51 protein-coding genes and 1 riboswitch (2 of these 52 cut by a window edge) are annotated in these 55,981 nt (G+C 73.9%); of the genes, 26 read left to right on the top strand and 25 right to left on the bottom strand.

Translation table 11 applies throughout. The features are described from left to right. Both AC1RNL_RS08030 and ribD read right to left on the bottom strand, forming a co-directional pair. Positions 1-139: the beginning of a riboflavin synthase gene (locus AC1RNL_RS08030; protein ID WP_246992129.1), read on the bottom strand. The gene continues 491 nt to the left of window position 1, outside the view; 139 of the gene's 630 nt are visible here — the first part of the coding sequence; the start codon lies at positions 137-139; the stop codon falls past the left edge of the window. Beyond that, positions 139-1,155 (bottom strand): bifunctional diaminohydroxyphosphoribosylaminopyrimidine deaminase/5-amino-6-(5-phosphoribosylamino)uracil reductase RibD, encoded by a 1,017-nt coding sequence (gene ribD / locus AC1RNL_RS08035; protein WP_400529233.1) that lies wholly within the window; start codon positions 1,153-1,155, stop codon positions 139-141. The genes AC1RNL_RS08030 and ribD overlap by 1 nt, the downstream gene beginning before the upstream one ends. A 51-nt stretch (positions 1,156-1,206) precedes the next feature. Beyond that, positions 1,207-1,349, bottom strand: a riboswitch (FMN riboswitch). Positions 1,350-1,609: 260 nt separating this feature from the next. Here ribD and AC1RNL_RS08040 point away from each other — a divergent pair. From AC1RNL_RS08040 to lipA, 3 genes are all read left to right on the top strand, one after another. Continuing rightward, positions 1,610-2,470 carry a DUF559 domain-containing protein gene (locus AC1RNL_RS08040; protein WP_492934935.1) on the top strand — a complete coding sequence of 287 codons (861 nt, stop codon included), beginning with the start codon at positions 1,610-1,612 and terminating at the stop codon, positions 2,468-2,470. Between the two features lie 212 nt (positions 2,471-2,682). Continuing rightward, positions 2,683-3,363 (top strand): lipoyl(octanoyl) transferase LipB, encoded by a 681-nt coding sequence (gene lipB, locus AC1RNL_RS08045; RefSeq protein ID WP_492934936.1) that lies wholly within the window; start codon positions 2,683-2,685, stop codon positions 3,361-3,363. Between the two features lie 77 nt (positions 3,364-3,440). After that, a complete protein-coding gene (gene lipA, locus AC1RNL_RS08050; protein WP_492935018.1) occupies positions 3,441-4,415 on the top strand; it encodes a lipoyl synthase in 975 nt (324 codons plus the stop codon). A gap of 26 nt (positions 4,416-4,441) precedes the next feature. Here the strand turns inward: lipA and AC1RNL_RS08055 are convergent, their stop codons facing one another. The 4 genes from AC1RNL_RS08055 to AC1RNL_RS08070 form a co-directional block, all read right to left on the bottom strand. Then, a complete protein-coding gene (locus AC1RNL_RS08055; RefSeq protein WP_492934937.1) occupies positions 4,442-5,017 on the bottom strand; it encodes a GNAT family N-acetyltransferase in 576 nt (191 codons plus the stop codon). Then, positions 5,014-6,009, bottom strand: a complete 996-nt coding sequence (trpS, locus tag AC1RNL_RS08060) for a tryptophan--tRNA ligase (RefSeq protein ID WP_492934938.1) — start codon at positions 6,007-6,009, stop codon at positions 5,014-5,016. Before trpS ends, AC1RNL_RS08055 begins: the two co-directional genes overlap by 4 nt. Before the next feature lie 20 nt (positions 6,010-6,029). Next, positions 6,030-6,860 carry an exodeoxyribonuclease III gene (locus tag AC1RNL_RS08065; protein ID WP_128188804.1) on the bottom strand — a complete coding sequence of 277 codons (831 nt, stop codon included), beginning with the start codon at positions 6,858-6,860 and terminating at the stop codon, positions 6,030-6,032. Positions 6,861-6,930: 70 nt separating this feature from the next. Continuing rightward, complete coding sequence (locus tag AC1RNL_RS08070) at positions 6,931-7,896, bottom strand: YihY/virulence factor BrkB family protein (RefSeq protein ID WP_128188803.1); 966 nt, start codon at positions 7,894-7,896, stop codon at positions 6,931-6,933. Between the two features lie 53 nt (positions 7,897-7,949). On the opposite strand from AC1RNL_RS08070, the gene ptsP reads away from it, so the two are divergent. Together ptsP and AC1RNL_RS08080 are read left to right on the top strand one after the other, a co-directional pair. Next, positions 7,950-9,596 carry a phosphoenolpyruvate--protein phosphotransferase gene (ptsP, locus tag AC1RNL_RS08075; RefSeq protein WP_492934939.1) on the top strand — a complete coding sequence of 549 codons (1,647 nt, stop codon included), beginning with the start codon at positions 7,950-7,952 and terminating at the stop codon, positions 9,594-9,596. Positions 9,597-9,697: 101 nt separating this feature from the next. Continuing rightward, on the top strand, positions 9,698-10,654 hold the full coding sequence (locus AC1RNL_RS08080) for an IS481 family transposase (RefSeq protein WP_492934940.1): 957 nt from the start codon (positions 9,698-9,700) through the stop codon (positions 10,652-10,654). A 13-nt stretch (positions 10,655-10,667) separates the two neighbouring features. On the opposite strand, the gene AC1RNL_RS08085 is transcribed toward AC1RNL_RS08080, so the two are convergent. The 8 genes from AC1RNL_RS08085 to AC1RNL_RS08120 form a co-directional block, all read right to left on the bottom strand. Beyond that, positions 10,668-12,287: a GTPase family protein gene (locus AC1RNL_RS08085; RefSeq protein WP_492934941.1), complete on the bottom strand. Its 1,620-nt coding sequence runs from the start codon at positions 12,285-12,287 to the stop codon at positions 10,668-10,670. Continuing rightward, positions 12,284-14,212, bottom strand: a complete 1,929-nt coding sequence (locus AC1RNL_RS08090; RefSeq protein ID WP_492934942.1) for a dynamin family protein — start codon at positions 14,210-14,212, stop codon at positions 12,284-12,286. The genes AC1RNL_RS08085 and AC1RNL_RS08090 overlap by 4 nt, the downstream gene beginning before the upstream one ends. A 38-nt stretch (positions 14,213-14,250) precedes the next feature. Further along, positions 14,251-15,042, bottom strand: a complete 792-nt coding sequence (locus AC1RNL_RS08095; RefSeq protein WP_492934943.1) for a TspO-related membrane protein — start codon at positions 15,040-15,042, stop codon at positions 14,251-14,253. A 112-nt stretch (positions 15,043-15,154) separates the two neighbouring features. Then, positions 15,155-15,955: a succinate dehydrogenase iron-sulfur subunit gene (locus tag AC1RNL_RS08100; protein ID WP_128188828.1), complete on the bottom strand. Its 801-nt coding sequence runs from the start codon at positions 15,953-15,955 to the stop codon at positions 15,155-15,157. Between the two features lie 122 nt (positions 15,956-16,077). Beyond that, positions 16,078-17,865, bottom strand: a complete 1,788-nt coding sequence (gene sdhA, locus AC1RNL_RS08105; protein ID WP_146357873.1) for a succinate dehydrogenase flavoprotein subunit — start codon at positions 17,863-17,865, stop codon at positions 16,078-16,080. A 28-nt stretch (positions 17,866-17,893) separates the two neighbouring features. Continuing rightward, positions 17,894-18,352 carry a succinate dehydrogenase hydrophobic membrane anchor subunit gene (locus AC1RNL_RS08110; protein ID WP_246992108.1) on the bottom strand — a complete coding sequence of 153 codons (459 nt, stop codon included), beginning with the start codon at positions 18,350-18,352 and terminating at the stop codon, positions 17,894-17,896. After that, positions 18,352-18,789: a succinate dehydrogenase, cytochrome b556 subunit gene (gene sdhC / locus AC1RNL_RS08115; protein ID WP_396131305.1), complete on the bottom strand. Its 438-nt coding sequence runs from the start codon at positions 18,787-18,789 to the stop codon at positions 18,352-18,354. Before sdhC ends, AC1RNL_RS08110 begins: the two co-directional genes overlap by 1 nt. A gap of 77 nt (positions 18,790-18,866) precedes the next feature. Continuing rightward, positions 18,867-20,018: a glycosyltransferase family 4 protein gene (locus tag AC1RNL_RS08120; protein ID WP_492934944.1), complete on the bottom strand. Its 1,152-nt coding sequence runs from the start codon at positions 20,016-20,018 to the stop codon at positions 18,867-18,869. A gap of 107 nt (positions 20,019-20,125) precedes the next feature. On the opposite strand from AC1RNL_RS08120, the gene AC1RNL_RS08125 reads away from it, so the two are divergent. Further along, positions 20,126-21,238 (top strand): mannose-1-phosphate guanylyltransferase, encoded by a 1,113-nt coding sequence (locus AC1RNL_RS08125; protein WP_492934945.1) that lies wholly within the window; start codon positions 20,126-20,128, stop codon positions 21,236-21,238. 38 nt (positions 21,239-21,276) lie between these two features. Here AC1RNL_RS08125 and AC1RNL_RS08130 read toward each other — a convergent pair whose 3' ends face one another. Next, the gene (locus AC1RNL_RS08130) at positions 21,277-21,987 is read right to left on the bottom strand and encodes an endonuclease domain-containing protein (protein ID WP_492934946.1); all 711 of its coding nucleotides are present in this window, start codon (positions 21,985-21,987) and stop codon (positions 21,277-21,279) included. Positions 21,988-22,152: 165 nt separating this feature from the next. Between AC1RNL_RS08130 and AC1RNL_RS08135 the strand changes: the two genes are divergently transcribed. The 9 genes from AC1RNL_RS08135 to AC1RNL_RS08175 all read left to right on the top strand — a co-directional run bounded on the left by AC1RNL_RS08135 (position 22,153) and on the right by AC1RNL_RS08175 (position 32,213). After that, entirely contained in the window at positions 22,153-23,253 is a 1,101-nt protein-coding gene (locus tag AC1RNL_RS08135; protein WP_400529255.1) for a BMP family lipoprotein, read from the top strand. A gap of 187 nt (positions 23,254-23,440) precedes the next feature. After that, positions 23,441-24,493, top strand: a complete 1,053-nt coding sequence (locus AC1RNL_RS08140) for a BMP family lipoprotein (RefSeq protein WP_435869495.1) — start codon at positions 23,441-23,443, stop codon at positions 24,491-24,493. Between the two features lie 126 nt (positions 24,494-24,619). Beyond that, positions 24,620-26,164, top strand: a complete 1,545-nt coding sequence (locus AC1RNL_RS08145; protein WP_246992103.1) for an ABC transporter ATP-binding protein — start codon at positions 24,620-24,622, stop codon at positions 26,162-26,164. A 29-nt stretch (positions 26,165-26,193) separates the two neighbouring features. Further along, positions 26,194-27,567, top strand: coding sequence for an ABC transporter permease (locus AC1RNL_RS08150; RefSeq protein ID WP_492935019.1), 1,374 nt, complete (start codon positions 26,194-26,196; stop codon positions 27,565-27,567). Beyond that, on the top strand, positions 27,564-28,856 hold the full coding sequence (locus AC1RNL_RS08155; RefSeq protein WP_128190313.1) for an ABC transporter permease: 1,293 nt from the start codon (positions 27,564-27,566) through the stop codon (positions 28,854-28,856). Before AC1RNL_RS08150 ends, AC1RNL_RS08155 begins: the two co-directional genes overlap by 4 nt. A 5-nt stretch (positions 28,857-28,861) precedes the next feature. Further along, positions 28,862-29,296, top strand: coding sequence for a cytidine deaminase (locus AC1RNL_RS08160; protein ID WP_492934947.1), 435 nt, complete (start codon positions 28,862-28,864; stop codon positions 29,294-29,296). Next, positions 29,253-30,578 (top strand): thymidine phosphorylase, encoded by a 1,326-nt coding sequence (locus tag AC1RNL_RS08165; protein ID WP_492934948.1) that lies wholly within the window; start codon positions 29,253-29,255, stop codon positions 30,576-30,578. The genes AC1RNL_RS08160 and AC1RNL_RS08165 overlap by 44 nt, the downstream gene beginning before the upstream one ends. Positions 30,579-30,672: 94 nt before the next feature. After that, entirely contained in the window at positions 30,673-31,779 is a 1,107-nt protein-coding gene (locus AC1RNL_RS08170) for an adenosine deaminase (protein ID WP_492934949.1), read from the top strand. Then, the gene (locus AC1RNL_RS08175; protein ID WP_246992090.1) at positions 31,776-32,213 is read left to right on the top strand and encodes a PTS sugar transporter subunit IIA; all 438 of its coding nucleotides are present in this window, start codon (positions 31,776-31,778) and stop codon (positions 32,211-32,213) included. The genes AC1RNL_RS08170 and AC1RNL_RS08175 overlap by 4 nt, the downstream gene beginning before the upstream one ends. Positions 32,214-32,244: 31 nt before the next feature. Here the strand turns inward: AC1RNL_RS08175 and panD are convergent, their stop codons facing one another. The 3 genes from panD to AC1RNL_RS08190 all read right to left on the bottom strand — a co-directional run bounded on the left by panD (position 32,245) and on the right by AC1RNL_RS08190 (position 35,240). Beyond that, on the bottom strand, positions 32,245-32,664 hold the full coding sequence (gene panD, locus AC1RNL_RS08180; protein ID WP_146357855.1) for an aspartate 1-decarboxylase: 420 nt from the start codon (positions 32,662-32,664) through the stop codon (positions 32,245-32,247). 72 nt (positions 32,665-32,736) lie between these two features. Next, a complete protein-coding gene (locus tag AC1RNL_RS08185) occupies positions 32,737-34,413 on the bottom strand; it encodes a phospho-sugar mutase (protein ID WP_492934950.1) in 1,677 nt (558 codons plus the stop codon). After that, positions 34,410-35,240, bottom strand: coding sequence for a purine-nucleoside phosphorylase (locus tag AC1RNL_RS08190; RefSeq protein WP_492934951.1), 831 nt, complete (start codon positions 35,238-35,240; stop codon positions 34,410-34,412). The genes AC1RNL_RS08185 and AC1RNL_RS08190 overlap by 4 nt, the downstream gene beginning before the upstream one ends. A 184-nt stretch (positions 35,241-35,424) precedes the next feature. On the opposite strand from AC1RNL_RS08190, the gene AC1RNL_RS08195 reads away from it, so the two are divergent. From AC1RNL_RS08195 to AC1RNL_RS08210, 4 genes are all read left to right on the top strand, one after another. Beyond that, entirely contained in the window at positions 35,425-35,964 is a 540-nt protein-coding gene (locus AC1RNL_RS08195) for a YaeQ family protein (protein ID WP_492934952.1), read from the top strand. A 36-nt stretch (positions 35,965-36,000) separates the two neighbouring features. Continuing rightward, complete coding sequence (locus tag AC1RNL_RS08200; protein ID WP_246993394.1) at positions 36,001-37,440, top strand: NAD(P)H-quinone dehydrogenase; 1,440 nt, start codon at positions 36,001-36,003, stop codon at positions 37,438-37,440. A gap of 114 nt (positions 37,441-37,554) precedes the next feature. Beyond that, a complete protein-coding gene (locus AC1RNL_RS08205) occupies positions 37,555-37,935 on the top strand; it encodes a YciI family protein (RefSeq protein WP_400529274.1) in 381 nt (126 codons plus the stop codon). 29 nt (positions 37,936-37,964) lie between these two features. Beyond that, positions 37,965-39,179, top strand: coding sequence for a DUF6596 domain-containing protein (locus AC1RNL_RS08210; RefSeq protein ID WP_400529277.1), 1,215 nt, complete (start codon positions 37,965-37,967; stop codon positions 39,177-39,179). On the opposite strand, the gene AC1RNL_RS08215 is transcribed toward AC1RNL_RS08210, so the two are convergent. Then, positions 39,160-40,926: an acetyl/propionyl/methylcrotonyl-CoA carboxylase subunit alpha gene (locus tag AC1RNL_RS08215; RefSeq protein ID WP_492934953.1), complete on the bottom strand. Its 1,767-nt coding sequence runs from the start codon at positions 40,924-40,926 to the stop codon at positions 39,160-39,162. The genes AC1RNL_RS08210 and AC1RNL_RS08215 overlap by 20 nt on opposite strands. Before the next feature lie 152 nt (positions 40,927-41,078). Here AC1RNL_RS08215 and AC1RNL_RS08220 point away from each other — a divergent pair, with 152 nt between their 5' ends. The 3 genes from AC1RNL_RS08220 to AC1RNL_RS08230 are packed head-to-tail and all read left to right on the top strand — an operon-like array spanning position 41,079 to position 45,425. Next, positions 41,079-41,672 (top strand): TetR/AcrR family transcriptional regulator, encoded by a 594-nt coding sequence (locus tag AC1RNL_RS08220; RefSeq protein ID WP_246992079.1) that lies wholly within the window; start codon positions 41,079-41,081, stop codon positions 41,670-41,672. 2 nt (positions 41,673-41,674) lie between these two features. Beyond that, the gene (locus AC1RNL_RS08225; protein ID WP_128189133.1) at positions 41,675-43,399 is read left to right on the top strand and encodes an ABC transporter ATP-binding protein; all 1,725 of its coding nucleotides are present in this window, start codon (positions 41,675-41,677) and stop codon (positions 43,397-43,399) included. 1 nt (position 43,400) lies between these two features. Then, positions 43,401-45,425, top strand: coding sequence for an ABC transporter ATP-binding protein (locus AC1RNL_RS08230; RefSeq protein ID WP_492934954.1), 2,025 nt, complete (start codon positions 43,401-43,403; stop codon positions 45,423-45,425). A gap of 19 nt (positions 45,426-45,444) precedes the next feature. Here the strand turns inward: AC1RNL_RS08230 and AC1RNL_RS08235 are convergent, their stop codons facing one another. Both AC1RNL_RS08235 and AC1RNL_RS08240 read right to left on the bottom strand, forming a co-directional pair. Beyond that, the gene (locus tag AC1RNL_RS08235) at positions 45,445-46,188 is read right to left on the bottom strand and encodes a hypothetical protein (protein WP_492934955.1); all 744 of its coding nucleotides are present in this window, start codon (positions 46,186-46,188) and stop codon (positions 45,445-45,447) included. Further along, a complete protein-coding gene (locus AC1RNL_RS08240; RefSeq protein ID WP_246992073.1) occupies positions 46,185-46,844 on the bottom strand; it encodes a Maf family protein in 660 nt (219 codons plus the stop codon). The genes AC1RNL_RS08235 and AC1RNL_RS08240 overlap by 4 nt, the downstream gene beginning before the upstream one ends. Positions 46,845-46,917: 73 nt before the next feature. On the opposite strand from AC1RNL_RS08240, the gene AC1RNL_RS08245 reads away from it, so the two are divergent. Continuing rightward, positions 46,918-47,877, top strand: a complete 960-nt coding sequence (locus AC1RNL_RS08245) for an L-lactate dehydrogenase (RefSeq protein WP_492934956.1) — start codon at positions 46,918-46,920, stop codon at positions 47,875-47,877. 31 nt (positions 47,878-47,908) lie between these two features. Further along, complete coding sequence (locus AC1RNL_RS08250; protein ID WP_492934957.1) at positions 47,909-49,159, top strand: class I SAM-dependent RNA methyltransferase; 1,251 nt, start codon at positions 47,909-47,911, stop codon at positions 49,157-49,159. Positions 49,160-49,329: 170 nt separating this feature from the next. Here AC1RNL_RS08250 and AC1RNL_RS08255 read toward each other — a convergent pair whose 3' ends face one another. Further along, positions 49,330-50,469 (bottom strand): FAD-dependent monooxygenase, encoded by a 1,140-nt coding sequence (locus tag AC1RNL_RS08255; RefSeq protein WP_492934958.1) that lies wholly within the window; start codon positions 50,467-50,469, stop codon positions 49,330-49,332. A gap of 89 nt (positions 50,470-50,558) precedes the next feature. On the opposite strand from AC1RNL_RS08255, the gene AC1RNL_RS08260 reads away from it, so the two are divergent. Next, a complete protein-coding gene (locus tag AC1RNL_RS08260) occupies positions 50,559-52,613 on the top strand; it encodes an acyltransferase family protein (RefSeq protein ID WP_492934959.1) in 2,055 nt (684 codons plus the stop codon). Here AC1RNL_RS08260 and AC1RNL_RS08265 read toward each other — a convergent pair. From AC1RNL_RS08265 to AC1RNL_RS08275, 3 genes are read right to left on the bottom strand one after another with little or no spacing between them, the layout of a single operon-like run. Further along, positions 52,610-53,572, bottom strand: coding sequence for a DNA topoisomerase IB (locus tag AC1RNL_RS08265; protein WP_246992064.1), 963 nt, complete (start codon positions 53,570-53,572; stop codon positions 52,610-52,612). The genes AC1RNL_RS08260 and AC1RNL_RS08265 overlap by 4 nt on opposite strands. Before the next feature lie 23 nt (positions 53,573-53,595). After that, entirely contained in the window at positions 53,596-53,808 is a 213-nt protein-coding gene (locus AC1RNL_RS08270) for an acyl-CoA carboxylase subunit epsilon (RefSeq protein ID WP_400529294.1), read from the bottom strand. Then, entirely contained in the window at positions 53,805-55,421 is a 1,617-nt protein-coding gene (locus AC1RNL_RS08275; protein ID WP_246992060.1) for an acyl-CoA carboxylase subunit beta, read from the bottom strand. Before AC1RNL_RS08275 ends, AC1RNL_RS08270 begins: the two co-directional genes overlap by 4 nt. Positions 55,422-55,547: 126 nt before the next feature. Between AC1RNL_RS08275 and AC1RNL_RS08280 the strand changes: the two genes are divergently transcribed. Then, positions 55,548-55,981: the 5' portion of a biotin--[acetyl-CoA-carboxylase] ligase gene (locus AC1RNL_RS08280; protein WP_400529297.1), read on the top strand. The gene runs 292 nt beyond the window's last position; only the first 434 of its 726 coding nucleotides appear in the window; it begins with the start codon at positions 55,548-55,550; the stop codon falls past the right edge of the window.

The following is a 55,981-nucleotide window of genomic DNA, read 5'->3' on the forward strand; positions in this document are numbered from 1 at the left end:
CGGCGATGGAGTCGCCGTGGGACGCGTCGCTGACGGCCAGGGGGCCGCGCACGGTGAGGCGCCAGGCCTCGCCCTGCCCGGTGCTGTGGGGCTCGAACGAGACGACCTCGCCGAGCTCCTCGATGATGCCGGTGAACATCACTGCTCGCTCTCTGTCGTGGCCTCGACCAGGAGGTCGCGGCCGAGCTGCTCGAGCCGCGTCACCGTGAGGCGGCGCTGCTCGTCGATCGTCCCGACGCCGAGGTCGTCGAGTGCCGTGCGCGGGCCTCCGAGGAGGATCGGCGCGAGGTAGACGGTGAGGCGGTCGGCGAGGCGCGCGCGGATGAACGCGCTCGCGAGCGTCGGCCCGCCCTCCACGTAGAGGGTCTGGATGCCTGCGGCGGCGAGGGCGAAGAGCTCGCGCTCGAGCTCGTGGCCGGCCGTGCGGAAGCCCCGGGGGTGCCGGTGCAGGGCGGCGGAGCCGGGCACGCCGCGCTCGCCGAAGACGACCGGGATCGGCTGCGGCGCATCCGGCTCGCCCTCGATGCGAGCGGTCAGCTGCGGGTCGTCGGCGAGCACGGTGCCGGTGCCGACGGCGATCGCGTCGTGGGCGCTGCGCTCGCGGTGCACGTGCGCGCGGGCCTCGGGCCCCGTGATCCACCGGCTGCTGCCATCGGCGGCGGCGGCGCGGCCGTCGAGCGACTGCGCCCACTTCACCGTCACGCGCGGCCGGCCGGTGCGCTGCACGAAGAGCCAGTCGGCGATGAGGGCCGCGCCCTCGGCCTCGCCGGCGCGCACGACCTCGACACCCGCCGCTGCGAGGCGCTGCGCGCCGCCGCTCGACGCGTCGCCGGGGTCGGCGGCGGCGTAGACGACGCGCGCGACGCCCGCGTCGAGCAGCGCGACGGCGCACGGGCCGGTGCGCCCGGTGTGGTTGCAGGGCTCGAGGGTGACGACGGCGGTCGCGCCGCGGGCCTCGGCGGGCGTGAGCCGCGAGAGCGCGTCGACCTCGGCGTGGGGCGTGCCGGCGCCGCGGTGCCAGCCCTCGGCGAGCACCCGGCCGTCGGGGGAGAGCACGACGGCCCCGACCTGCGGGTTGACGCCGCGGGGGCCGCGCAGCGCGAGCTCGCGGGCGCGCGCCATGGCGCCCTGCTCAGCGCCGCTGATCCCTGCCATGCCGTCCTCTCCAGAACGCGCGCGGGGATCCGAGGGGTCGCGTCGCGACCCCACGTGCGCCTCCCCTCCGGACTCTCACCGTCGGTACTGGAGTTCCACCAGCTCAGCCGAGCCGCGCCGCTCCTGCTGGAGGGCGCCGCTCGGGTCGCGGACTATCACCGCCGGTTCAGACTTGCACTGACCCCGGGCACGTTGCACTGCCAGCCTACAACTCGCCTCCGGCCGCGCCCATTCCCGTGCCCGCGCATCCCTGCCCGGCGGCCCCGCGGCGGCGGCCCCGCCGCCCGCCGCCGCACAACGCAAGCCCGCGGCGCGCGACCAGCGGGCGGCGCGGGGCCGCCGCCGCAGCCGTCGCTGATCGCGGCTGAGCGGCTTGCGTTGTGCGCGGCCGCTTCTGCACAGGTGGATGCGGCAGCTGCGCGGAGCGGCGGGCGGAACGGCCATCCTGCCGCGCATGTCGACGCTGAGGCCGCTCTCGCAGGGCGCCGTCCGGGTGGATGAGTATCGCGAGCTGCGCGAGGAGGGCAGCAGCCGAGCGGCGATCGAGGAGGGCCTGCGGCTGGGGCTGCTCGTGCGGGCTCGCCGCGACGTCTACGTCTGGCAGCCGGCATCCGACGCGCTCGTCTCGGCGCTGCGGATCGGCGGTCGGCTCGCTTGCGCGTCCGCCGCCGCGCACCTCGGGCTCTGGGTGCCGAGCGACGACCGGCTCCACGTGCACCTGTGGGACGGATCGACGCGGCTGCGCGATCCGCGCGACCGGCACCGGCGCCTCGAGCGGCGGGAGGGGCTCGTGCTCCACTGGGAGGACCTCGACCCGGACGATGGCGACCGGTGCGCCACCTCGGCGGCTGCCGCGGTCGCGTGCATCGCGCGCTGCTTCGGCGTGCACGAGGCGATCCGGGTCGCCGACTCGGCGCTCGACCGCGGGCTGGCGAGCCCGGCCGACGTCGAGCGGGCGCTCGAGGGGCTCGACTGGGACGGGATGCCTGCTGCCGCGGCCGTCGACGGGAAGTGCGGCTCGGGCTACGAGACCGATGCGAAGCTGCTCCTGCTCGCCGCGGGGCTCCAGTACGAGCAGCAGGTGCGGATCCCGCGTGTCGGCAGGGTCGACTTCGTCGTGTGCGGCTGCGTCATCGTCGAGATCGACGGCCGCGAGCACCACGAGGGCAGCTTCGAGGAGGACCGCCGGCGCGACGCCGAGGCGCTCCTGCAGGGCTACGTCACCGTGCGCCTCTCGGCGCGCTGGCTCGACGACAACGCGCACCGCTTCATCGCGCTGGTGCGCGCGGCGCTCGCGCTCCACCCGCGCGGCTGAGCACTCCCTCCGGCTGCCTCGCCTCGACCGCGCGCGCACAACGCAAGCCGTCTCGGCGATTCTTGCGGCGACGCGCGCGGGGGCGGTCGATCTGCCGCTGATCGGGGCCGTTGGGCTTGCGTTGTGCATCGGGGTGGGGGCGCGCTGACTGCCGGCACGCCGTCGGGTATTGTCGTACTGGGTACAGCAATCCCGGATGGGGGCACGACGACGTGGAGACCGAGCGACGGATGGACGTGGTCGAGCTGGGCGCGGGCGCCGACTACCGCGAGACCTGGGCCCTGCAGCGCGCGCTCCACGAGCAGGTCGTCGACGGCGCGCGGCCCACGCTGCTGCTGCTCGAGCACGCGAGCGTCTACACCGCGGGCACCTCGACGCAGCCCGGCGACCTCCCGACCGACGGCAGCGAGGCGATCGAGGTCGACCGCGGCGGTCGCATCACGTGGCACGGCCCCGGCCAGCTCGTCGCCTACCCGATCATCGCCCTGCCCGATGCGGTGCAGGTCGTCGACTGGGTGCGCCGGCTCGAGGAGGCAATCATCCGCGCGCTCGCGGCGAGCGGGCTCGCGACCCGGCGCATCCGCGGCCGGGCGGGCGTCTGGGTGGCGGATGCGTCGGGCGAGCGCAAGGTCGCGCAGGTCGGCGTGCGGGTCGCCTCGCGCGCCTCGATGCACGGCATCGCGATCAACGTCGCCAACTCGCTCGCGCCCTTCACGACGATCGTCCCCTGCGGCATCGCCGACGCCGGGGTGACGACCGTCGAGCTCGAGACCGGCAGCACGCACGACCCGATGGCGATCGGGCGCCGCTTCGCGGCCGAGCTCGAGCCGCTGCTCGACTTCGCGCCGTTCACCTCGGTGGCGCTCGACGACCGCGCGGCGGTGCACGCGTGAGCGCGTGCAGCCAGCCGGCGCAGGCGCAGGCGCAGGCGCAGGCCGACGCCACCCGCCCCGAGCCGCAGGGCCGGCGCATGCTGCGGATCGAGGCGCGGAACGCCGAGACGCCCATCGAGCGCAAGCCCGCCTGGATCAAGACGCGCGCCCGCATGGGCCCTCAGTTCCGCGAGCTGCAGGAGCTCGTGCAGGCGCAGGACCTGCACACCGTCTGCCAGTCGGCGGGCTGCCCCAACATCTACGAGTGCTGGGAGGACCGCGAGGCGACGTTCCTCATCGGCGGCGACCAGTGCACGCGCCGCTGCGACTTCTGCCAGATCGACACCGGCAAGCCTGCGCTGCTCGACCTCATGGAGCCGGTGCGGGTCGCAGAGTCGGTGCGCACGATGGGGCTGCGCTACGCGACCGTCACGGGCGTCTGCCGCGACGACCTCGAGGACGAGGGCATCTGGCTCTACGCCGAGACGGTGCGGCGCATCCACGAGGCCAACCCCGGCGTCGGCGTCGAGATGCTCGCGCCCGACTTCACCGGCCGCCGGCACCTGCTGCAGCAGCTGTTCGAGACGCGGCCCGAGGTCTTCGCCCACAACGTCGAGACCGTCCCGCGCATCTTCAAGCGCATCCGCCCCGGCTTCCGCTTCGAGCGCAGCCTCGACGTGCTGCGCTGGAGCCGCGAGGAGGAGCTCGTGACGAAGTCGAACCTCATCCTCGGCATGGGCGAGACCGACGACGAGGTCGTCGAGACGCTCGAGGCGCTGCACGAGGCGGGCACCGAGCTCATCACCATCACGCAGTACCTGCGGCCCTCGCCGCGCCACCACCCGGTCGACCGCTGGGTGGAGCCGGAGCGCTTCGCCGAGCTCGGCGAGATCGCGACCCGCATCGGCTTCTCGGGCGTCATGTCGGGGCCGCTCGTGCGCTCGTCGTACCGCGCGGGCACGCTCTACCGGCGCGCGCTCGAGGTGCGCGGCGGCGCGGTGCCGGCGCCGATCATCACCGGCATGGGTGCCGCGGCTCCGGCGGCGGCGGGCATCACGAACAACGCGCGCTGAGCGGGCGGGCGGATGCGCCGGGCCGGTCAGCCGAGGTCGGGCCAGGGGAGCGCGTCGGCCGGCTCGCTGTGGGCCGGCAGCACCGCGTGGTGCTGCAGCTCGGGCACGCCCCGGTGCAGCCCCTCGCGCGTGCCGAGGTAGTGGAAGCCGGCCGCGCGGGCGACGCGCATCGACGCGACGTTGCCGTCGTAGCATGCCCAGCGCACCTCGGGCCATGTCAGGCAGCCGTCTGCGTGGCCGACCGCGGTCCGCACGGCGTCGGCCATCAGGCCCCGGCCCTGCGCCGCGGGGTGCAGCCAGAAGCCCACCTCGCGGCTGCCCTCGCGCAGCCCGATGACGCCCGCGAGCGGCCCGCCGAGCGACTCGCGGATCGCCCACACGCGCTCGTCGTGCTCGCCGCGCCAGCCGGCGGGCGCGAACTCCCGCACGAACGACTCGGCGTCCTCGCGGCGGTAGGGCACGGGCGTCTCGAGCCAGCGCTCCGCCTCGGGGGTCGTGCACGCCTCGACGACGCGGTCGATGTCGGCCTCGCGGAGCGCCGTGAGCAGCACCTTCCCGCCGACGACGGGCAGCGACGGCCCCGCGAGCGACCCGGCGGTCATCGCAGCCCCATCGCCTCCAGCGCGCGGCCGAGCGTCGCATCCGCCACCGCAGCCGCGCGCTCGGCGTTCGCCGCCAGCAGGCGGTCGAGCTCGGCGGGGTCTGCGAGCAGCTCGAGCGTGCGCTCGCGCACCGGCGCCAGCTCGGCGACGACGGCGTCGGCGACGGCCGTCTTGAAGACGCCGTAGCCCTGCCCGGCGAACTCCGCCTCGAGGCCGGCCACCGGGGTGCCCGTCATCGCGGAGAGGATGTCGAGCAGGTTCGTGACGCCCGGCTTCTCGGCGCGGTCGGCGCGGATCGAGCCCTCGGTGTCGGTGACGGCCGAGCGGATCTTCTTCGCGGTGCGGGCGGGCTCGTCGAGCAGCCACACCACGCCCTTGTCGTTGTCGGCCGACTTCGACATCTTCGACGCCGGCGATTGCAGGTCGTAGATGCGGGCGCCGTTGGCGAGGATCACGGGCTTCGGCACCGTGAAGGTCGGCCCGAAGCGCTTGTTGAAGCGCTCGGCGAGGTCGCGCGTGAGCTCGACGTGCTGCTTCTGGTCGTCGCCGACCGGCACGACCTCGGTGTCGTAGAGCAGGATGTCGGCGGCCATCAGGATCGGGTAGGTGAACAGGCCCACGGAGGCCGTCTCCTGCCCGCCCTTGGCGGTCTTGTCCTTGAACTGCGTCATCCGGCTCGCCTCGCCGAAGCCGGTGATGGTCGAGAGCAGCCATTGCAGCTGCGCGTGCGCGGCGACGTGCGACTGCACGTACAGGCAGGAGCGGTCGGGGTCGATGCCGCCCGCGATGTACTGCGCGGCGAGGGTGCGCACCTGCTCGCGCAGCACCTTCGGGTCCTGCGCGACCGTGATCGCGTGCAGGTCGACGATCGAGAAGAACGCGTCGTACTCGTCCTGCATCCCGCGCCACTGCTGCAGCGCGCCGATGTAGTTGCCGAGGTGGAGCGAGCCCGAGGAGGGCTGCATCCCCGAGTAGAGGCGGGGCTTGGGCATGGCGGTTCCAGTCTGAGTGATCACAGGTCGTAGTCGACGATGACGGGGGCGTGGTCGGACCATCGGGTGTCCCACGCGCTCGCGCGATCGATGCGGTAGTCGCGGGCGACCGCCGCGAGGGCGGGCGAGGCCATGTGGTAGTCGATGCGCCAGCCGGTGTCGGTGTCGAACGCCTTGCCGCGCTGGGACCACCACGTGTAGGGGCCGTCGACGCCCGGATGCGCGGCTCGGCCCACGTCGACCCATCCGTGGCCGCGGCCGCGCCGGCCGTCGACGCCGGTGACCATGCCGGTGCCGAAGAAGCGGTCGAGGTGGCTGCGCTCCTCGGGCAGGAAGCCCGCGTTCTTCTGGTTGCCGCGCCAGTTCTTGATGTCGAGCGGCGTGTGGCCGACGTTGAAGTCGCCCATGACCACGGCGTGCTCGGCGTGCGAGCGCAGCTGCGGCAGGCGCTTCGCCATCGACTCGAGGAAGCGGAACTTCGCGTCCTGCTTCTCGCTGCCGACCTCGCCGCCCGAGTGCACGTAGGCGGAGACGACCGTGAGCAGCGTCTCGCCGAGGAGGAAGTCGGCCTCGAGCCAGCGCCCCTTCGTGTCGAAGGTCTTCAGCCCGATGTCGGTGCGGTGCTCGATCGACGGCTCGCGCGAGAGCACGGCGACGCCGGCGCGGCCCTTCGCGGTGGCCGGGTCGTGCAGCACGTGCCAGCCGGGCACGAGCGGCAGGAGGTCCTCGTCGAGCGCGCGCACCTCCTGGAGCGCCACGATGTCGAAGCCGCCGGCCTCGAGCCACTCGCCCATGCCCTTGCGGAACGCGGCGCGCACGCCGTTGACGTTGACGGAGGCGATGCGGACCATGCCCTCGAGCCTACCGAGCGGGCACCGGGGTCCCGGACGGCCGGGGCCCGCCCGAAGTGGCGGGAGGAGGTCAGCGGATGCGCCGCGCGAGCCGCTTGTGGAGCCGGGCGTGGTCGCCGCCCTCGCGCCGGTTGGCCTGCACCTCGACGAGGAGCTCCTTCGCCTGCGCGGGGCTCAGGCGCGCATCGATGCCGCCCGCCTCGACGAGCCGCGTGTAGGCGCGGCCGGTGGGCGTGACCGCGACGAACGCGAGCGCCACGAGCAGGATCTGCATGATGAAGCCGAGCCAGATGAGGATGATCACGACCGCGGCGACGCCGGCGAGCAGCGGGTTGTTCTCGACCGCGCCGAACAGCAGCGACGCGAGCAGCTTGAGCACCTGGAAGGCCACCGCGCAGGCGAGGGCGGCGAGCACGACCTGCTTGGCGGGCAGCCGCAGCCGGCCGCCGAAGCGGAACAGCAGCAGCACGATGCCGGTGTCGAGCAGCAGCTGGATGGCGAAGCCGAGCACCCGGCCCGCCCAGCCGAGGCCGAGCGCATCGGCGAGCGTCTGCGTGACGACGAGCAGCCCGGAGGAGACGACGACGAGCAGGCCGATGCCGAGCGCGACGCCGAGGTCGCCGAGCTTCAGCAGGATGACGTTCGACGGCGGGGCGCCGAGGTCGAACATCGCGCGGAAGCCCTCGCGGCTCACGCCGATCCAGGCGATCGCGGTGATCAGGATCGAGGCGGCGGCGATGGCGCCCGCCCAGCCGACGATCGTCGAGCCGGTGAGCTGCTCGACGTCGAGCGCGCCGCCCTCGCCGATGAGCCCGGGGATCGACGACGAGATCGAGTCGATCACGGCCTCGCGGAGCGCCACGTTGCCGCCCAGCACCGCCATGAAAATCGCGAACGCGACGAACAGCGCCGCGAACAGCGACAGGAACGCCTGGAGGGTCATGCCCTGCGCGAGCACGGGGCCGCGCTGCTCGCTGTAGCGCTGCCACGCCCGCACCGGCCACGACCGCATCACGCGCTCCAGCAGCGGCTTCATGGTGCCTCCGGTCGGGGTCGTGGCGGGCAGGGGGCCCAGCGTAGTGTGGCGGGATGGGTGCGCTCTCAGGGGTCGGAGTCGGTCGGGGCATCGCTGTCGCGAAGGTGCTGCGGATGCCGGAGCCACTCGCCCCGCCGAGCGACGAGCCGCTCGCGGCCGACGCCGGCGCCGAGCACGAGCGGGTGCGAGAGGCGCTCGAGGGCGTCGCGCACGAGCTGCAGGCACGCGCGGCCGCCGCGGGCGGCGACGCGCAGGAGGTGCTCGAGGCCGCCGCGCTCATGGCGCAGGACCCGGCGATCCTCGACGACGTGCGCGCGCGGCTCGACGGCGGCGCGAACGCCGAGCGCGCGACGTGGGATGCGTACGGCGCGTTCCGCGACATGCTCACGGCGATGGGCGGCTACATGGCCGAGCGCGCGACCGACCTCGACGACGTCGCCCAGCGCGTCGTCGCGCGCCTCCGCGGCGTCGCGGCGCCGGGCGTGCCGCAGTCCGACGAGCCGTTCATCCTCGTCGCGCGCGACCTCGCGCCCGCCGACACGGCGACCCTCGACCTCGAGCGCACGCTCGCCCTCGTGACCGAGGAGGGCGGCCCCACGTCGCACACGGCGATCCTCGCCCGCTCGAAGTCGCTGCCGGCGGTCGTCGGGGTCGTGGGGCTGCTGTCGGCGGTCGCCGACGGCCAGCGGATGATCGTCGACGCGCGGGCCGGCACCGTCGTGCTCGACCCGGACGACGCATCCGTCGCCGCCGCCCTCGCCGAGGGCGAGTCGCGGGCGGCCGCCTCGAGCGCGCCGATCACCGAGGGCGCCCTCGCCGACGGCACGAAGGTGCCGCTGCTCGCGAACGTGGGCTCGCCGAAGGACGCGCCCGCGGCTGTCGCGCTGGGCGCGGAGGGCGTGGGGCTCTTCCGCACCGAGTTCCTCTTCCTCGACTCGTCGAGCGCGCCGAGCGTCGAGGCGCAGACCGCCGCCTACACCGAGCTGCTGCAGGCGTTCCCCGGCAAGAAGGTCGTCGCGCGCGTGCTCGACGCCGGCGCCGACAAGCCGCTGCCGTTCCTCAACGACGCCCACGAGGAGAACCCGGCGCTGGGCCTGCGCGGGATCCGGGCGCTGCGCGCGACCGAGCAGATCCTGCGCGACCAGCTCACGGCGCTCGCGAACGCGCAGGCGGCGACCGAGGCGGAGCTGTGGGTGATGGCCCCGATGATCGCCGACGTCGAGGAGACCGAGTACTTCGTCGGCCTCGGGCGCGAGCTGGGGCTCCGCACCGTCGGCGCGATGGCCGAGGTGCCGTCGATCGCGGTGGTCGCCGACCAGGTGCTCGAGGTGGCCGACTTCGTCTCGATCGGCACGAACGACCTGACGCAGTACACGCTCGCCGCCGACCGGCAGCTGGGCTCCGTCGCCGCCTTCCAGGACCCGTGGCACCCGGCGGTGCTGCGGCTGGTGGGGATGCTCGGCGAGGCCGGGGCGAAGGCCGGCAAGCCCGTGGGGGTGTGCGGCGAGGCCGCGGCGGATCCGGCGCTCGCGGTCGTGCTCGTCGGCCTCGGCGTCACGTCGCTGTCGATGAGCGCCTCGGCGCTCGCCGACGTGCGCGCCGAGCTGCTGACCGTGACGCTCGACGAGGCGCGCGAGCGCGCCGCGCGGGCCGTCGCCGCCCGCTCGGCGGCCGGCGCGAGGGCGGCGGCTGCCGCCTAGCTGTACTGCGCCGGGACGTTGGTGACAGTTCGGGTCTTGTGAGCGAGGAGAACCTCCGGGCTTAGTGGAGCTGTTCAGGTCTTCACTTCCCGGAGGTTCTCGTGCCCCAAGTTATCCCGCGCCTGTCTCCGTTTGGCAGAGCATTGATCGTCGAACGTGTCGGCAGCGGCAGGCCCGTCGCCCATGTCGCGGCTGAGCTCGGTGTCTCTCGTCAGACCGCGTATCGATGGGTGAACCGGTACCGCGAGGGCGGCGTCGAGGCGCTCTTCGACCGGTCCAGTCGACCGCATGCGTCACCGAACCGCACGACTCAGGATCGTGAGGCGGCGGTGCTCGCCGCCCGGGCGGAGCTCCGCCAGGGCCCGGCACGGCTCGCAGCCGCCACCGGCGTACCGGCCCGGACGATCTCGCGGATCCTGAACCGACACCAGGTTCCGCGCCTGGCTTGGTGTGATCCGATCACCGGGCAGCTGATCCGCGCATCCCGCACGACTGCACTCCGCTACGAGCGGGAACAGCCAGGGCAGCTGATCCACGTCGACGTGAAGAAGCTCGGCCGCATCCCGGACGGCGGCGGCTGGCGCGTTCACGGCCGCTCCGAAGAGGTTCGCGGCCGCGGCATCGGCTATGACTTCGTCCACGCCGCCGTCGACGACCACAGCCGGCTCGCCTACGCGGAGATCCACGCCGACGAGCGCTCCGAGACCTGCGCGAGCTTCCTTCGGCGAGCGGCGGACTACTTCTCCAACCACGGCATCGCTCGCATCGAGCAGGTCATCACCGACAACGCGCTCGCCTACCGGCGCGCCCATGCCTTCCCGGCAGCTGTCGCAGCGCTCGGCGCCCGGCAGCTGTTCATCAAGCCCCACTGCCCCTGGCAGAACGGCAAGGTCGAACGCTTCAACCGCACCCTCGCCACCGAATGGGCCTACCGACAGCCCTTCGACTCGAACAGCGCACGAACCGACGCGCTTGCACCCTTCATCGAGCACTACAACACTGAACGCATCCACTCAGCCCACGGGAGACCACCAGCGGCCCGAGTGTCACCCACGTGATGACTCAGTACACCTAGCGCTTCCGCCCGGCCGCGCGGGCGACCGCGACGGCGAACTCCCGGGCGCGCTCCCGCTCGCCCTCGATCGGCAGCACCACGACCTCCTGGGCGACGGCGTGCACCTGCGTGCGCAGCCGGCGCCGCGCCCGCGCGCGCCGGGACGCGCCGACCGCACCGCCGATGAGCGCGCCCACGAGGCCGAGCACGATGCCGAGCAGCGCCCCGCCGATGAGCCCCACGAGCGGCACCGGCCAGCCGTCGAGCCATGTCGCCGTGCCCTCGACCTGCGGGATCGTCGGCGCGACCATGCCCCACAGCGGCAGCAGCACGGGCAGGAGGAGCCAGATGCCGCTCACGACCGCCGCGAGCAGCGCGATCCACTGGATCGCGGCGAGGAGCGGCCACCACCAGGAGCCGCGCGCGCCGAGGTCGGTGCGGGCGACCGCCCGGTCGAGCTCCGCCGGGAGCCGCTCGAGCGCATCCGCCGCGTGCTCGTGGATCGCCGCCGACCAGCCCTCGCCGAGCCCCGCGGCGGCCGCGTCGGCGTAGGCGCGCACCGCGGTGCCCGCCTGGGCGCGCTGCGCGGCGCTCATGGGCGGCATGCCGGTGCGGTGCACCTCGGCGTCGCGGCCGCGCTCGCGGCCGAGCGCGAGGTGCAGCCGGCGCAGCGGGTCGGGCGCGAGCCGCAGCATCCACGCCGTGAGCGGCCAGCCGGTCACCTGGCCGGCGCGCTTGCGGTAGCTGCCGGCGACCGCCTGCGCGACCGCCTCGACGTTCGCGGCGGCGCCGAGGCCCCGCTCGAGCTGCTGCACGTCGGCCGAGCGCACCTTGCCCGGCACGCCCGACTGCTCGAGCCTGCCGGCGATGCCGCGGATGTCGGCGGCGAGGCGCTGCGAGGCCGCCTTCCGATCGGCGGCGAAGCGCGCGATGAGCGCCCGCAGGTCGTCGATGCCCTCGCCGGTGACGGCCGAGACCGGCAGCACCCGCACGCCCTCGAGCCCGTCGCGGCGCAGCAGCCCGCGCAGCGAGCCGACGACGTGCTGCACCTCGTCGGCCGGCAGCCGGTCGACCTGGTTGAGCACCGCCGCCGTGACGGCCGCGTGCGTCGCGAGCGGCGCGATGAAGTCGCGGTGGATGACGGCGTCGGCGTACTTCTGCGGGTCGACGACCCACACGAGCACGTCGACCTGTCCGGCGAGCCGCTCGGCGATCGCGCGGTGCTCGAGCGCGACCGAGTCGAAGTCGGGCAGGTCGAGCACGATGAGCGACAGCTCCTGGCCGGCGGCGAAGGGCCGCTCCATGATGCGCCGGTCGCGCACCTGCAGCCAGTCGAGCAGGCCGGATGCGCCGCGGGGGTTCCAGACGGCCGCGAGCGGCTCCGAGGTGGTCGGCCGCCGCACGTGGGTGCGCGCGAGCGCCTCGCCCGCGAGCGCGTTCATGAGCGACGACTTGCCGGATCCGGTCGCGCCGAACAGGCCGACGACGATGTGCTCGGAGGACAGCGCGCGGCGCTCGCCGGCGCTCGCGGCGATGCGGCGCACCGCCTCGAGCTCGGCCTCCGGCACGCGGCCTGCGCCGAGCTCGGCCGCCTCCGAGAGCGCGCCGAGCAGCGCGTCGACGGTCGGCTCGCTCATCGCGGCGCCCCGGGGCGGTCGTCGCGCTCGCGCTCGTCGGCGGCGTGCGGGCCCGGCTCGAGCTCGCGCACGTCGTCGGCCTCCCCGTCGACCGGCGACTCGGCGTCGTCGTCGAGCGCCTCGCCCTCGACGAGGTCGCTCGGCTGCAGCGCTCGCGAGGGCCGCTCGTCGGTGCGTCCGTCGGCGCGCCCGACGGCCGCCATCGCGGTCTCGAGCTCCGTCGCCGCGTCCCGCAGCGCATCCGCCGCCGTGCCCGCCTCCACGGGCGCGAGCAGCGCATCCCAGCGCGAGGCCTCCCGCTCGAGCAGCGCGCGCACCCGGGTCTCGAGGTCGTCGCGCGCCTGCGCGGCGAGGCGCCGCACGGCGTCCTCGCCGAAGATCGTCTCGAGCAGCTTCTGCCCGACGACCGCCGAGCCGCCGGCGATCGCGAGCTCGCCGCCGGTGAGCCCGCCGGTCGACGCGAACACCACGACCATGAGCGCCACCGTGATCACGTTGAGCCCGAGCGACATCACCCGCGCCTTGGTGCGCTTGCCGGCGGCCTGCTCGGTGATGAGCTCCATGAGCGCCTGCTGCCAGTCGCGCACGAGCGTCGCGGCGCGCTCCGAGAGGTCGGGCGACGGATGCGCGAGGTCGGCGCCGCTCGTGAGCTGCCGGCCGACGGCGCTGTGCCGCACGCGCTGCCACGCGTCGGAGGCGGCGCGGCCGGCCTCGTCGACCATCACCGCGTGCAGGCCGCTCTCGATCTCGTGCTCGACCTCGACCGCGGGCGGGGGCTTGCCCTGGAACCACGCGACGACCTGGTCGCGCGTGCGGGAGTACCAGGACTCGACGGTGCGGAACACGTCGGAGGTGCCGACGAAGTCCTGCCAGCGGGCGAGCACCTCGCCGCGCAGCAGCACGCCGTCGCGCGTCGCGTCGGTGACGCGCCCGGCGGCGTCGGCGTGCGCGGTGCGCACCGTGTCGCGGAGGTCCTGCGCGACCACCAGCTGCTCGTCGCGCGCGTCGGCGACGGCGCGCGCCGTGACGCCGAGCCGCTCGACCGTGCCCGCGAGCGTGCGGCCGGCGATGCGGGCCCGCTCGGCGCGGTCGCCGGCGATGCCGGTCAGCCAGCCGCGGATCGCCTCGGTCGCGGCATCGGGGAGCATGCCGCGACCGTCGAGCGGCGACTCCGCGATCACGAAGACCGGCGCGTCGGCGAGCCCCCGCACGGCGAGCATCTGGCGCAGGTCGGCCTCCACCTCGGCCTCGGCGCCCGGCGGCACCCGGTTCAGCACGACGCCGACGGTGATGTCGCGGGCGGCGGCGTCGTCGAGCAGCTTCCACGGCACGGCGTCGGCGTAGCGGTTGGCGGTGGTCGAGAAGAGCCACAGGTCGGCGGCGGCGAGCAGCTGCGCGGCGAGCGCGCGGTTCTCGTCGGCGATCGAGTCGACGTCGGGCGCGTCGAGGATCGCGAGGTCGCGCGGCACGCGCTCGTCGGCGACGAGCACGACCGAGCCGATGAGCGCGGCGTCGGGCTCGTCGCCCGCCTCGCTCGCGGGCGCCTCGCGCACGACGCCGCGCACCCGCGCGAGGCCGGGCAGGATGCGCGTGGAGCCGAACCAGCCGGCGTCGGCGGGGGAGTGGAGCAGGATCGGCTGCCGGGTGGTGGGACGGATGACCCCGGTGCGGGTGACAGGATGGCCCACGAGCGCGTTCACGAGCGTCGACTTGCCGGCGCCGGTCGAGCCGCCGACGACCGCGAGCAGCGGTGCGTCGAGGTGGCTGAGGCGCGGCTGGATGTAGTCGTCGATCTGCCGCACCGCCGCCCTCCGCGCGTCGCGCGCGGCGTCGGCGCCCGCCACCGACAGCGGCAGGGCGACGCCGTCGAGGGCGTCGCGCAGGGCGTCGAGCCGGTCGAGGGCGGCGATGGTGGCGTCGGTCACGCGGCCAGTCTGCCCCACGAGCCCGAGCGTCGGCCGGGCTACCTGATGGGCGCCGGCACCCGCTGCAGCCGCGCGATCACCGTCGCGGCGCCGATCGCCACGCACACCGCCGCGGCGGCGACCGCGACGGGGAACGACGCCGGCGCGTCGAGCGCGCGCCCGATCCCGATCCACGACAGCCCCCACAGCATGGCGAGCGCCGGGGCGATGCGGCCGCCGCCGCGGGCGGCGATCAGCGCGCCGACGAGCGCGACGACCGCCAGCACCACGATCGCGAGCGGCTCGAACGGGTCGGGCCGCACCCCCGCATCCGCGAGCCAGGCCGCGATGTTCGCGACCGTCGCGACCGACACCCAGCCGAGGTAGAGGCCGAACGTGCCGTCGACGACTACCGCCTCGAGGCGCGAGGCAGGGCGGATGCGGCACAGCAGGTCGAAGATGGCGGCCAGCACCGCGAGCAGCACGACGATGACGACGACCGTCACCGGCAGCAGCCCCGCTTGCGCGCACAGGATCCACGCCGCGTTCAGCACGAGCGACGCCACCGCGAGCCAGCCGATCGCGCGCTGCCGGCGGTCGTGGCGCTGGGCGGGCAGCACCTGCCACACCGCGTAGACGGCGAGCCCGAGGTAGATGACCGACCAGATCGAGAAGGCGGGGCTCGCGGGGGCGAGCGGCGTCGCGTCCGCCGCGAGCGCGCCGCTCGAGGAGGCCTGCACCTCGGCACCGCCGAACGCGCCCGAGCCGAGCGCGGCCATCGCAAGCGTCACCGGCAGCGCGATGAGCACGGCCCAGGGGCGGATGCGGTCGAGGGTCGAGCTGCGGTCCATGCCCGCAGACTACATTGCCAGGCTAACTATTCGGCGAACGACCGCCGTGGATGTGCCGAGGGCCCGCTCCCGACCGCGGATGGTCGGGAGCGGGCCCTCGAAGGGCGCTCGCCTAGAGCTTGACGCCCGTCAGCATCGCCTGCTTGACCTCGGCGATCGCCTTCGTCACCTGGATGCCTCGCGGGCACGCATCCGTGCAGTTGAAGGTGGTGCGGCAGCGCCACACGCCCTCGCGGTCGTTGAGGATGTCGAGGCGCACCTGGCTCGCCTCGTCGCGGCTGTCGAAGATGAAGCGGTGCGCGTTCACGATCGCCGCCGGGCCGAAGTACTGCCCGTCGGTCCAGAACACCGGGCACGAGGTCGTGCACGCGGCGCAGAGGATGCACTTCGTGGTGTCGTCGAAGCGCTCGCGCTGCGCGATCGTCTGGTGGCGCTCCTTCTCGGGCTTGCCCGAGGCCTGCAGGAACGGCTGGATCTCGCGGAAGGAGTCGAAGAACGGCTCCATGTCGACGATGAGGTCCTTCTCGAGCGGCAGTCCCTTGATCGCCTCGACGTAGATGGGCTTCGAGATGTCGAAGTCCTTCACGAGCGCCTTGCAGGCGAGGCGGTTCTTGCCGTTGATGCGCATCGCGTCGGAGCCGCACACGCCGTGCGCGCACGAGCGGCGGAAGGCGAGCGACGGGTCCTGCTCCCACTTGATGCGGTGCAGGGCGTCGAGGATGCGCTCCGTCTGGTACATCTGCACGTCGTAGTCGACCCAGCGCGGCTCGTCGTCGACCTCGGGGTCGTAGCGGCGCACGATGAGCGTGACGGTGAAGCTCTCGGGCACCTCGACCGGCGCGGCCTCGACCGGGCGGTCGGCGGCCTCGGCCGCGGAGTCGACCGGCGCGGCGCTCGTGCCGCTCGAGGACATCGCGCTCTCGGCGTCCGCCGTCGTCGCCTCGACGGCGGCGTCGGCCTGCGCGGCGGGGTCGCCGGTCTCGGCCTCGCGCTCGAAGCCGGCGCTGTTCTCGTTCTTCTGCTCGCTCTCGGCCATCAGTACTTCCGCTCCGTCGGCTGGTAGTGGGTGACGCGCACGGGCTTCCAGTCGAGGCGGATGCCCTGGCTGGCCCCCGTCTCGGCGTCGGTCCGGTACGCCATCGTGTGCTGCATGTAGTTCACGTCGTCGCGCGTCGGGTAGTCGTCGCGCATGTGGGCGCCGCGCGACTCCTTGCGGTTGATCGCCGAGACGACGACCACCTCGGCGAGGTCGAGCAGGAAGCCCAGCTCGACGGCCTCGAGCAGGTCGGTGTTGAAGCGCCGGCCGCGGTCGTGGATGCGCACGTTCGGGTAGCGCTCGCGCAGGGCGGCGATGTCGGCGAGCGCCGTCTGCAGCGTCTCCTCGGTGCGGAACACCTGGGCGTTCCGGTCCATCGTCTCCTGCAGCGCCTTGCGGATCTCGGCGACCGACTCGGTGCCCTCGCCCTCGCGCAGCTGGGCGAGCATCTTCACGACGCCGTCCGCGGCGTCCGCGGGCAGGTCGACGAAGTCGGCCGTCTGCGCGTACGCGACGGCGTTGTTGCCGGCGCGCTTGCCGAAGACGTTGATGTCGAGCAGCGAGTTCGTGCCCAGGCGGTTGGCGCCGTGCACCGACACGCACGCGCACTCGCCGGCGGCGTAGAGGCCCGGGATGACGGTCTCGTTGTCGCTCAGCACCTGCGCGTCGTTGTTGGTGGGGATGCCGCCCATCGCGTAGTGCGCGGTGGGGTAGACGGGCACGCGCTCGACCACCGGGTCGACGCCGAGGTAGGTGCGGGCGAACTCGGTGATGTCGGGCAGCTTCGTCTCGAGCACCTCGGCGCCGAGGTGGGTGCAGTCGAGGTAGACGTAGTCCTTGTTGGGGCCCGCGCCGCGCCCGTCGAGCACCTCCTGCACCATCGAGCGGGCGACGATGTCGCGCGGCGCGAGGTCCTTGATGGTGGGGGCGTAGCGCTCCATGAAGCGCTCGCCGGAGGCGTTGCGCAGGATCGCGCCCTCGCCGCGGGCACCCTCGGTGAGGAGGATGCCGAGGCCCGCGAGGCCCGTCGGGTGGAACTGGTAGAACTCCATGTCCTCGAGCGGCAGGCCCTGGCGCCACACGATGCCGACGCCGTCGCCCGTGAGGGTGTGCGCGTTGGAGGTGGTCTTGTAGATCTTGCCGAAGCCGCCGGTGGCGAAGACCACCGACTTGCCCTGGAAGACGTGGATCTCGCCCGTCGCGAGCTCGTACGCGACGACGCCGGAGACGCGCTTGACGCCGTCGACCTCGGCCATGATCAGGTCGAGCGCGTAGAACTCGTTGAAGAACTCGACGCCGTGCTTGACGCAGTTCTGGTAGAGCGTCTGCAGGATCATGTGGCCGGTGCGGTCGGCCGCGTAGCAGGCGCGGCGCACGGGCGCCTTGCCGTGGTCGCGCGTGTGGCCGCCGAAGCGCCGCTGGTCGATCTTGCCGTCGGGCGTGCGGTTGAACGGCAGGCCCATGTTCTCGAGGTCGTAGACCGCGTCGATCGCCTCGCGCGTCAGGATCTCGGCGGAGTCCTGGTCGGTGAGGTAGTCACCGCCCTTGACGGTGTCGTAGGTGTGCCACTCGTTGCTGTCCTCCTCCACGTTGGCGAGCGCCGCGGCCATGCCGCCCTGCGCCGCACCCGTGTGGGAGCGCGTCGGGTAGAGCTTCGTGATGACCGCGGTCGACGCCTTGGGCGCCGCCTCGATCGCCGCGCGCATGCCGGCGCCGCCGGCCCCGACGATGACGACATCGTGCTGGTGGTAGTGGATGCCGTCGGTGACGGAACTGTGATCAGCCATGGAAGGTGGGGGTCTCCGTAGATCTCGACTAGAGCGACGCGCAGAACTCCGGCAGCAGCGCGGGGTCGGCGGCCGTCGGGCAGGGGTCGAACGTGAAGGTGATGAGCGTGCCGAGGATGATCAGCACCGCGGCGGCGACGCCGATCGCGCCGATGGCGGCCGTGCGGATCGCGGGCTTGTGCACGTAGTCGTTGACGATCGTGCGCATGCCGTTCGAGCCGTGGAGGATCGCCAGCCACAGCATCGTGACGTCCCACCACTGCCAGAACGGGTCGGCGAGCTTGCCGCCCACGAAGCCGAAGTCGATGGCGTGGATGCCGCCCGGCGTCCAGAGCAGGTTGTAGGCGAGGTGGCCGAAGATCAGCACCACGAGCACGACGCCCGAGGCGCGCATGAAGATCCAGCCGGCCTTCTCGAGGTTGGGGCCGCGACGGCCCTTCGAGCGCGCCGGATAGGCGTAGTTGGGGCTCTCGATCGTGGTGCTCATCACTCGCCCCCCTCGGCCGGCGAGAACACGTTCACCAGGTGGTTCGGCGTGAAGTACAGCATCAGCGCGACGACGACGCCCATCACGATCCAGAACAGCAGGCGCTGGTGGCGCGTGGCCCACGGCCACACGTCGACGAGGATGATGCGCAGCCCGTTCATCGCGTGCAGCACGACGGCGCCCACGAGCGCCACCTCGCCCAGGCCCATGATCGGGTTCTTGTACGACTCCATCACCGCGTTGTACGCTTCCGGGCTCACGCGGATCAGCGACGTGTCGAGCACGTGCACGAGCAGGAAGAAGTAGATCGCCACACCGGTGATGCGGTGGAGCACCCACGACCACATGCCCTCGTTGCCGCGATACAGCGTGCCGCTGAACGTGGTCCTCTGGGGCTTGGGGTCGGGGAGGGTGAGGCTGCTCGATGTCTCAGACACGCGCGTTCCCTCCGTTGGTCGACCGGGCAAGGTGCATCCATCCTATGCCCGCCCGCCGACGCCGTCGGCCCGTCGCGCTAGGCGTCGACGAGCCCGCCCGCGCCGCGGAGCGCGCGCCGCGCCGCCGCCTCGTAGTGCTCGAGCAGCTGGTCGGCGACCGCGGGCCACGACCGGCCGAGCACGCGGCGGCGGCCGGCCTCGCCCATCCGCGCCCGCATCGCCGGGTCGGCGGCGAGCGTCGCGACCGCGCCGCGGAGGGCGGATGCGTCGTCGGGCGCGAAGAGGAGGCCGGTGGTGCCGTGGTCCACGAGGTCGATGGGCCCGCCCGCGCGGGGCGCGACGACCGGCAGGCCGCTCGCGGCAGCCTCCTGCAGCGTCTGGCCGAACGTCTCCTCGGCGCCGGTGTGCACGAAGACGTCCATCGCGGCGTAGGCCGCGCGGAGCGCGTCGCCGTGCAGCTGGCCGAGGAAGAGCGGCCGCAGCCGCGAGAGCCGCGAGCGCGTCTCGGCCATGCCGGGGCCGTCGCCGACGATCACGACCCGGATGCCCGGCACGCCCTCGAGCGCCCGCAGCCGGTCGAGGCCTTTCTCGGGCGCGACGCGGCCGACGTAGCCGACGATCGACTCGCCGTGGGGCGCGATGCGGCGGCGCAGCGCCGCGGCGGCCGGGCCCTGGCGGTTGTCGGGGTGGAAGCCTTCGAGGTCGACGCCGCGCACCCACGGGTGCACGCGCTTCACGCCCGTCTCCTCGAGGTCGGCGATCGCCGCGGTCGAGGGAGCGAGCGTGCGGTCGGCGGCGTTGTGGATGCGGCGGATGATCTGCCACGCGAAGGCCGCGCCGGCGCCCAGCCGGTTGCGGCGGGCGAAGCCGGCGACGTCGGTCTGGTAGATCGCGACGCTCGGCAGGCCGATTCGCGCGGCCTCGGCGATGGCCTGGCCGCCGAGCATGAAGGGGCTCGCGGCGTGCAGCACGTCGGGCTGGAAGCGCGCGAGGAGCGACGCGACCTGCGGGCTCGGCAGCCCGACCGGGAACTGGCGGTAGGCGAACGAGGGCACCTCGTGCACCGGCACGCCGCGGTAGTGCATCGGCGCGCCGCACCGGGGGGTGATGACCATCGCCTCGCGGCCGGTGTCGACCAGGTGGTCGAGCACCCGGCAGACGGAGGTCGTGACGCCGTTGACGGTGGGGAGGAAGCTCTCCGTCACGATGGCCACCCGCTCGATGCGCACGGGGCAACCGTACGTCGGCGGCGCGGCCGAGGCTGGAAGCGCGCGGTGAACGGCGCGTGAACACCCCGGGCGGCGGCTTGCCGCCCGCCGCTGGCTAGGCTCGCACCGTGACGGCGATCGACGACTTCTTCAGCATCATCCCCGCCGGCGGCGCGGGCTCCCGGCTGTGGCCGCTGTCGCGCGCCGATGCGCCGAAGTTCCTCCACGACCTCACCGGCAGCGGCAAGACGCTGCTGCGCGCCACCTACGACCGGGTCGTGCCGCTGTCGGGACCGGGGCGCACGATGGTCGTCACCGGCCGCGCCCACCGCTCCGCCGTCGAGGCGCAGATCCCCGAGCTCGACGACGCGAGCATCGTGCTGGAGGCCGATCCGCGCGACTCCACCGTGGCGATCGCGCTCGCCGCGGCCATCCTCCGCCGGCGGGAGCCCGACGTGATCGTCGGCTCGTTCGCCGCCGACCACGTGATCCACGACGAGCGCGCGTTCCGGCGCGAGGTGCAGGAGGCGGCCGCGGCGGCGCGCGCCGGCTTCATCGCCACGATCGGCATCACCCCCACGGAGCCCGCGATCGGCTTCGGCTACATCCGCGCCGGCGAGCCGGCGGGGATCGCGGATGCGCCGCACGCGGCGGCCGTGAGCGCGTTCGTCGAGAAGCCCTCGGCCGAGGTCGCGAGGCAGTACCTCGCCGGCGGCCACCACCTCTGGAACGCCGGCATGTTCATCGCGCGCGCCGACGTGCTGCTCGCCGAGCTCGCGATCGGCGAGCCCGAGCTCGCCGCGCAGATCGAGGAGCTCGCCGAGGCCTGGGACGAGCCGGCCCGCCGCGGCCCGGCGGTCGACCGGCTGTGGCCGCAGCTGAAGAAGATCGCGATCGACTACGCGGTCGCCGAGCCCGCAGCCGAGCGCGGGCGCCTCGTCGTGGTGCCGGGCGACTTCGACTGGGACGACGTGGGCGACTTCTCGGCCGTCGCGAAGCTGCACAACGGCGGCCGGCGCGGCCGCCTCGCGATCCTCGGGAGCGAGGGCACCGTGCTCGCCGACTCCGCCTCGGGCATCGTCGTCTCGCAGTCGAAGCGCATCATCTCGGTGGTCGGCATCCAGGACGTCGTGATCGTCGACACCCCGGATGCGCTGCTCGTGACGACGACCGACAACGCGCAGCGCGTCAAGCAGGTCGTCGACGCGGTGCGCCGCTCGGGCAACGCCGACGCCCTCTGACGCCGCGCCCTGCGCGCTGGATCGGCCGGGGCGGGCCGTCACCCCGCATGCGGCGCCGACGCGCCGCTCTGCCCGATCGAGCGCGCGCCACGCCACCGATGGTCGCCTCGGCGGACGATCGCGAGGAGGTCCTGCTCGATGGCCGGCCACTCGTCGTGGATCTGCTGCCACGTCAGCCGCACGACCAGGTAGCCCTGCGACACGTGGATGCGGTCGTAGCGCCGGTCGCGCTGGTAGGCGTCGCGGTCGGCGTGGTGCTCCACGGAGTCGCACTCGATGATGAGGCGGTCGCCCACCAGCAGGTCGACGCGGCGGCCGCGCCAGAGCACGACCTGTGTGCGGCAGCGGATGCGCAGTCCGCGGAGGCGCACGCGCACCATCGACTCCGTGCCCGACTCGGCGGCCGCATCCACGAGGTCCAGGAGCCGCCGACGCGACGCCGGTGCTCCGGTCGCCCAGGCCCGCAGCTGCTCGAGCGTCGCGATCCGGCGGTGCACGAGCGAGTCCGCGACCGCCACGAGGTCCTCCGCTCCGGCGCAGCGGAGCGCGCAGCGGAAGGCCGTCTCGACGTCGTCGATCGCTCGCGCGACGGCCGGGTTCGCGCCGAAGGGGCGGCAGCCCTTCAGCGCGCCGGCGACGCGGTCGCGCTGGCCGTCCGCCAGCCGGCAGTGCAGGGCGCTGCCCCGCGGCAGCCACGCGCCGTGGTGCCCGAGCGCGGTCAGGCAGCTGACGCATCCGCTCCGGGCCACCGCGCCCAGCGCATCCGGGTGCGCTCGATCGGCCTGAGCGCACCGTCGCGCTGCATGCGGGTCCGCGGCGTCGCTCTGCCCGATCGCGCGCGCGGGCGCAGCGATGGCGGGGTGCCCGCACGCGCCATGGCGGTTACCATTGCGCCACCGCACGAAGGAGTCGCCGTGTCCCGCACGCTCTCGCCCGCCAGGGCCGCCACCGTCCTCGCCGCCCCGGCGCTGGCAGCCCTGCTGCTGCTCGCCGGCTGCTCGGCGCCGCCGCCCGCCGAGACCGCGGCGCCCGGCGCGAGCGACGCCCCCGAGCAGTCGCTCGAGTGCGCGCAGATGGTCACGAACTCCGGCGGCCTCAACGACCGCTCCTTCAACGAGACGAGCTGGGCGGGCATGGAGCGCGCGCAGGAGGAGCTCGGCGTCGAGGCGAACGTGCTCGTCTCCACCACCGAGAGCGACCTCGCGCCCAACGTGCAGGCCGCCGTCGACACCGGGTGCGGCTTCGTGCTCACCGTCGGCTACGAGCTGGCCGCCGCGACCGCCGAGCAGGCGGAGGCGAACCCCGACGTGCAGTTCGCGATCGTCGACGAGATCGTCGAGGCGCCCAACGTGCGCTCGATCGTGTTCGACACCGCGCAGGCGGCCTTCCTCGCCGGCTACGCCGCCGCATCCGTGAGCGAGACGGGCACGGTCGCCACCTTCGGCGGCGGCAACCAGCCGCCCGTCACCCTCTTCATGGACGGCTTCGCCGCCGGCATCGACGCGTTCAACGAGGCGAAGGGCGCCGACGTGCAGCTGCTCGGCTGGGACCCGGAGTCCCAGGACGGCACCTTCACGGGCGACTTCGAGAACGTCAGCCTCGGGCAGTCGCAGACGCAGGCCTTCATCGCGCAGGGCGCCGACGTGATCCTGCCGGTCGCAGGCCAGGTGGGGGAGGGCGCGTTCCGCGCCTCGCTCGACGCGGGCGGCGAGGTGCTCGTGCTCTGGGTCGACAACGACGGCTACGACACCCTGCCGGAGGAGTTCCGGCCGCTGCTGCTGACGAGCGTGCTGAAGAACACCGAGGACGCGGTGGTGGGCGCGGTCGCCGAAGCCGCCGACGGCACGATCTCCGACGAGCCCATCATCGGCACGCTCGAGAACGGCGGCGTCGACATCGCCCCCTTCCACGACCTCGACGACCGGGTCAGCGACGAGACGAAGGCCGAGCTGGATGCGCTGCGCGAGCAGATCATCGCCGGCGAGATCACGGTGGAGTCGCCCTCGAGCCCGTGACCGCGGTTTCGGGATTGCAACGATTGCGTTGCGGTGCCCTCAGACCGTCTCGAACCGCCGTCGCGCGGCCGTATGCTCAACCATCATGCGCTCAGCCGCGTCGCGGCGAGCATCCTTTGCACTGGAGGATCCCTTGAGGAAGTTCACCCGTACCGCCGCGCGCGGCGGCGCCATCGCCGTCGGCGCGATGCTGCTGCTCGCCGGCTGCGCCGCCGCCCCTGAGGCGCCCAGCGGCTCGTCGCCCGCCACCGAGGAGCCGGCCGCCACGGTCGACATCCAGCCCTGCATCGTCTCCGACTCGGGCGGCTTCGACGACCGCTCCTTCAACCAGCTCGGCGCCGAGGGCGTCCGCGCGGCGGCCGAGGGCCTGGGCGTCGAGGCGATCGAGGTCGAGTCGCAGTCGGAGGCCGACTTCGCCCCCAACATCTCGAGCGTCATCGACCAGGGCTGCAACATGGTCGTGACCGTGGGCTTCCTCCTCGCCGAGGCCACCGCGGCCGCCGCCGAGGCGAACCCCGACATCCAGTTCGCGATCATCGACGACAGCTCGATCGACCTGCCGAACGTGCAGCCGATCGTCTTCGACACCGCGCAGGCCGCGTTCCTCGCCGGCTACGCCGCCGCCTCGCACACCGAGACGGGCATCATCGCCACCTGGGGCGGCATCCAGATCCCGCCGGTGACGATCTTCATGGACGGCTTCTACGAGGGCGCCATGTACTACAACGAGCAGAACGGCACGGACGTGCAGGTGCTCGGCTGGGACCCCGAGGCGCAGAACGGCTCGTTCACCGGCGGCTTCGAGGCCGGCGTGGAGGCGAAGGCCATGGCCGAGACCTTCATCGGCCAGAACGCCGACGTGCTGATGCCGGTCGGCGGCCCGATCTTCCTCTCGGCCGCTGAGGCCATCCGCGACGCGGGCGAGGACTCGGGCATCACGATGGTGGGCGTCGACGCCGACCTCTACGAGACGTCGCCCGACAACGCCGACCTCTTCCTCACGTCGGTGCTCAAGGGCATGGCGCAGGGCACGCAGGCCGTCGTCGAGCAGGCCGCCGCGGGCGAGTTCTCGAACGAGCCGTACGTCGGCACGCTCGAGAACGAGGGCGTCGGCATCGCGCCGTTCCACGACTTCGAGGGCGAGGTCGACCCCGAGCTGCAGGCGCAGCTCGACGAGATCACCGCGGGCATCATCGCCGGCGAGATCACGGTCGAGTCGCCGGCGAGCCCGCAGCAGTAGTCCGCAGGCACGTGCGTGGGGGTCGGCTCCGGTCGGCCCCCACGCGCGTGAGCGGAGCCGAGGCACCTGCGGCTCCTGCGCAATCCGACTAGATTCACAGGCGTCGTCAAGGTCGAAGGAAGGCACATGGCCGTCGAGCACCCCACCCTCGAGCTCCGGGGGATCACGAAGCGCTTCGGCGCGCTGGTCGCGAACGACCACATCGACCTCGAGGTCCGGGCCGGCGAGATCCACTGCCTCCTCGGCGAGAACGGCGCCGGCAAGTCGACGCTCATGAACGTGCTCTACGGCCTGTACCACGCCGAGGAGGGCGAGATCCTGCTCGACGGCGCGCCCCAGCGCTTCGCAGGCCCCGGCGACGCGATGCACGCGGGCATCGGCATGGTGCACCAGCACTTCATGCTCATCCCCGTCTTCACCGTCGCCGAGAATGTGCTGCTCGGCCACGAGCGCGCCCTCGGCGGCCTCGCCGGCGCCAAGCAGAAGGTGCGCGAGATCTCGCAGCGCTTCGGCTTCCACATCGACCCCGACGCCAGGATCGAGGACCTGCCCGTCGGCGTCCAGCAGCGCGTCGAGATCATCAAGGCCCTCTCGCAGGACGCGAAGGTGCTCGTGTTCGACGAGCCCACCGCGGTGCTCACGCCGCAGGAGACCGACGAGCTGATGGCGATCATGCAGCAGCTCCGCGACGAGGGCACCGCGATCGTCTTCATCACCCACAAGCTCCGCGAGGTGCGCGCGATCGCCGACCGCATCACGGTCATCCGCCTCGGCAAGGTCGTGGGCGAGGCGAGCCCGCAGTCGTCGAGCACCGAGCTCGCGTCGATGATGGTCGGCCGCCCGGTCGAGCTCACCGTGCACAAGCGCCCGCCGGTGCTCACCGACAACCGGCTCGAGGTCACGGGCCTGACGGTGCTGGATGCGATCGGCCAGAAGGTCGTCAACGACGTCTCGTTCACGGTGCAGGGCGGTGAGGTGCTCTGCATCGCCGGCGTCCAGGGCAACGGCCAGACGGAGCTCACCGAGGCCATCCTGGGCCTCCAGCCCCGCGCCACCGGCTCGATCGACCTCAACGGCAACGAGCTGCTCGGCGACTCCGTGCGCGAGGTGCTCGACGCCGGCGTCGGGTTCGTGCCGGAGGACCGCAAGGTCGACGGCCTCGTCGGCGACTTCACGATCGCCGAGAACCTCATGCTCGACCGCTACCGCGGAGCGCCCTTCGTGAGCGCCGGCACCATCGACCGCGGCGCCCGCGACGAGTTCGCGACCGAGAAGCTCGGCGCCTTCGACATCCGCGCCCAGGGCATCGACACGCACGTCGGCACGCTCTCGGGCGGCAACCAGCAGAAGGTGGTGCTCGCGCGCGAGCTCGGGCGCCCGCTCTCGCTCTTCGTCGCCTCGCAGCCCACCCGCGGCCTCGACGTCGGCTCGATCGAGTTCGTGCACAGCCAGATCATCGCCACCCGCGACGCGGGCATCCCCGTCATCGTCGTCTCCACCGAGCTCGACGAGGTCGTCGGGCTCGCCGACCGCATCGCGGTCATGTACCGCGGCGGCGTGGTCGGCATCGTCCCCGCCGACACCAGCCGCGACATCCTCGGCCTCATGATGGCCGGGGAGCGCCCCGCCGGCATCCCGGCGCCGACCCCCTCGAAGGGAGCCGCAGCGTGAACGACAGGCCGCGCGACGCCGACGACCCGATGGAGCCCGCGGCGCAGCAGCACCCCGGCGGCTCGCCCGACTCCGGGGACGCCCCCGCGGTCGTGCACGCGCCCGAGGCCGCGGAGGTGGCCGCGCCGGCGGTCGTCGTGCCCACCGACGACCGGCAGGTCGAGCAGGAGGACCCCTGGGGCAGTGCCTTCCGCCGCATCATGGGCGGCAACCTCGTCATGGCCGTGCTCGCGATCGTCACCTCGCTCGTCGTCGGCGGCATCCTCATCGCCGCGACCGACGAGCGCGTGCAGGAGACGAGCGGCTACTTCTTCGCCCGGCCGGGCGACACGCTCGCCGCGGCCTGGGACGCCGTCGGCGGCGCCTACTGGGCGCTCTTCCAGGGGTCGATCCTCAACGTCTCGCGGGCCGACGCCGGCTTCGCGCAGCTCATCAAGCCGCTCACCGACACGCTGAACTTCGCCACCCCGCTCATCGCCGCGGGCCTCGGCGTCGCGATCGCGTTCCGCGTCGGCCTGTTCAACATCGGCGGCCGCGGCCAGATGCTGTGGGCTGCCGCGGCTGCCGGCTGGGTCGGCTACTCGTTCGCCCTGCCGCCCGTGCTGCACGTGCTCGTCGCGATCGCGGCAGGCATCGCCGCGGGCGCCATCTGGGGCGGCATCGCCGGCGCGTTCAAGGCGTACACGGGCGCGCACGAGGTGATCGTCACGATCATGCTGAACTTCGTCGCGCTATGGTTCATCACCTGGATGCTGCGCACGCCGGGCCTGCTGCAGAACCCGGGCAGCAACAACCCGATCTCGCCGCCGATGGCCGAGACCGCGGTGCTGCCGTCGATCTTCGGCCCGCCGTTCATCCTGCACTGGGGCTTCGTGCTGTCGGTCGCCGCGGTGATCTTCTGCTCGTGGCTCATCAACCGCTCCAACATCGGCTTCCAGTTCCGCGCCGTCGGCTACAACGCCAACGCCGCGCTCAACGCCGGCATGGACGTCAAGCGCCTCACCGTCTACGCGATGCTCTTCGCGGGCGGCTTCATGGGGCTCGCGGGCGCCCAGCAGGTGACGGGCGCCGTCACCACCGGCTTCACCTCGGGCATCGACGCCGGCATCGGCTTCGACGCCATCACGGTCGCGCTGCTCGGCGGCTCCACGCCGTGGGGCACGTTCTTCGCGGGCCTGCTGTTCGGCGCCTTCAAGGCCGGCGGCTTCCGCATGCAGGCGGCCGAGGGCGTGCCGATCGACATCATCCTCGTCGTGCAGTCGTTCATCGTGCTGTTCATCGCGGCCCCGCCGCTCGTGCGCGCGATGTTCGGCTTGCCGCAGCCCGGCAGGAAGTCGCGCAGGCAGCTGCGCGACGAGGCCGCGATCGCGGACGCGACCAAGGCGAAGGGAGCGCAGTCGTGACCGCGCAGCAGCCCACCACCCAGGCGCCGGCGCAGGCCGAGACCGTCGAGCTCGAGCGCGCCGTCGTCAAGCACTGGAAGGCGCCGATCTCGTACGCGGTGCTCACGCTCGTCGCGCTGCTCCTCACGGTCGTGCTCGGCCGCGACGGCTCCGCGACGCTGCGCCTCGCCTCGTCCGGCGACCTGTTCCAGCTCCCGGATGCGGTGCTCCCGGCGCGGGCGACGGGCATCGTCATCGTCATCCTGCTCGCGGCGCTCACGGCCCTGTCGTTCTGGGCGGCGGCCACCGCGCGGAGGCTCGGCGTCTGGCTGCCGATCGTCTTCGGCGTGCTCTTCGTCGTCGCGTTCCTCACCTGGGCGGGCGCGGGCTCCATGATCCCGATCGCGGGCCTGCTGTTCGCGACCGTCGGCCTGTCGGTGCCGCTCATCCTCGGCGCCATGGGCGGCGTGCTCTCGGAGCGCGCGGGCGTCGTGAACATCGCCATCGAGGCGCAGCTGCTCGGCGGCGCGTTCACCGGCGCCGTGGTCGCCTCGGCCACCGGCTCGACGCTCGTCGGCGTCGTCGCGGCGATGCTCGCGAGCGTGCTGGTGTCGATGGTGCTCGCGGTCTTCGCGATCCGCTACTTCGTCGAGCAGGTCATCGTCGGCGTCGTGCTCAACGTGCTCGTCGCGGGCCTGACGAACTTCTTCTACTCGTCGGTGCTCACCGACAACCCGGCGCTCAACTCGCCCGTGCGCCTGCCGAAGATCCCCATCCCGCTGCTCGAGAGCATCCCGCTCATCGGCCCGGCGCTGTTCAAGCAGACGATCATCGTCTACGCGATGTACGTCATCGTGCCGCTCATCGCGTGGGGCCTGTTCAAGACCACCTGGGGCCTGCGCCTGCGCGCCATCGGCGAGCACCCGATGGCCGCCGACACCGTCGGCATCAAGGTGAACCGGCTGCGCTTCTGGAACGTCGCGCTCGCGGGCGCGGTCGCCGGCCTCGGCGGCGCGTACTTCACGCTCGACTCCAACGGCTCCTTCACGCGCGAGATGACGGCCGGCCTCGGCTACATCGCCCTCGCGGCGGTCATCTTCGGCCAGTGGCACCCGATCAAGGCGACGCTCGCCGCGCTGCTGTTCGGCTTCGCGTCGGCGCTGCAGCAGACGCTCGGCGCGATCGGCTCGCCCGTGCCGAGCGAGTTCATGCTCATGCTCCCGTACGTCATCACGCTGCTCGCGGTGGCAGGCTTCATCGGGCGGTCGAGGCCGCCCGCGGCCAGCGGCAAGCCGTACGTGAAGCAGTAGCGGCGATGGGCGACATCGACTGGCAGGCGCTGCACGACGCGGCCCACGAGGCGACGCGGCACGCGTACGTGCCGTACTCGCGGTTCCCGGTGGGCGCCGCGGCGCTCGTCGACGACGGCCGGGTCGTGACCGGCGCGAACATCGAGAACGCCGCCTACGGCGTCACGCTGTGCGCCGAGTGCTCGCTCGTGAGCGCGATGGTGATGGGCGGCGGCGGCCGGCTGGTGGCCTTCGCGTGCGTCAACGGCGACGGCGAGCGGCTCATGCCGTGCGGCCGCTGCCGCCAGCTGCTCTCCGAGCACGCCGCCCCCGGCATGCTGCTCGACACCGTGAGCGGCATCCGCACCATGGCGGAGGTGCTCCCGGATGCGTTCGGCCCGGGCGCGCTCGACGCCTATGCCGCAGGCCGTCCCGAGACCGGAGGGGCAGATCGTGGCTGAGGCCTTCGACGCCGTCGACATCATCCGCACGAAGCGCGACCGCGGCGCGCTCTCGACCGAGCAGATCGACTGGCTCATCGATGCGTACACGCGCGGCTACGTCGAGGACCCGCAGATGGCGGCGCTCGCGATGGCGATCCTGCTGAACGGCATGGAGCGCCGCGAGATCCACGACCTCACGATGGCGATGATCGCCTCCGGCGAGCGGATGGACTTCTCGTCGCTCGACGCCCCCACGGTCGACAAGCACTCGACCGGCGGCGTCGGCGACAAGATCACGCTGCCGCTCATGCCGCTCGTCGCCGCCTTCGGCGCCGCCGTGCCGCAGCTGTCGGGCCGAGGGCTCGGCCACACGGGCGGCACCCTCGACAAGCTCGAGTCGATCCCCGGCTGGCGGGCCGAGCTGACGAACGACGAGATGCTCGAGCAGCTGCGCACCGTCGGCGGCGTCGTGTGCGCGGCCGGCACGGGCCTCGCCCCGGCCGACAAGCGGCTCTACGCGCTCCGCGACATCACCGGGACGGTCGAGGCGATCCCGCTCATCGCCTCGTCGATCATGTCGAAGAAGATCGCCGAGGGCACCGGTGCGCTCGTGCTCGACGTGAAGTTCGGCTCCGGCGCGTTCATGCAGGAGTTCGAGCGCGCCCGCGAGCTCGCGCTGACGATGGTCGAGCTCGGCCGCGACGCGAGCGTCGAGACGCGCGCGCTGCTCACGACGATGGACGTGCCGCTCGGCCTCGCGATCGGCAACGCCAACGAGGTGCGCGAGTCGGTCGAGGTGCTCGCCGGCGGGGGCCCCGCCGACGTCGTCGAGCTCACCGTGGCGCTCGCCCGGGAGATGCTGGATGCGGTGGGCAAGGGCGACGCCGACGTCGAGGCCGCGCTCGCCGACGGCCGCGCGATGGACGTCTGGCGGCGCTTCGTCGTCGCGCAGGGCGGCGACCCGGATGCGCCGCTGCCGGTCGCGCGCGAGACGCACACGGTGGTCGCCGAGGCCGACGGCGTGCTCGCGCGGCAGGAGGCGCTGCCGTTCGGCATCGCCGCCTGGCGGCTCGGCGCCGGCCGTGCCCGCGCGAGCGACCCGGTCATCCACGCGGCGGGCATCGACCTGCACGTGAAGCCGGGCGACGCGGTGCGCAAGGGCGACCCGCTCTGGACGATCAGCGCCGACGACGCCACCCGCATCCCGCGCGCGCTCGAGGCGCTCGAGGGCGCCTGGGAGCTCGCGGCGCCCGGCACCGAGGTGCCGGTGCCGCCCATCGTGCGGGAGCGCATCGCCTGACGCCGGCCGCGCCGCCGGCGCGCGTCGTCGGCAACACGACGGCAACGTTCGACGGATAGCATCGAGATCCACCGCATCGGACGACGGAGACGAGATGAGCCGCTACGAGGTCGACGGCGTCGACATCCAGAGCCTGCCCAAGGTCAGCCTCCACGACCACCTCGACGGGGGACTGCGGCCGCAGACCATCATCGAGCTCGCCGACGAGATCGGCTTCGCGCTGCCGGCGACCGACGCGGCGGAGCTCGGCGCGTGGTTCGCCACGCAGTCGAGCTCCGGCTCGCTGCCCGAGTACCTCACGACCTTCGACATCACGACCGCGGTGATGCAGACCGAGCACGGGCTGCACCGCGTCGCGAAGGAGTTCGTGCTCGACCTCGCCGAGGACGGCGTGGTCTACGGCGAGATCCGCTGGGCGCCCGAGCAGCACCTGCAGCGGGGCCTCACCCTCGACCAGGCGGTGGAGGCGGTGCAGGCCGGCATCGACGAGGCCGTCGCCCTCGTCGCCACGCACGGCGGCCGCATCCGCACCGGCCAGCTCATCAGCGCCATGCGCCACCTCGACCGGGCCGACGAGATCGCCGAGCTCGCGCTGCGGCACCGCGACCGCGGCGCCGTCGGCTTCGACATCGCCGGCCCCGAGGCCGGGTTCCCCGCCTCGCGCCTGCAGTCGGCGTTCGACCGGCTCGCCCACGCCCACTTCCCGGCCACGGTGCACGCAGGCGAAGGTGCGGGTCTCGACTCGATCGCCGACGCCCTCTTCGCGGGCCGCGCGCTGCGGCTCGGCCACGGCACGCGCATCGCCGAGGACATCGTCGTCGAGGAGGAGACCGACGACGCCGTCGTCGTGCGCCTGGGCGAGCTCGCCGAGTGGGTGAAGGACCGCCAGATCGCGCTCGAGGTGAGCCCGTCCTCGAACCTGCAGACCGGCACGATCGCCCAGTGGGGCGAGTCGCTCGACGACCACCCGATCGACCTGCTGCACCAGCTCGGCTTCTGCGTCACCGTCAACCCCGACAACCGCCTGCAGTCGGGCACGACGCTCACGCGCGAGCTGGGCCTGCTCGTCGAGGCGTTCGACTGGGAGCTCGACGACCTCGAGCAGGTCGCGCAGAACGCGGCGGCGAGCGCCTTCTGCACCTTCGAGGAGCGCGAGGAGCTCGCCGACCTCATCGCCGACGGGTTCGACGACCTTCGATGACGCTCCCGCTCGACGAGGCCACGTTCTCGCCAGGGGTGCATGCCGCCGACTGGCGCGCGGCCGTGCGCGCCGGCGGCGTCGACCTCGTGACCGCGCGCGCGGTGGGCCGCGCCTACGTCGACGAGCTCGTGCAGCAGATCGAGCAGGCCGGGCCGTACTGCGTGGTCGCGCCCGGCGTGGCCGTGCCCCACGCCCGCGCGAGCGCCGTCGTGCGGCGCGATGCGCTCGCGATCGTGGTGCTCGACCAGCCGGTCGCCTTCGGGCACCCGCACCACGACCCGGTGCGCGTCGTCATCGCGATGGCCGCGCAGAGCCCGCGCCGCCACCTGCAGATGCTCGCCGAGCTCGCCAACGCGCTCGACGGCGACGGGGTCATCGACCGCCTCGCGGCTGCCGCCGACCGCGACGCGGCGATCGCGGCCCTGCGCGGCTGACGCCGGCCCGGAGCGGGACGGCCCGAGGCCGCTAGTCGGTCAGCGGCCGCGCGGCCGTGCGCAGGTGGGTGCCCTCGGGCGCGTGCCCCGGGTCGTGGCCGGTCTCGACGATGCGGTTCGCGTCGTCGACGAACACCACCGAAGGCTCGAACGCGCGCGCCTCGGCGTCGTCGAGCTGGGCGTAGGCGATGACGATGACGGTGTCGCCGACGTGCACGAGCCGGGCGGCCGCGCCGTTGACGCACAGGATGCCGCTGCCGCGCTCGCCGGGGATCGCGTAGGTCGTGATGCGCGCGCCGTTGTCGACGTCGACGACGTCGACCTGCTGGCCGGGGAGGATGTCGGCCGCGTCGAGCAGGTCCTCGTCGACCGTGAGCGACCCGACGTAGTGCAGCTCGGCCTGCGTGACCGTCGCCCGGTGGATCTTGCCCTGCAGCATCGTGCGCAGCATGCGCGTCCCTCCCGCGCCCGGCGGCGCATCCGCCCACCAGTGTGCCGCATCCAGCCGAGGCGGGGCCCCGGCTCAGGCCAGCAGCGGCCGCACCGCCTCGGCGATCGCCGCGACCCGCTCGCGCGCCGCGCGCACCCGCGCCGCGGGTGCGCCGTCGGTCGAGGAGGCGTCGATGTAGACCTTCACCTTCGGCTCGGTGCCGCTCGGGCGCACCATGACGCGCGAGCCGTCGTCGAGCGTGAAGCGCAGGATGTCGCCGATCGAGCCGTGCTCGGGCAGCGCGAGGTCGTCGGCGGCCAGCACCCGCGAGCCCGCGAGCTCGGCCGGCGGCGCCGCGCGCAGCGACGCCATGATCGCGGGGATGCGGGCGAGGTCGCTGACGCGCACGCTCACCTGCCCCGACGCGAAGGCGCCGAACTCGCCGGCGAGCGCGAGCAGCTCCTCGCCGAGCGACGAGCCGCGCTCGTGGAGGTCGCTCGCGAGCGTCAGGAGCCGCACGAGCGCCGAGATGCCGTCCTTGTCGCGCACGGTGCCGGGGTTGACGAGGTAGCCGAGCGCCTCCTCGTAGCCGTAGACGAGGCCGGGCACGCGCGAGACCCACTTGAAGCCCGTGAGCGTCTGCACGAACTCGAGCCCGTGCGCCCGGGCGATCGCGCCGAGGCCGGGGGAGGAGACGATCGACGCCGCCAGCACGCCCTGGCCGCGCGCGGTGCGGGCGGCGTCCCAGCCGAGCAGCAGCCCGACCTCGTTGCCGGTGAGCATGCGCCAGCCCATGGGGGCGGATGCGTCGGGCACGGCGACCGCGAGCCGGTCGGCGTCGGGGTCGTTCGCGATGATGAGGTCGGCCTGCTCGGCCGTGCCGAGCGCCATCGCGAGGTCGAGGGCGCCGGGCTCCTCGGGGTTCGGGAAGTCGACGGTCGGGAAGGCGCCGTCGGGCTCGGACTGCTCGGGGACGGGGATGACGGGCGGGAAGCCCGCCTCGGCGAGCACCGCCTCGACCGTCTCGAGGCCGACGCCGTGGAGCGGTGTGTAGACGACGCGGGGGCCGCTCGTCGCGCCGGCGACGCCCTGGTCGGGCTGGCCGATCGCGGCGGTCGCGGCGACGTAGGCGCGCCAGACGGCATCGCCCGTGACCTCCGGCTCGCCGCGCGGGTAGTCGGCGACCGGCGTCTCGGCGGCCTCGGCGATGCGGGCGGCGATCTCGGCGTCGACGGGCGGCACGATCTGGCTGCCCTCGTCGTCGCCGCCGAGGTAGACCTTGTAGCCGTTGTCGGCCGGCGGGTTGTGGCTCGCCGTCACCATCACGCCCGCGCTCGCGCCGAGGTGGCGCACCGCGAACGCGGTGACGGGCGTCGGCATCAGGCGGGGGAGCAGGATCGCGCGCACGCCGGCGCCCGCGAGCACCTCGGCGGTGTCGCGGGCGAACCGCTCGGAGCCGCGGCGGCCGTCCCAGCCGACCACGACCGAGGGGTGCGGCTCGCGGCTCAGCAGGAACGCGGCGAGCCCGGCGGAGGCCTGCTGCACGACCACGCGGTTCATGCGGTTGGGGCCCGGCGCGATGCGGCCGCGCAGCCCGGCCGTGCCGAACTGCAGGCGGCCGCGGAACGCATCCGCGAGCTCGGCGATCGCCGCGTCGTCGCCGGCCTCGGCGGCCGCGATCGTCGCCTCGAGCTCGGCGCGGGTGGTCTCGTCGGGGTCGCCGGCGAGCCACGCGCGCGCCGCGGCGACGGTCTCGGGGGCGGCGCTCACGCCTGCGTCCCGATCGCGGCGACCACGTCGGCGAGCAGCCGCGAGATGCGCGCCTCGGCCTCGCGGCCCGCCTCGATGACCTCGGCGTGCGACAGCGGCGTGGTCTGGATGCCGGCGGCCAGGTTGGTGATGAGGCTCAGGCCCAGCACCTCCATGCCCGCCTCGCGCGCGGCGATCGCCTCGAGCGCCGTCGACATGCCGCAGATGTGGCCGCCGATCGCCTTCGCCATCTGCACCTCGGCGGGCGTCTCGTAGTGGGGGCCGCGGAACTGCACGTAGACGCCCTCGTCGAGGCTGCCGTCGACGGTGCGGGCGATGTCGCGCAGGCGCGGCGAGTAGAGGTCGGTGAGGTCGACGAACGTGGCGCCCTCGAGCGGCGAGTCGGCGGTGAGGTTGATGTGGTCGCTGATGAGCACGGGCTGCCCCGGGGTCCAGCGCGGCTTGATGCCGCCGGCGCCGTTCGTGAGCACCATGACGGTCGCGCCCGCCGCGGCGGCGGTGCGCACGGAGTGCACGACCCGGCGCACGCCGTGTCCCTCGTAGTAGTGGGTGCGCGCGCCGATCACGAGCGCGCGGCGGCCGTCGTCGGTGCGCACCGAGCGGATCGTGCCGACGTGCCCCTCGAGCGCCGGCCGCGAGAAGCCGGTGATCTCGGTCGCGTCGATCGTGTGCGTGGTCTCGCCGAGCAGGTCGGCGGCCCGCGCCCATCCGGAGCCCAGGGTGAGGGCGATGTCGTGCGACTCGACGCCGGTGATGCGGCGGATGTCGTCGGCGGCCAGGCGCGCGACCTCGCGCGGGTCGGCAGGGGGGTCGAGCGGGTGCGTCATGGCGCCCACTCTAGAGGCGGCGGCGGGGCGCGCCTGCCGCTCAGCACAACGCAAGCCGCGCGGGTCGAACCACTGGCATGCAGGGCGGCGGCGCCGCGTGGCTCGCACGAACCGCGTGCCGGGCTTGCGTTGTGCGGGAGGTGGCGGCGGGGGCCGGGCGGGCGCGCGCCTAGGCTGGAGCACCATGGCCATCGGCGCGACGATCCACACGTTCGACGTGCAGCTCTCGGACGTCGATCGCGGCGTCTACGAGGAGCTGTCGCTCAAGGTCGCGCAGCACCCGTCGGAGACGACGGCGTTCATGGTGACCCGGGTGCTCGCCCTGTGCCTCGAGCACGAGGAGGGCATCGCCTTCGGCGACGGCGTCGCGGGCGGCGACGAGCCGGCCGTGCTCGCGCGCGACCTGACCGGGGCGCTCATGGCCTGGATCGAGATCGGCGCGCCCGACGCCGAGCGCGTCCACCGCGGCAGCCGCGCCGCCGAGCGCACCGCCGTCTACACGCACTGCGACCCCGAGCGGGTGGCCGCGAAGTGGGCGGGCAAGCGCATCCACCGCGCCGAGGACGTGCGGCTGGTGTGGTTCGATGACGGCTTCGTCGACGCGGTCGCCGACGCCGTCGCGCGGCGGACGACGATGTCGGTCTCGCGCACCGAGGGCACCCTCTACGTCGAGGTGAACGGCACGACGCTGACCTCGGCGGTGCACGAGCGCGCCGCCGGCTGAAGGCAGGGGATCGTCGCCGCCTGGATGTGCGGGATGATGGAGCGCGTGAGTGCATTCGAGCGCAAGCAGCGCGTGGTCATCATCGGCGGCGGACCCGGCGGGTACGAGGCCGCGCTCGCGGGCGCCCGCCTCGGCGCCGACGTGACGCTCATCGAGCGCACCGGCGTCGGCGGCAGCGCGATCCTCACCGACGTCGTGCCCTCGAAGTCGCTCATCGCGACCGCCGAGTCGGCAGCCGCGATCCGCGACGCGAGCCAGCTGGGCGTGCAGTTCTCGGTGCGCGGCGACAGCGGCCGCCCGCAGAAGCCCGAGGTCGCCGTCAACCTGCGCGCCGTCAACCGCCGCCTGCTGTCGCTCGCGGCGAAGCAGTCGCTCGACATGAAGGCCGACCTCGAGGCCGCGGGCGTCACGATCGTGCAGGGCGAGGGCCGCCTCGAGGGGCCCGGCCGCGTGGTCGTCTCGACCGGCAAGCAGGGCGCCGACTTCGACGAGTTCGAGGCCGACACCATCGTCGTCTCGGTCGGCGCGACGCCCCGCCAGCTGCCGTCCGCGATGCCCGACGGCGAGCGCATCCTCACCTGGACCCAGCTCTACGGCCTCGAGGAGGTGCCCGAGCACCTGATCGTCGTCGGCTCCGGCGTCACCGGCGCCGAGTTCGCGAGCGCCTACAGCCTCATCGGCGCTGAGGTGACGCTCATCTCGAGCCGCGAGCAGGTGCTGCCCGGCGAGGACTCCGACGCCGCCCGCGTCATCGAGGACGTCTTCCGCCGCCAGGGCATGCACGTGCTGTCGAAGTCGCGCGCCGAGAAGGTCGAGCGCACCGAGACCGGTGTCGTCGTCACCCTCACCGACGGCCGCACCGTCGAGGGCTCGCACTGCCTCATGGCCGTCGGCTCCATCCCGAACACAGCCGGCATCGGCCTCGAGGAGGCGGGCATCGAGCTCGCCGAGTCCGGCAACATCCTCGTCAACCGGGTCGCCCGCACGAACCTGCCGAACGTCTACGCGGTCGGCGACTGCGCCGACGCCCTGCCGCTCGCATCCGTCGCCTCCATGCAGGGCCGCACGGCCATGTTCCACGCCCTCGGCGACGCGGTCGACCCGATCTCGATGCGCACGGTCGCCTCGAACATCTTCACGCAGCCCGAGATCGCGACGGTCGGATGGTCGCAGAAGGAGATCGAGGACGGCATCGCGCAGGGCGAGGTGTACCGGATCGACCTCTCGACGAACGCCCGCGCGAAGATGATGGGCGTCGAGGACGGCTTCGTGAAGCTCTTCGCGCGCACCGGCTCCGGCACGGTCATCGGCGGCGTCATCGTGGCGCCGAAGGCGTCCGAGCTCATCTTCCCCGTGACGATGGCGATGGAGCACCGCCTCACCGTCGACCAGGTCGCCCGCGTCTTCCCCGTCTTCCCCTCGCTCACCGGCTCCGTCTCGGACGCCGCCCGGGCGATGCACCGCGTCGAGGACTGACGCGCCGCCGGTGTCGAAACCGGCGCGCGCCGATCGTCTCCCTCGTGTGGCCGCCCGGTCACAGCACCTGCCAGACTGCGACCGACGCGCCTGGCTCGAGGAGAGGATGCGGCGATGGCCGACCAGTACCTGTTCATGATCGTCGAGCCCGACTGGGACTCCGACGCCTACGCCGGCGAGGGCGCGGGCGAGCAGATCGCGGCGGAGTTCCCCGAGTTCGAGGCCTTCGAGCGGCGCGTGGCCGAGCTCGGCGCGCGCATCGTCGCCGGCAACGCGCTCCACAACCGGCGGCACGGCGGCATCGTCCGGCCCGGCCCCGACGGCCGCGAGGTGGAGGATGCGCTGTGGACCGACGGCGCGAGCCTGGAGAGCGACGAGGTGATCAGCGGCTACTACGTGATCGAGGCGGAGTCGGAGGAGATCGCGCGGCAGCTGGCGCCGCTCGTGCCGACCGGGGGCCACATCGAGTGGCGGCGCGTCTTCCCCATGGGGTGAGCGCGCGGCGGGCGTGCCACGATGGCGGCGTGGGGCCGAGCGATGAGCAGTTCCGGCGGGCGTGGCCGAGCGTCGTGCGGCAGCTCGCGGCCTTCGCCGGCTCGCTCGACGCGGGCGAGGAGCTCGCGGCCGAGGCGATCGCGAGGGCGGTCGCGGAGACCCGGCCGATCGACGACCTCGTGGCGTGGTGCACGACCGTCGGCCGTCGACTCCACCTCGACGCGGTCCGGGGCCGCGCCGTGCGCGAGCGCGCGCTCGGCGAGCTCGCGCTGCGCGCGGATCGCGAGGCCGCCGGCTGGGGCGGGGCGGACGACGACCGGTACGCGCTGCTGCTCGTGGCGTGCGACCCGGTGCTCGGCTTCGCGAACCGGCTCGTGCTCGCGCTGCGGGTGGTGTGCGGCCTGCCGACCGCCCGCATCGCCTGGCACCTCGGCATCGACGCGCGCGCCGCATCCGCTCGCCTGACGCGCGCCAAGCGCTCGCTCGCTGCAGGGGCTGGCCGCTTCCGGGTGCCGGAGCCGGCCGAGCGGGCGGCGCGGCTGCCGGCGGTGCTCGAGTGCGTCGCGGCGGTGCACGCGGTCGCGCAGCGCGACGCGATCCGGCCCGACAGCGCCGCGGACGACCTGGGGCGCAGCGCGTGGACGCTCGCGCGCGCGGTGCACGCCGCGCATCCCGCCGACGCCGAGGCGGAGGCGCTGCTGGCGGTGGTGCTGCTCGCGCTCGCCCGCCGGCCCGGCCGGTTCGACGCAGAGGGTGCCGCGCTGCCGCTCGACGAGGTCGACCGCACCCGCTGGGACCGTGGGCTGCTGCTCGTCGGCCTCGAGCATGCGGCCACGACCGCTGGCACGGGCGGCCGCTTCGCGCTCGAGGCGTCGATCGCAGCGCTCCACGTCGCGGCGCCGAGCGCCGAGGCGACCGATTGGGCGACGATCGCGTCGCTGCACGAGCGGCTGGTGGCGGTGCGGCCGACGCACGCGGCGCGCGTGGCGCGCGAGGTGGCGCGAGCGCGCGCGGCGCTCGCGGCCGGCGAGGCGGTCGACGAGCCGCTCGCGGCGCTCGCGCTGCTCGAGCACGACGGCCCGGGTGCTGCGCGCCGGGACGCGTCCCTCGCGCTCGCCGACCTCGCCTGGCGGCTGGGCGACGACAGCGCCGCCGAGCGGTACCGAGCGCTCGCGCCCCACCTGCCCCCGCCGCTCGCGGCGTCCGCGCTGCGGCGGGCGGCGGCTACGCCGCGTCCGGCGTGATCGTCACCAGGTGGTGGCCGGAGGGCACGGTGCCGCCGACAGGAGCATCGATCGCGGTCACGGTGCCGTCGATCGGGGAGGCGAGCGGCTGCTCCATCTTCATCGCCTCGAGCACGACCAGCAGGTCGCCGGCGACGACCCGGTCGCCCTCGGTGACGGCCGCCTTGACGACGGTCGCCTGCATCGGCGAGATGATCGCGCCGCTCGCGGCACCGCCCGCGAGCGCGGCGCGGGTGCGGCGCGGCGCCGGCCCCTTGGCGTCCTTCGTCTCGGCGAAGAGCCGCTTCGGCATCGAGACGGCGATGCGCTTGCCGTCGGCCTCGACGACCACGGTGCGGCGCGGCTCGGGGCCGCCCAGCTCGCCCGGCTCGCCACCCCATGCGGGGATGTCGTTCTCGAACTCGGTCTCGATCCACGAGGTGTAGATCGAGAAGGGTGCGTCGCCGGCCGGGGCGAACGCCGGGTGGTCGACGATGCGGCGGTGGAACGGCAGCACGGTCGGCAGCCCCTCGACCTCGAACTCCGCGAGCGCGCGCCGGGCGCGCGCGAGCGCCTCCTCGCGGTCGCGGCCGGTGACGATGAGCTTCGCGAGCATCGAGTCGAAGTTGCCGCCGATCACATCGCCGGCGACGACGCCGGAGTCGACGCGGATGCCCGGGCCCGACGGGGCGCGGAAGATGCGCACGGGACCGGGCTGGGGCATGAAGCCGGAGCCGGCGTCCTCGCCGTTGATGCGGAACTCGATCGAGTGGCCGCGCACCTCGGGGTCGTCGTAGCCGAGCGCCTCGCCCTCGGCGATGCGGAACTGCTCGCGCACGAGGTCGATGCCCGTGACCTCCTCCGAGACCGGGTGCTCGACCTGCAGGCGGGTGTTGACCTCGAGGAACGAGATCGTGCCGTCGGCGCCGATGAGGAACTCGCACGTGCCCGCGCCGACGTAGGCGGCGGCGCGCAGGATCTCCTTCGAGGCGCGGCGCAGCTCGGCGTCCTGCGCGGCGGTGATGAAGGGCGCCGGGGCCTCCTCGACGAGCTTCTGGTGGCGGCGCTGCAGCGAGCAGTCGCGGGTCGAGACGACGACGACGTTCCCGTGCGCGTCGGCGAGGCACTGCGTCTCGACGTGGCGCGGCTTGTCGAGGTACTTCTCGACGAAGCACTCGCCGCGGCCGAAGGCGGCGACGGCCTCGCGCGTGGCGGAGTCGAACTGCTCCTCGACCTCCTCGCGCGTGCGGGCGACCTTGAGGCCGCGCCCGCCGCCGCCGAACGCGGCCTTGATCGCGACGGGCAGCCCGTGCTCGTCGACGAACGCGAGCACCTCGTCGGCATCCGCGACGGGGTTGATGGTGCCGGGCGCGAGGGGCGCTCCGACCGACTCGGCGATGTGCCGCGCGGAGACCTTGTCGCCGAGCTGCTCGATGGCGTCGGGGCCCGGCCCGATCCAGATGAGGCCCGCGTCGATCACGGCGCGCGCGAAGTCGGCGTTCTCGGCGAGGAAGCCGTAGCCCGGGTGCACCGCGTCGGCGCCGGAGCGGCGCGCGACCGAGATGATCTTGTCGATCACGAGGTAGCTCTCGGCGCTCGTCGCACCGTGCAGCGAGTACGCCTCGTCGGCGAGCTGCGCGTGCTGCGCGTCGCGGTCGGGCTCGGCGTACACGGCGACCGAGGCGATGCCGGCATCGCGCGCCGCGCGGATGATGCGGACGGCGATCTCGCCGCGGTTGGCGATGAGGACCTTCGTGATGCGGGGCATGGTTCCTCAGCCTAGGCGGCGACGCATGACGGATGCGTGCACTCGCCACACAGGGTGACGGCGATCCGTTGCCGATTCCCACAGTCGCGACCGGCGGCGCGCCGTCGATCGACCCTTGGTGAGTGAGCGCTCACTCACCTATGCTCGGAGACGTGCCCCCACCCATCCCTCGCCTCAGCGCCGACGACCGGCGCGCGCAGATCATCGAGGCCGTCACGCCCGCGGTGCTCGAGCACGGCGCCGCGATCACGAGCCGCCAGCTCGCCGAGGCCGCGGGCGTCGCCGAGGGCACGCTCTTCAAGGCGTTCGGCGACAAGGAGTCGCTGCTCGTCGCGCTCGCCGACCACCACCTCGACGCCGCCGACTGGGCGGCCGAGCAGGCGCGCCTCGAGCACGGCTCGCTCGAGGAGATGCTGACGACGACGGTCGACGCGATGGTCGAGCGGATGCGCTTCATCTTCCGGCTCGTGATGGCGCTCGGTCCGATCGGGCAGCGCTGCGCGCAAGCCAGGCAGGGCGAGCTCGAGTCGTCGAAGGCGCGGCTCGCCGAGCGCTTCGAGCCCTACCGAGACCGGCTGCGCGTCGCGCCGCTCGCCGCGGCCGACATGACGCGCACGCTCGCCTGGGCGGCCGCCTCCGGCTGGGGCGACACCGCCCCGTCGGTCACCGCCGCCGACGTGGTGCAGGTGCTGCTGCACGGCATCGGCAGCGCCGCCGCACCCGCCCTCGTCGACCCGGAGGCCTGACCGTGCTCTGGAAGCTCATCGTCCGCTACGTGCGCCCCTCGTGGCTCCCGCTCCTGCTCGTCGTGCTGTTCCAGTTCGCGCAGTCAGTGCTGTCGCTCATGCTGCCGACGATCAACGCCGACATCATCGATGAGGGCGTGCTGCAGGGCGACACCGACACGATCTGGCGCCTCGGCGCGCTCATGCTCGGGCTGAGCCTCGGTCAGGTGGCCGCGAACATCCTCGCGATCCTCTTCGGCGCGCGGCTCGCGATGCGCGCGGGCCGCGACCTGCGCGCCGACGTCTTCGCCACGGTCGGCGACTTCAGCGAGCAGGACGTGCAGCGCTTCGGCGCCGCGAGCCTCATCACCCGCACGACGAACGACGTGCAGCAGGTGCAGATGCTCATCCTCATGTCGTGCACCATGCTGCTGTCGGCGCCGATGCTCGCCGTCGGCGGCATGATCATGGCCGTGCGGGCCGACGGCACGCTCTCGTGGCTCATCGCCGTCGCCGTGCCGCTCATGCTGCTCGTGCTCGGCTTCCTCGTCTGGAGGCTCGTGCCGATCTTCCGCCTGCTGCAGGAGCGCATCGACGGCATCAACAAGGTGCTGCGCGAGCAGCTCACCGGCATCCGCGTCATCCGCGCCTTCGTGCAGGAGCGGCGCGAGCGCGCCCGCTTCGCGGTGGCGAACGACGGCGTGACCGACGCGATGATCCGCACCGGCAACATCTTCGTGCTGATGTTCCCGATCATCATGCTCATCGTCGAGGTCTCGAGCGTCTCGGTGCTGTGGTTCGGCGCGCAGCTCGTCGACGCCGGCGAGCTCGAGATCGGCACGATGATGGCCTTCCTGCAGTACCTCATGCAGATCCTCATGGGCGTGCTCATGGCGACCTTCATGACGATCATGATCCCGAGGGCCGCGGTCTCGGCGAAGCGCATCGGCGAGGTGCTCGAGACGGTGCCCTCGATCGAGCGCGTCGCGGTCGGCGACCGCATGCCGACGCCCGGCACCGTCGAGCTGCGCGACGTGCGCTTCCAGTACCCGGGCGCCGAGACGCCGGTGCTCGAGGGCGTCTCGCTGCGCGCCGAGCCCGGCGAGACGGTCGCGATCATCGGCTCGACCGGCGCCGGCAAGACGACGCTCGTGAACCTCATCCCGCGGCTCTTCGACGCCACCGGCGGCAGCGTGCTCGTGGGCGGCGCCGACGTGCGCGACCTCGACGCCGAGACCCTCTGGCGGGGCATCGCCATCGTGCCGCAGCGGCCCTACCTCTTCGCCGGCACCGTCGCGTCGAACCTCCGCTACGGCAACGAGGAGGCCACCGACGAGCAGCTCTGGCGCGCGCTCGAGATCGCGCAGGCGGCGGGCTTCGTGCAGCAGATGCAGGGGCAGCTCGGCGCGCGCATCTCGCAGGGCGGCACCAACGTCTCGGGTGGGCAGCGCCAGCGGCTCTCGATCGCGAGGGCGCTCGTCGCCGAGCCCGACGTGCTCGTCTTCGACGACTCGTTCTCGGCGCTCGACCTCACGACGGATGCGCGCCTGCGGGCGGCGCTGCGGGAGGCGGTGGGCGCGACGACGCAGATCGTCGTCGCGCAGCGGGTGTCGACGATCGTCGACGCCGATCGCATCGTCGTGCTCGACGCCGGCCGGGTCGTCGGCACCGGCAGCCACGACGAGCTGCTCGCCGGCAGCGCCACCTACCGCGAGATCGTCGAGTCGCAGATGGCAGTGGAGGCCTGAGATGGCACGGAAGCAGGGCACGGCCCCGGAGCCCGAGCTCACGGACGAGGAGCGGATCGAGGCCGAGCAGGCCGAGGCCGCCCGCATCGGCGCCGGCGGCTGGGAGCCGCCGCCCGGGAAGGCGAAGTCGTTCGGCGCCTCCGCGAAGCGCCTCCTGGGCCTCATGCGGCCCCACCGCTGGCTGCTCGCGCTCGTGTTCGCGCTCGGCGCGGTCGGCGTGGTGCTCGTCGTGCTCGGGCCCCGCATCCTCGGCGAGGCGACGAACGTCATCGTGCGCGGCCTCGTGCAGCGCGACCTGCCGCCCGGCGCGACGCAGGAGCAGGTCGTCGGCGGGCTGCGCCAGGCGGGCGAGGACGAGCTGGCCAACATCCTCGAGCGCATGGAGGGGCTGCAGCCGGGGCAGGGCATCGACTTCGAGGCGCTCGGCGGCATCCTGCTGCTCGTGCTCGCCGTCTACGCGGTCGGCGCCCTCTTCCAGTGGCTGCAGGGCTACGTCGTGAACCGCGTCGTGCAGCGCACCGTGCAGGGGCTGCGGCGCGACGTGGAGGAGAAGATCCACCGCCTGCCGCTGTCGTACTACGACCGCACGCAGCGCGGTGAGCTGCTCTCGCGCGTCACGAACGACCTCGACAACGTGTCGCAGACGGTGTCGCAGACCATGTCGCAGATCGTCACCGGCCTCCTCACGGTCGTCGGCGTGCTGGTGATGATGCTGACGATCAACGGCTGGCTCGCGCTCATCGCGCTCATCGCCGTGCCGCTCACGGGCATCATCCTCGGGGCGGTGCTGGGCCCGGCGCAGGGGCTCTTCAAGGAGCAGTGGCGCCGCACCGGCCGCGTGAACGCGATCGTCGAGGAGGCCTACACGGGCCACGCGCTCGTGAAGGTCTTCGGGCGCGAGGAGGCCGTGCGCGGCCGGTTCGCGGTCGAGAACGAGGGCGTCTTCCAGGCGGCCTTCAAGGCGCAGTTCCTCTCGGGCCTCGTCTTCCCGCTCATGACCTTCATCGGCAACATCGGCTACGTGCTCGTCGCCGTCGCCGGCGGCCTCTTCGTCGCGGCCGGGCAGATCCTCGTCGGCGACGTGCAGGCGTTCATCCAGTACTCGCAGCAGTTCTCGCAGAACCTCGGCCAGATCGGGCAGACCGTCACGATGGTGCAGTCTGGCGTCGCGAGCGCCGAGCGCGTCTTCGAGCTGCTCGACGCCGACGAGGAGGAGTCGGATGCCGGCGGCTCGGCGGCCGCCGACGGCCGGGGGCGCGTGGTGTTCGACCACGTGCGCTTCGCGTACTCGCCCGACCGCCCCCTCATCGACGACCTCTCGCTCGTCGTCGAGCCGGGGCAGACGGTCGCGATCGTCGGCCCGACCGGCGCGGGCAAGACGACGCTCGTCAACCTGCTCATGCGCTTCTACGAGATCGACGGCGGCCGCATCTCGCTCGACGGCGTCGACACGCGGACCATGACGAGGGATGCGCTGCGCGCGCAGACGGGCATGGTGCTGCAGGACGCGTGGCTCTTCGGCGGCACGATCCGCGAGAACATCGCGTACGGCCGGCCGGAGGCGACGGAGGACGAGATCCTCGAGGCCGCGCGCGCCACCTACGTCGATCGCTTCGTGCACGCGCTGCCGGACGGCTACGACACGGTCATCGACGAGGACGCGACCAACCTCTCGGCCGGCGAGAAGCAGCTCGTGACGATCGCCCGCGCCTTCCTCGCCCGCGCGAGCGTGCTCATCCTCGACGAGGCGACCTCGTCGGTCGACACCCGCACCGAGCTGCTGCTGCAGCACGCGATGGCGGCGCTCCGCACCGACCGCACGTCGTTCGTGATCGCCCACCGGCTCTCGACCATCCGCGACGCCGACCTCATCCTCGTGATGGAGCAGGGCGCGATCGTCGAGCACGGCTCCCACGACGAGCTCGTCGAGCGGCAGGGGGCCTACTGGCGGCTGCTGCACGCGCAGTTCGAGCAGGCGGTCGACCCCGACGAGGCCGACGCGGTGCCGACCCAGCAGTCGACCTAGCCCGGCTGCGGGCCGGCGGTCAGGGGCCGAGCACCCGGCAGCCCGCGAGGTCGTGGAGCGCGACCCCCGTGCACCGCGCATCCGCGGCGAGCGCCGCCGCGACCTCGGCGAGCTCGCGCTCGAGCACGGCGCGCCCGTCGTCGGCGAAGGTCTGCCGGGCGGTCGGCTCGGGCTCGGCGATCGGCCCGGTCTCGACGCCGATGCGGTACGAGCGGCCGAGACGGCCGAGCGCGTGGCGGGCCGCGGCGCTCGTCGCGAGGATGTCGGCGGCCCGGTCGCGGTAGGCCATGAGCGTCACCGCGTCGGCGCGCTCGGCGATGTCGGCGAACTGCCGCGGGTGCGCCTCGGCGAGCCACGGCACGAGGTCGACGTCGACGGGCAGGCTCGTGCGGGCGGCGACGTCGCGCACGGTGCGCTCGAGGCCGCGCAGCAGCTCGGCCTCGCGGCCGGTCCAGTCGCGGCGGCCCCACGGCTCGATGTCGAGGTGCACGCCCTCGAAGAGGAACGCGGCGGTCGCGCGCTGCATCCACGCGACCGCGTCGCCGCCGGTCGTCCACGCGGGGTCGCCGCCGAGGGCGCTGACCCTGACGCCCCGGCCGCGCAGCGCCGCGACGATCCGATGGGTGTCGGCGCTCGGGCCCGCCCACGGCACGCTCACGAACGCCTCCGCCACGCGCTCGCGCTCGGCGATCGCGGCGACCTCCGCCGGGTCGGGCGGCGCGTCCTCGCGCACCCACACCCACATGCCGCGGGCCACGGTCACGCCCCGTCGGCCGGCGTCGCGACGGGCGCCGTGAGCGCCGGCCACGCGACGCCGAGCTCGCGCGCGAGCCGGCGCACCGCGGGGATGCTCATCCCGATCACCGTCGACGGGTCGCCGTCGATGCGGTCGATGAAGGCGGCGCCGCGCCCGTCGATCGTGAACGCGCCCGCGACCTGGAGCGGCTCGCCGGTCGCGACGTACGCGTCGATCTCGGCGTCGTCGACATCGGGCGAGAAGTCGAGGTGCGTCGCGGTCGTGGTGCCCGCGGAGTCCTGGATCCGGCCGTCGCGCACCCGCAGCATCCAGTGCCCCGAGTGCAGCGTCGCCGACCGGCCGCGCTGCGCGACCCAGCGCTCCCGCGCGCGCTCGGGCGTGTGCGGCTTGCCGAGCATCGCGCCGTCGAGCTCGAGCGACGAGTCGCCGCCGAGCACGAGGCCGTCGAAGCCCGTGAGCGGATCCTGGTCGAGCAGCGCCTCGGCCTTCGCGCGAGCCAGCAGCAGCACGTACGCGGCGGGGGAGAGCGGCCCGTGCTCGGCCTCGTGGGCCGCGACGAGCAGCTCCTCGTCGAGGTCGGTCGGCCGCACGAGCGGCTCGATGCCGGCCTGGCGCAGCAGCGCGAGCCGGGCGGGCGAGGCGGAGGCGAGGATGAGCTGCACGGCTCGATCCTCGCACCACGGGCGGGGCCGGATGCGCTGGCGCGCCCCGGGCGGGACGCCTAGCGTGAGCAGCATGGACGCCCCGACCGCCGCCCGCCCCACGAAGCTCGCCGTGATCGGCGCCGGCTCGGTCGGCGTCGCCATCGCCTACGCAGCCCTCATCCGCGGCTCGGCCGACGCCGTGGCGCTGTACGACCTCGACCGCGCGAAGGCCGAGGCCGAGGTGCTCGACCTCGCGCACGGCCTGCCGTTCCTCGCCGGCAAGCGCGTGGAGGGCGGCGACGACCTGCGCACGATCGCCGGCAGCGACGTCGTCGTGGTGACCGCGGGCGCGAAGCAGCGCCCGGGGGAGCCGCGGCTCGCCCTCGCAGGCAGGAACACCGAGATCCTGCGCCGGCTGATGCCCGGCATCCGCGAGCACGCGCCCGAGGCGATCGTGGTGCTCGTCACCAACCCGTGCGACGTGCTCACGGTGGTCGCGCAGCGCGAGGGCGGGCTCGACCCCGCGCGCGTGCTCTCCTCCGGCACCGTGCTCGACTCGTCGCGGCTGCGCTGGCGTCTGTCGGAGCTCGTGCGGGTGCACCCGCGCAGCGTGCACGCGCTCATGATCGGCGAGCACGGCGACAGCGAGTTCCCGCTGTGGTCGCGCGCGAAGATCGGTCCGGTGCTCGTGCGCGAGTGGCGCGAGGACGGCGAGCTGCGCTTCGACGACGCGGCCCTCGACCGCATCGCCGACGACGTCGTGCACGCCGCGTACCGCATCATCGAGGGCAAGGGCGCGACGTCGAGCGCGATCGGCGTCTCGACCGCGCGCATCGTCGAGGCGATCCTCGGCGACGAGCACGCGGTGCTGCCGGTCTCGAGCGTGCTCGACGGCCAGCACGGCATCGCCGGGATCGCGCTGTCGCTGCCGACCGTCGTCGGCCGCGCGGGCATCGAGCGGGTGCTCGAGGTGCCGATGGAGGACGGCGAGCTCGCGGCGCTGCATCGCAGCGCCGACGCGATCGCGGCGTCGCTCGCCGGCATCGCCTGAGCCTCCCCGGCGCGGATGGGAGGATGGGCGCATGCCCGCATCCGAGATCCGTCCTGGCCAGATCGTCGAGCTGACGATCGACAACGTCGCCCACGGCGGCCGCTTCGTCGGCCGGCACGAGGGGCGCGTCGTGTTCGTGCCCGACACCATGCCGGGCGAGACCCTGCGCGCGCAGGTCGTCGACGTGAAGAAGTCGTTCGCGACCGCCGTGGCGCTCGAGGTCGTCAGCGCCGGCGCCGACCGCGTGCCGCACGTCTGGCCCGAGGCCGCCATCGACCGGCCGCCGCTCGAGCGCGCCGGCGGCGCCGAGTTCGGCCACATCGCGCTGCCCCGCCAGCGCGAGCTCAAGCAGCGCGTCATCGAGGACGCGCTCCAGCGCACCGGCGGCATGCAGCGCACCGTGCCCGTGCAGGCGGCGCCCGGCGACGACGAGCGCGGCGGGCTCGGCTGGCGCACCCGCGTGCGCCTGCACGTCGACGACCGCGGCCGCCAGGGCCCGTTCGCGCCCCGCAGCCACGAGGTCGTGCCCGTCACCAGCCTGCCGCTCGCGACCGAGGGCATCCGCCTCTCGGCCCAGCTCGACCAGCGCGTGCCGGGCGCCACCGCCGTCGACTACGTCGAGACGAGCGACGGCGAGGTCGACGTGATCGCGATGGAGGGCGAGCCCGGGCGCGGCCGCACCGACACGATCGTCGAGACCGTCGGCGGGCGCGAGTTCCAGCTCGACCGCGCCGGCTTCTGGCAGGTGCACCGGCAGGCGCCCGCGGTGCTGACCGATGCGGTGCGCCGCGCCATCGACGTCGACGCGATCGACCCGGCCGGCTGGAGCCTCGACCTGTACGGCGGCGTCGGCCTGTTCGCCGCCACGATCGCGGAGGCGCTCGGCGAGCGCACCCGCCTGACGAGCGTCGAGGCCGACGAGGTCGCGACCGACCACGCGAGCGAGAACCTCGCCGAGTGGATCGGCGCGAGCGCCGAGACCGGCCGCGTCGACCGCTGGCTGCGCGAGCTCGCGTCGCGCGCGAGCGGCCAGGAGCGCGAGCGGCTCTCGCGCGGGCTCGTGGTGCTCGACCCGCCGCGCGCCGGAGCCGGCCGCGACGTGATCGAGCTGCTCGCGGGCCTCGAGCCCGCCCAGATCGTCTACGTCGCGTGCGACCCGGTCGCCCTCGCCCGCGACGCGAAGCTGCTGGCCGAGGCCGGCTGGCAGGTCGACGCCCTCGAGGCCTTCGACCTCTTCCCGATGACGCACCACGTCGAGGCGGTGGCGTCCTTCCGCCGCTGACCGCCCCGGCGGCCCGGCCCGCGGGCCCGCTGCACAACGCAAGCTCCCGAGCGCGAACCAGCCCAGGATCCCGGCGATGCGGCGATCCGCCCGCGGAATCAGCCGCGTGGGCTTGCGTTGTGCGCGGGGAGGCGCGCCTGGGTGGACGCTCCGGTGCCGCGCGGGCGCGCTCAGGCCGACTTCGTCACGCCGCCGGCGGCGCGCGCCACGAGGTGCGCGACGCCGGGGATGGCGGTCGCGAGCCACATCGCGCGCTGCGCCTCGAGCTCGAGGCGGGTGTGCGGGGCGAAGGCGCTCGCGGTGCGGCGGCCGCGCGCCTGCTCGCGCTCGACGACCGGGCGCCAGTCGCGCTCGTAGGCCGCGAGCCCCGCCACGACGTCGCTCGGGTGCGCCGCGAACGCGAGCTCGTCCGCGAGCCGCTCGGCGCCGGCCATCGCGAGCGAGGCGCCCTGCCCGGCCAGCAGCGACACCGCCCCGCACGCGTCGCCGAGCAGCGCGATGCGCCCGCGCACCCACTGCGGCACGACGGTCTGCGCGACGTCGTCGACGTAGGGCTCGCGGATGCTGCGCACCGCGCGGCGGCCGAGCACGCCCATCCGCGCGATCGCGCCGCGACCGCCCGCGCGCCCCACGCCGCGCAGCACCGCGAAGCCGGTCACCCCCGTCTCGCCGAGCGGCGCCACGACGAGCTGCCGGTCGAGCTCGACCTGCATCGCGACGCGCCCGCCGAGGTCGGCCGACAGCTCCGCGTCGTCGCCGATCCACGCCACCGCGAGCAGGTCGGCGACCGGCCGCAGGAAGTCGTCGTGCGGTCCCCACGTGAGCTGCCGCACGCGCGAGCGCACCCCGTCGGCGCCGACGAGCAGGTCGGCCTCGAGCCGCTCGCCGTCCGACAGCAGCGCCGTGACGCGGGCGCCGTCGTCGTGCACGGTCTCGACCTGGACGCCCCAGCGCATCCGCACGCGCTCGGGCAGCGCCGCGAGCAGGGCGTCGACGATCTGCGGCCGCAGGATCGTGAGGTACCGGCCCGCGACCGCGCGCTCGACGAGCGCGATCGGCAGGCGGGCGCGCACGCGCCCTGCCGCGTCGACCGAGCGCAGCTCGCCGTACGACTCGGCGCGCTCGCGCAGCGCCGGCAGCAGCCCCAGCCGCTCGGCGGCGTCGTAGCCGGGCCCGAAGAAGTCGATCAGGTAGCCGGATGCGCGCGGGGCAGGCGCGCGCTCGACCACGTCGACGCTCCAGCCGTCGAGCGCGAGCCGGCCGGCGAGTGCCAGCCCGGCGACGCCGGCTCCCGAGACGATCGCGTGCATGTCGCGACGGTACCCCAGGCGGCCGCGACGACGGGCTCGTAGCATGGTGCGGGTCGCGGCGCGCGGCCGTCGGCACGACCGCAGGGAGCATGGCAGCCACGCAGACGCCCCGCAGGCTCGACATCCAGGGGCTGCGGGCGGTGGCCTCGCTCCTCGTCGCGAGCCACCACATCTGGTTCGGCACCGTCTCCGGCGGCGTCGACGTGCTGTTCGCGGTCGGCGGCTACCTCCTGGCGCTGAGCCTCATCGGCGAGATCGAGCGCACCGGCGCCGTCGACGTGCCGCGAACGCTGTGGCGCATCGCCCAGCGCCTGTTCCCCATGGCGGCGCTCGTGCTCGTCGTCGCGGGCGCGGTCGCGCTCGTCGCCTCCGGCCCGCTCGCGTTCGGCCGGGTGCTGAGCGATGTGTTCGCGTCGGCGACGTACTGGGAGAACTGGCGGCTCGCGGCCGACGGCACCGACTACGTCGCGGCGGGGCACGACAAGTCGCCCTTCCAGCACTTCTGGGCGATGGGCGTGCAGGGGCAGTTCACGGCGCTCGCGGTGCTCGCCGCGGCGGGCTTCGCGCTCGTCGGCGGGCGGCGGATGCGCGACGCGCGACTCGGGTTCGGCCTGCTGCTCGCGGCCGTCGCCGCCGCCTCGTTCGGCTACGCGCTGCTGCGGCTCTCGATCGACCCGGTGGGCGCGTACTACGACACGTTCGCCCGCAGCTGGGAGCTCGCGCTCGGGGGCGCCGCGGCCCTGCTGCTCACCCGCATCCCGCTGCCTGGCCGGCTGCGCGCCGCGCTCGCGGCGGTCGGCGTCGCGCTCGTGCTCACGGCGGGCCGGCTGCCGGTGGAGTGGCTGCAGCCGGGCTGGGTGACGCTGTGGCCGGTGGCCGGCGCGCTGCTCGTCCTCATCGCGGGCGCCGGCGCCGGCGCCGACGCGCAGGCGGCGCGCGGCCCGGTCACGCGTGTGCTGCAGGCGCGCCCGCTCGTCTGGCTCGGCGGGCTCTCCTACGGCCTCTACCTCTGGCACTGGCCGGTGCTGCTGGGCCTCATCGCGCTCGTCGCACCGGAGGGCGGCGGGGTCGGGCCGCTCGGCGGGATGCTCGTCCTCGTCGTGTCGGTGCTGCTCGCGTGGGGCTCCGAGCGCGCGATCGCGTGGCTGCACGCGCCCCGCGGCGCACGCCGCCGGCTGCCCGTCCTGGCGCTCGCGATGCCCGTCGTCGCAGCCGTCACCGCCGTCGCGCTCGCGGCGGCACCCGCGGTGCAGCGCGACGCCATCGAGCGCGCGGCCCCCACGGCGCCCGCCGAGCTCGGCGGTGCCGCGCTCGCGGCACGGGTCGCGGCAGCCGCCGCCTCGCCGTCGGTGCCGGATGCCGAGGCCGTCGTGGGCGCGGACGGCCGCGTGGCCGAGTGGCTGGTCGACGACTGCCTGACGGTCGACCTCGCCGCGCCGGAGCGCTGCCGCTTCGACGACGCGCCCGGCGACGAGGAGGTGTGGATCGTCGGCGACTCGCAGGCGGTGACCTGGGCGACGGCGGTGCGCGGCGCGCTCGACGGCCGCGCCGACGTGCAGCTGCTCGGCCGCTCGATGTGCCCGTTCTCGACCGGGCCGGTCGTCGAGGCGCAGGTGCGCGGGCTCCTCGCCCAGTGCGACGCGCACGCGCAGGGCGTGCTCGCGCTCGCGGTCGAGCGCCGTCCCGCCGCGGTCGTGATCTCCTACGGCGCGTGGTGGGTCGGGGAGGGCTACGAGCGCCGGGTCGCCGACACCGGCGAGCAGCTCGCCGTCGGCACGCTCGCCTACGCCGAGCGGCTGCACGCGCTCGGCATCCCCACGCTCTACCTCGACGGTCCGCCGCCCGTGCCGGAGCCGGCGGCGTGCCTCGAGGCGCACGCCGACGGCGGCGCCCTCGACGCGTGCGCGTCGCCGCTGCAGCCGGAGCAGCGGCAGCGGCACGAGGCCCTCGAGGCGGCGCTCGCCGCCGGCGGGGTGTCGGTGGCGGGCACCCTCGAGTGGTTCTGCGCGGTCGAGGCGGCGACGTGCCCGCTCGTGGTCGACGGCGTGCCCACCTGGACCGACGCCACGCACATGGGCGCCGCGGCGTCGTCGCTGCGGCAGGACGCGGTCGCCGAGGCGCTGCTGCCGCTGCTCGGCCGCTAGCGCAGCAGGTCGAGCAGGGCGCGCTCGCGCGAGCCCGTGAGACCGATCGTCGCGCCCGCCTCGAAGCGGGCGAAGACCTCCGGGTCGATGTAGCTCGACTTCGCCACGGCCGGGGTGTTGCCGAGCGCCTCGGAGACCTCGACGATCGCGGCCCGCACCGCACGCGCCCGCGCGGCCTTCGTGCCGGTGTCGCGGGCGCGCGCGAGCGCGACGGCCGCGACGATCGTGCCGTGCAGCGTGCGGAAGTCCTTCGCGGTGAACTCGCCGCCGGTCGCCTCGCGCACCGCGGCGTTGAGGTCGGCGTCGCGCAGGGCGTGGGCGCCCTCGTCGTCGCGCCAGGCGAGCAGCCGCGACGTGCGCGAGCGCCCCGCCTGCAGGTCCTCGACGCAGCGCGCGAGCGGTGCGTCCTCGACCGTCGTGTCGAAGCGCTGGCCCGACTTCGCGGGGAAGCGCAGCCGCACCGCGTCGCCGTCCACGCTCGCGTGCCGCACGAGCAGCGTCATGAGCCCGCGCGTGCCCCGCTCCTCGGCGTAGGCGTCGCCGCCGGCGCGGATCGCGACCATGTCGAGCATGCGCAGCGCCGCGGCGAGCACCCGCTCGCGCGGGAGCCCCTCGAGCGACAGGTCGCGCGTGACGCGGCGGCGCATCGCCGGCAGCGTCTCGGCGAGGTCGAGCGCCCGCTCGTGCTTCACGCGGTCGCGCCGCGCCCGCCACTCGGGGTGGTAGCGGTACTGCGTGCGGCCCGCGTCGTCGACGCCGATCGCCTGGATGTGCGCGAGCGGGTCGGCCGCGATCCAGACGTCCTTCCAGGCCGGCGGCACGGCGAGCGACTCAGCCCGCTCCCGGTCGGCGGCCGAGACGGCGCGGCCGCTGTCGTGCCGGTACGCCCAGCCGCGACCCGACCGGCGCCGCCGGATCCCCGCATCCGCCCCGGGTCTCGCCCGTCGAAGCCTCACCATGGGCCGATGCTATGCCGCCGGTCTCAGTCGCGGCGCCAGCGGCGTCCAGACTCCGATCGCTGCTTCGCCTGCCACTCGCTCTCGGTGTCGAGCACGCGGCGGTGCTTCGTCTCGGCCCACTCCTCGGCCATGCCCGTGAGCACCGCCTCGACGGCGGCCTGCTCCTCGGGGGTGGGCGAGCCGCCCACGACGGCCATGATGGGCTCGTCGTCGGCGTCGCCGTGCCGGCCGCTCACAGCGGGATGTTCCCGTGCTTCTTCTCGGGCCGCTGCACGCGCTTCGTGCGCAGGGCGCGGAAGGCGCGCGTGATCATCACGCGCGTCTCGGCCGGCTCGATGATGCCGTCGAGCTCGCCGCGCTCGGCGGCGAGGAAGGGGGATGCGACGTTGTACGTGTACTCGTTCGCGAGCCGGGTGCGCACCTCGTGCACGTCGTGCCCGTCGGCCTCCGCCTGCTTGATCTCGTTGCGGTAGAGGATGTTGACGGCGCCCTGCCCGCCCATGACCGCGATCTCGGCCGACGGCCAGGCGATGTTGATGTCGGCGCCCAGCTGCTTCGAGCCCATCACGATGTACGCGCCGCCGTAGGCCTTGCGGGTGATGACGGTGACCATAGGCACGGTCGCCTCGGCGTAGGCGTAGAGCAGCTTCGCCCCGCGGCGGATGACGCCCGACCACTCCTGGTCGGTGCCGGGCAGGTAGCCGGGCACGTCGACGACGGTGAGGATCGGGATCGAGAACGCGTCGCAGAAGCGCACGAACCGCGCGGCCTTCTCGCCCGCCTCGATGTTGAGCGTGCCCGCCATCTGCTTCGGCTGGTTCGCGATGACGCCGATCGTGCGGCCCTCGAGCCGGCCGAAGCCGATGACGATGTTGGGCGCGTAGAGCGGCTGCACCTCGAGGAACTCGCGGTCGTCCATGAGCGTCTCGATGATGGTCAGCACGTCGTACGGCTGGTTCGGCGAGTCGGGGATGACCGTGTTGAGCCGGCGGTCGGCGTCGTTCACGACGCGCTCGGCGGTGTGGTCGTAGACCGGCACCTCCGACTGGTTGTTGTCGGGCAGGTAGGCGAGCAGCGCGCGCACGTAGTCGAGCGCGTCGTCCTCGTCGGCGGCCAGGTAGTGGCTCACGCCCGAGACGGTGTTGTGGGTGCGGCCGCCGCCGAGATCCTCGAAGCCGACCTCCTCGCCCGTGACGGTCTTGATGACGTCGGGGCCGGTGACGAACATGTGGCTCGTCTTGTCGACCATGACGACGAAGTCGGTGAGCGCGGGGGAGTAGACGGCACCGCCGGCCGCCGGGCCCATCACGATCGAGATCTGCGGGATGACGCCGGAGGCGGCGGTGTTGCGCTTGAAGATCTCGCCGTACTTGCCGAGCGCGACCACGCCCTCCTGGATGCGCGCGCCGCCCGAGTCGAGCATGCCGACGATGGGCACGCCCACCTTCATCGCGTAGTCCTGGATCTTGATGATCTTCTCGCCGGCGACCTCGCCGAGCGAGCCGCCGAAGGTGGTGAAGTCCTGCGCGTAGACCGCCACGCGGCGCCCGTGCACGGTGCCGATGCCCGTGACGACGGCGTCGCCGTAGGGGCGGTTGCCGTCCATGCCGAACGCGGTCGTGCGGTGGCGCACGTACGCGTCGAACTCGACGAACGAGCCCTTGTCGACGAACTGCTCGACGCGCTCGCGCGCGGTCTTCTTGCCCTTCGCACCCTGGCGCTCGCGAGCCCGCGACTCCTTGTCGGTCACCGCCTCGCGGTGGCGCTCGCGCAGGTCGTCGATGCGCGCGGCGGTCGTGGAACGGGGTGCGGCTGCCCCAGCCACGTCGGGCACGGTCTCGTCGATCACGGATGCCACTCTAGAGGGCACCCCATGCGGCGCCTTTGTGGGGTCCCACAGCGTCTCGGCCGGATCCGGTGGCGATCCCCTCCATCCGCCCGCCCGCGGCCCGCGCCGCGCGCCTAGGCTGGGGGCATGCTCTTCCCAGGCGCGTCCCGCGCCGGCACCGTCGTCGAGCTCGGCACGGTCGGCTCCACCTTCGACGCCGTCGACGACCGCGCGGCGCACCTCACGGCCTGGGCGACGCTCGACCAGCGCGCCGGGCGCGGCCGGCTGGGCCGCGAGTGGGTCGCCCCCGCCGGCAAGTGCCTCGCCGCGACGGTGCTCGTGCGCACGAAGGGCCTCCGCGAGGATGCGGTGGCCTGGCTGCCGCTCGTGGCCGGGCTCGCGCTCGCCGACGCGCTCGACCCGCTCGTGGCCGACCGCGCCTCGATCAAGTGGCCGAACGACGTGCTCGTCGACGACCGGAAGGTCGCGGGCATCCTCTGCGAGCGCCGCGCGACCGGCGTCGCGGTGGGCTTCGGCGTGAACCTCACCCTCACCGCCGACGAGCTGCCGACCGACCGCGC

Source organism: Agrococcus sp. GW821-FHT14H11, from assembly GCF_058803545.1.

Coding starts and splice junctions, on each gene's coding strand:
- lipA (WP_492935018.1), top strand. CDS start 3,441: ATGCTGCGGATCGAGGCGCGGAACGCCGAGACGCCCATCGAGCGCAAG.
- ptsP (WP_492934939.1), top strand. CDS start 7,950: ATGGGTGCGCTCTCAGGGGTCGGAGTCGGTCGGGGCATCGCTGTCGCG.
- AC1RNL_RS08055 (WP_492934937.1), bottom strand. CDS start 5,017: ATGACCGCCGGGTCGCTCGCGGGGCCGTCGCTGCCCGTCGTCGGCGGG.
- AC1RNL_RS08150 (WP_492935019.1), top strand. CDS start 26,194: ATGGAGCCCGCGGCGCAGCAGCACCCCGGCGGCTCGCCCGACTCCGGG.
- sdhA (WP_146357873.1), bottom strand. CDS start 17,865: ATGGCTGATCACAGTTCCGTCACCGACGGCATCCACTACCACCAGCAC.
- AC1RNL_RS08265 (WP_246992064.1), bottom strand. CDS start 53,572: ATGGTGAGGCTTCGACGGGCGAGACCCGGGGCGGATGCGGGGATCCGG.
- AC1RNL_RS08195 (WP_492934952.1), top strand. CDS start 35,425: ATGGCCATCGGCGCGACGATCCACACGTTCGACGTGCAGCTCTCGGAC.
- AC1RNL_RS08140 (WP_435869495.1), top strand. CDS start 23,441: ATGCTGCTGCTCGCCGGCTGCGCCGCCGCCCCTGAGGCGCCCAGCGGC.
- AC1RNL_RS08095 (WP_492934943.1), bottom strand. CDS start 15,042: ATGGACCGCAGCTCGACCCTCGACCGCATCCGCCCCTGGGCCGTGCTC.
- AC1RNL_RS08160 (WP_492934947.1), top strand. CDS start 28,862: ATGGGCGACATCGACTGGCAGGCGCTGCACGACGCGGCCCACGAGGCG.
- AC1RNL_RS08215 (WP_492934953.1), bottom strand. CDS start 40,926: ATGCCCCGCATCACGAAGGTCCTCATCGCCAACCGCGGCGAGATCGCC.
- AC1RNL_RS08165 (WP_492934948.1), top strand. CDS start 29,253: ATGCCGCAGGCCGTCCCGAGACCGGAGGGGCAGATCGTGGCTGAGGCC.
- AC1RNL_RS08065 (WP_128188804.1), bottom strand. CDS start 6,860: ATGGTCCGCATCGCCTCCGTCAACGTCAACGGCGTGCGCGCCGCGTTC.
- AC1RNL_RS08170 (WP_492934949.1), top strand. CDS start 30,673: ATGAGCCGCTACGAGGTCGACGGCGTCGACATCCAGAGCCTGCCCAAG.
- AC1RNL_RS08200 (WP_246993394.1), top strand. CDS start 36,001: ATGGAGCGCGTGAGTGCATTCGAGCGCAAGCAGCGCGTGGTCATCATC.
- AC1RNL_RS08040 (WP_492934935.1), top strand. CDS start 1,610: ATGTCGACGCTGAGGCCGCTCTCGCAGGGCGCCGTCCGGGTGGATGAG.
- AC1RNL_RS08100 (WP_128188828.1), bottom strand. CDS start 15,955: ATGTCCTCGAGCGGCACGAGCGCCGCGCCGGTCGACTCCGCGGCCGAG.
- panD (WP_146357855.1), bottom strand. CDS start 32,664: ATGCTGCGCACGATGCTGCAGGGCAAGATCCACCGGGCGACGGTCACG.
- AC1RNL_RS08085 (WP_492934941.1), bottom strand. CDS start 12,287: ATGAGCGAGCCGACCGTCGACGCGCTGCTCGGCGCGCTCTCGGAGGCG.
- AC1RNL_RS08245 (WP_492934956.1), top strand. CDS start 46,918: ATGGACGCCCCGACCGCCGCCCGCCCCACGAAGCTCGCCGTGATCGGC.
- AC1RNL_RS08190 (WP_492934951.1), bottom strand. CDS start 35,240: ATGACGCACCCGCTCGACCCCCCTGCCGACCCGCGCGAGGTCGCGCGC.
- AC1RNL_RS08070 (WP_128188803.1), bottom strand. CDS start 7,896: ATGAAGCCGCTGCTGGAGCGCGTGATGCGGTCGTGGCCGGTGCGGGCG.
- AC1RNL_RS08230 (WP_492934954.1), top strand. CDS start 43,401: ATGGCACGGAAGCAGGGCACGGCCCCGGAGCCCGAGCTCACGGACGAG.
- AC1RNL_RS08175 (WP_246992090.1), top strand. CDS start 31,776: ATGACGCTCCCGCTCGACGAGGCCACGTTCTCGCCAGGGGTGCATGCC.
- AC1RNL_RS08260 (WP_492934959.1), top strand. CDS start 50,559: ATGGCAGCCACGCAGACGCCCCGCAGGCTCGACATCCAGGGGCTGCGG.
- ribD (WP_400529233.1), bottom strand. CDS start 1,155: ATGGCAGGGATCAGCGGCGCTGAGCAGGGCGCCATGGCGCGCGCCCGC.
- trpS (WP_492934938.1), bottom strand. CDS start 6,009: ATGCCCAAGCCCCGCCTCTACTCGGGGATGCAGCCCTCCTCGGGCTCG.
- AC1RNL_RS08205 (WP_400529274.1), top strand. CDS start 37,555: ATGGCCGACCAGTACCTGTTCATGATCGTCGAGCCCGACTGGGACTCC.
- AC1RNL_RS08255 (WP_492934958.1), bottom strand. CDS start 50,469: ATGCACGCGATCGTCTCGGGAGCCGGCGTCGCCGGGCTGGCACTCGCC.
- AC1RNL_RS08145 (WP_246992103.1), top strand. CDS start 24,620: ATGGCCGTCGAGCACCCCACCCTCGAGCTCCGGGGGATCACGAAGCGC.
- AC1RNL_RS08110 (WP_246992108.1), bottom strand. CDS start 18,352: ATGAGCACCACGATCGAGAGCCCCAACTACGCCTATCCGGCGCGCTCG.
- AC1RNL_RS08250 (WP_492934957.1), top strand. CDS start 47,909: ATGCCCGCATCCGAGATCCGTCCTGGCCAGATCGTCGAGCTGACGATC.